The organism is Reyranella humidisoli, assembly GCF_019039055.1.
Classification (GTDB): domain Bacteria; phylum Pseudomonadota; class Alphaproteobacteria; order Reyranellales; family Reyranellaceae; genus Reyranella; species Reyranella humidisoli.
Window position 1 is genome coordinate 445812 of the sequence record NZ_JAHOPB010000001.1, and the last position, 56209, is coordinate 502020.

Below are 56209 nucleotides of genomic sequence, written 5' to 3' on the forward strand. Positions count from 1 at the left end.
TCGACCTCGACCAGCCCGCCCTGGCGCCGGAAGCCGCCGCCCCGCGACATGCCGTAGGCTTTTTCCGGCGCGAAGGCATATTCGAGTCCGATGAACGAAAGACGGCGGATCGTCGGCATGGCAGCTCCTGCAAATCCCGCGCTATGGTGGGGTCCAAAGACAATCGGAGGCAACCGCTCATGACCATCCCCAAAACGCACCGCCGCGTCGTCCTCGTGCGCCGCCCGCCCGGCGAGCCGGCCGAATCCGATTTCCGCGTCGAGGAAGCACCGGTTCCCGAGCCTCGTCACGGCGAGGTGCTGGTCAAGGTCCACTATCTCTCGCTCGATCCTTACCAGCGTGGCCGCATGCGCGACGCCGCTTCCTACGCTGCCGCTGTCGGCCTCGGCGAGGTAATGACCGGCGGCACGGTGGGCGAGGTCGTGGCCTCGCAGCACCCGGACTTCAAGGTCGGCGACATCGTCGAGGACCGGCTCGGCTGGCAGGAGTATGCGATCGGCGGCGGACCGGCGCTGCGCAAGGTCGATCCCTCGCTGGCGCCGATCTCGACCGCCAACGGCGTGCTGGGCATGCCCGGCATGACCGCCTATTTCGGCCTGCTGCATGTCGGCCAGCCCAAGCCCGGCGAGACGGTCGTGGTGTCGGCGGCCTCGGGTGCGGTCGGCCAGGTGGTGGGGCAGATCGCCAAGATCATGGGGTGCCGCACCGTCGGCATCGCCGGCGGCGCGAAGAAGTGCGCCTTCGTGAAGGACGAGCTCGGCTTCGATGCCTGCATCGACTACAAGGCGGAGAAGGACCTCGACGCCGCGCTGCGCGCGGCCTGCCCCAACGGGCCCGACGTCTACTTCGACAATGTCGGCGGCGAGATCACCGACGCCGTGCTGCGCAATATCAACTTCTTCGGCCGCGTGGCGCTGTGCGGCTCGATCTCGCAGTACAACGCGACCGGCGCCTCGATGGGGCCGCGCCTGCTTGGCACCTTTGTCGGCAAGCGCGTGATGGCGCGCGGCTTCATCGTCACCGACTTCGCGCAGCATTACGGTCCTGCGATGCGCCAGATGGGGGAATGGATCCGCAGCGGCCAGCTCAAGTACCGCGAGGACATCGTCGAGGGCATCGACAAGGCGCCGCGCGCCTTCATCGGCCTGCTGCGCGGCGAGAACTTCGGCAAAATGCTGGTCAAGCTCGCATGAGCTACGACGCGCCTTTCGCCGGCCTCAAGGTCGTCGACCTGAGCCAGGGCATTGCCGGCCCCTATTGCGCCATGCTGCTGGCCCAGCACGGCGCAGAGGTGATCAAGGTCGAGGGGATCGGCGAGGGCGACTGGGCGCGCACGCTCGGCGTCCACTATGAGAGCCACAGCGCCTTCTCGATCATCGGCAACATGGGCAAGCGCAGCCTGTCGGTGGACCTGAAGAGCGAGGCCGGCAAGGAGATCGTCTGGCGCCTGCTGAAGGACGCCGACATCTTCCTCGAAGGCTTCCGGCCCGGCGCGATCAAGCGCCTGGGCTTCGACTATGCGTCGGTGTCGGCCCGCGTGCCGCGTCTGCTCTATGTGTCGATCTCGGGCTTCGGCCAGACCGGGCCGCTGGCCGAGCGTCCCGCGATGGATCCAGTGTTGCAGGCCTATACCGGCATGATGGCGGAGAATCGTGGCGAGGACGGGATTCCCCATCGCGTGCCGGTAATCGTCGTCGACATGTCGACGGCGCTCTACGCCTTCCAGGCCGTCAGCGCCGCGCTCTACGCGCGCCGCGACGAGACGAAGGGGCGCTACATCGACGTGAGCCTGATGCAATCGGCGACGGCATTGCAGTCGATCCGGCTGATGGCCTGCCATCTCGAGGGTGGCACGATGAAGCCCGGCGGCGTTCCCGGCGGCGTGTTCAGGACGGCCGACGGCTGGATGTCGATCCTGGCCCTCAAGGACCGCGACTGGCAGAGCCTCTGCGCGCTGATGGAGGTGCCTGCGCTGGCACACGAAGAGCGCTTCGCCACGCCGGCGGCGCGCCTCGCCAACGAGGCGGCGCTCTATGCGATCGTGCGGCCGATGATCGAGTCGAAGCCCTCCGCGCACTGGAGCGAGAAGCTCACGGAGGCGAAGCTGATGCACGAGCGGCTGAACAGCTACGCCGACTTCCTGGAGCAGCCGCATGTGAAGGAGACCGGGCTGATCCACTGGCTCGAGCAGGCCGGCGTACCACAAAAGGTCCCGGTGCCCGCCCTGCCCGGCATGCTGCCGCCGGCGCCCGGAACGGCCCGCGCCGAAGCCCCGGTGACCGGCCAGCACAGCCGCGCGATCCTGGGCGAACACGGCTACTCGGAAAGTGAGATCGAGGCCCTGTTGGCCAGCGGCACCATTGCGACGACGAGGTAGGACATGCAGAAGAAAGCCGTCGTGGTCGGCGCGCTGGGCGTCATCGGCCGCTATATCGTCGAGCGGCTTGTGGCGGAGGGCGACTGGCAGGTGATCGGCCTGTCGCGCCGGCCGGAGAAGAACGGACCGCGCTATCGCCACATCTCCGTCGACCTGCTCGACCTCGACGATGTGGCCGTGAAGCTCGAAGGGCTGCGCGACGTCAGCCACGTCTTCTACGCCGCTTTCCAGGCCGGCACCGGCAACGCGGCGGGCTATGCGTCGGTGATCGCACCCAATCGCGACATGCTGGTGAATTCGGTGACCGCCATCGCCGGGGCGTCCAAAAAACTGCAGCGCGTCGTGCTGGTCACCGGCACCAAGTATTACGGCACGCATCTCGGGCCTCTGAAGACGCCGATGCGAGAGACCGATCCGCGCCACATGCCGCCGGACTTCTACTTCGACCAGATCGACTGGCTGACGGCGTTCCAGCGCGGCAAGGCGTGGAGCTGGACCGAACTCAGGCCCCAGACTCTCTGCGGCTTCGCGCCGGGCACGGCGATGAGCATCATGCCGGCCATCGCCGTCTATGCCACGATCTCGAAAGAACTCGGCCTGCCGCTGCGCTTCCCCGGCAAGCCGGGCGCCTACGGCACCATCTATCAGGTGACGGACTCCTCGCACTTCGCGAGTGCCGCCCTGTGGGCCGCCACCGAGAAGCGCGCCGCCAACCAGGCCTACAACATCACCAACGGCGACTATTTCCGCTGGCGCAACGTCTGGCCCCGCATCGCGCAGGTCTTCGACATGAAGGTGGGCGAGTTGCAGACCATCAGCCTGACCCAGCAGATGGCCGACAAGGCCGAAATGTGGGCGGCGATGACGAAGAAATACCGACTGAAGAAGTTCGATTTCGGCCAGCTCGTCGCCTGGCCCTTCGCCGACTATGTGTTCGGTTCCGACTGGGACGTGATGTCCGACGTCACCAAAAGCCGCCAGCACGGCTTCCACGAGGTGGTCGACAGCGAGGCCATGTTCGAGCGCCTGCTGACCCGCTTCCGCAAGGAGCGGATCGTACCCTAGCGGGCGACCAACCCACGCATTACAAGGTGACATGGCCCGGACATTGCTCGGGTCCTGACGGCTGCGGGGGCGCCGTCCCTGGGGGAGCATTTCGGTCTTATGAGTGAGTCATCGCGTCTCCTGCCACCCGAACCGTGGCCCCAGCGTATCTCGCGCATCCTGTCGTGGATCGGGGGGGCCATCATCCTCGTCGGCTGCAGCGGCCTGATCACCATCGACGTCATCACGCGCTTCCTCTTCAAGCGTGGCATGGTCGAGAGCTTCGAGATGTCGGGCTATGCCCTGGCCGCCTGCATCGGGCTCGGCCTCGGCTTCGCCACCACCTCCAAGACCCATATCCGGGTCGATATCCTGCTCGATGCCTTTCCGCGGCCGGTCAGAGTCGCCTTCGACCTCATCGCGGCCTTTTCGCTGGCGGTGATCGCGGTCGCACTCGCCTGGTTCTGCTGGGGCACGCTCGCCCAGTCGATGGCGATGAACGCCAAGTCCGTGTCCGCCCTCCAGACGCCGATGGCGCTGCCGCAGTCGATCTGGTGGATCGGCATCTTCTGGTTTGCCTGTGTCGCGGTCCTGCTGCCCATCCAGGCCGTGCTGCGCCTAGTGGCCGGCGATCGTCACGGCTTCGATGCCCTGATCGGCAGCCTGCGCGTCAACGAGGAGATTAGCCAGGCGGGCGTCGAACAGACATCGCCCGCCGACGGAGCCGGGCGATGATCGGGACAGCCTTCACGCTGCTCGTCGTCCTGGTCGGCATCAGCCTGCCGGTCGCGGCCGCGCTGGGCCTGATGGCCTATGTCCTCTCGGAGCGCTTCGCCTTCTTCCCCATGACCGGGGCGATCGGCGAACTTGCCTGGAACTCCTCGAACGACTTCATCCTGATCGCCGCGCCCATGTTCATCATGATGGGCGAGCTGATGCACCGGTCGGGCATGAGCGAACGCCTGTTCTCGGCGCTGACGCCGTGGTTCGCGCGCATTCCCGGCAGGCTCATCCACACCAACATCGCCGCAAGCGCGATCTTCGCCGCCACCTCGGGCTCGTCGGTGGCCACGGCCGCCACCATCGGGACCGTCGCCATCCCCAACATGGACAAGGGCGGCTACAACCGGCCGCTCTTCCTGGGCTCGATCGCGGCCGGCGGGACGCTGGGCATCCTGATACCGCCCTCGATCAACATGATCATCTACGCTGTGCTCACGGACACCTCGGTGGCTGATCTCTATGCGGCGGGCTTCATTCCCGGCTTCCTGCTGGCGGGATTGTTCTCGCTGATGGTGCTGGCGCTCTGCCTGTTCCGGCCGCAATGGGCCGGCCCCAAAGCTGAAACGGCGAACCTCTGGCGCGAACGCGTGTCGGGCCTGAAGAACCTGCTGCCGCCGCTCGGCCTTTTCCTCGTCGTCGTGGGGTCGATCTACGCCGGCATCGCCACGCCGACCGAGGCCGCCGCGCTCGGCCTGATGGCAACGCTGGGCCTGGTCGCGGCCAACGGCCAGCTCACCGTGCCGGTCCTGCTGCGCGCCTTCGAGGGCACGGTGCGTACGACCTGCATGGTCATGCTGATCGTGATCGCGGCCTTCTTCCTCAACTTCGTCATGGTGTCGATCGGCCTCGTCAAGGCGATCACCGACACGGTGCTGGCGCTCGGCCTGTCGCCGCTCGGCATGCTGATCGCCATCGTCGTGTTCTACCTGATCCTGGGCTGCTTCATGGAGACGCTGTCCATGATGATCGCCACGACCCCGGTCGTGGTGCCGGTCATCGTTGCCCTCGGCTACAGCCCGGTCTGGTGGGGCATCGTCTTCGTCATCCTGATGGAGGCCGCCCTGATCACCCCGCCGGTCGGCTTGAACCTCTATGTCGTGCAGGCGGTGCGGCGCGGCGGCGCCTTCGCCGACCTCTGCATCGGCGCGCTGCCGTTCGTGGTGATGATGATCGTCATGATCGGCATCCTGATTGCGTTTCCCCAGCTGGCCCTCTGGCTGCCGGCTCTTCTCAAGGCCTGACCTTACAAAGGAGGATTTCATGTCCCTGAAGCATCTCATCGCGGCAGCAGCTCTTGCCGGGTCTTTCATCGCCGGTGGCGCCTCGGCGCAGACGCCTGCGGCACTGCCCTCGACCTCTTTCAACGTCGTGGGCAGCATCGGCGGCCTGTCGATGTACACCAACCGCGAGCTGCCCTTCTGGACGGACACGGTGCCGAAGGCATCGGGCGGCGCCATCAAGGTCCAGGTCAAGCCCTTCACCGAGTTGGGCTTCAAGGGTGCCGAGGTCTTCCGCCTCGTCTCCAGCGGCACGCTTCAGTTCGCGACCACCGTGCTCAACTACAATTCCGGCGAAGTGCCGATGAACGAAGCCGCCGACCTGGTGGGCCTCGTCGGTTCCGTCGAGGAACTCGAGAAGGTCATCGAGGCGATCCGCCCGGCCTACGCCAAGTTCCTCGAAGAGAAGCACGGCATCAAGCTGCTGGGCTTCGGTACCTACCAGGCGCAGGTCCTCTACTGCCGCGACGCCTTCGTCACCATCGCCGACCTGAAGGGCCGCAAGATCCGCGCGTCGGGCGCGTCGCAGCAGGCCTTCGTCACCCATATCGGCGCCTCGCCGCTCAACATCGCCTTCGCCGAGGTCCAGCCGGCGCTCGCCAGCGGCGTGGTCGATTGCGCCATCACCGGTGCGCTGTCGGGCTACAAGTCGAAGTGGCACGAGGCCGCGAAGTTCATTTCGCCCATGCCGGTCAATTTCGGCGTGGCCGCCCAGCTCGCGAACCTGAAGTGGTGGAACTCCCTCGACCCCAAGGTCCAGACCTTCCTGCAGACCGAACTGAACAAGCTCGAGAAGTCGATCTTCGAGCAGGCCCGGACCGAAACGCAGACCGGCATCAACTGCAACACCGGCACCGGCCCGTGCAGCGAGGGCGCGCCCGCCGCCATGAAGCTGGTTCCCGTGACGCCGGCCGACGAGGCCCTGCGCAAGGACGCCCTCACCAAGGCCATCCTGCCGTCCTTCGCCAAGCGCTGCGGTCCGGACTGCGTCAAGACCTGGAACGATACGGTCGGCAAGACGCTGAACGTCACGCTTGCGCCGTAACAGGCGTCCCGTGTTCACCCTGCTCGATCCCAGCAGTTATCTCCGCACGCCGTGGAAGAACGGCGGCGGCACGACCGTCGACATCGCCTTCGAGGACGATGTCTGGCGGTTCGGCCGGACGCCCATCGTGCAGCCCGGGCCCTTTTCCGACTATACGGGCTTCGACCGTGTGCAGGTTCTCGTCTCGGGCAGCGGCCTGGTGCTGGAGACGCCGACCGGGGAAATCGACGTGCGCCAGCCCTTTCGGCCGGTACGCTTCACGGGCGAAACCCCGATCGTGAGCCGGCTGGAAGCCGGCCCGGTCGAGGTGGTCAACCTGATCGGCCGCCGCGCACGGGTGAAGATCGACGTCGTCGTACTCGACGAAGGACGCACGCTTCATATCGAACCGGGCACGCATTTCGCCTACACGCCGCACGGAGAGGCGACGGTCGCGGTCCAGGGCGACGAACGGAATCTGGCGGCCGATTGCGCGCTTCGGCTGGACGTCCCCGTGCCGACGCGGCTCACCGGCGTGAGGTCCTCAACGCTGGTCGCCAGCATTCTCGAGAGGCGGGAGTAAGTCGATGCGGATTGCGGTCGTCGGCGCCGGCGGCGTCGGAGGCGGATACGGCGCTGCGTTGGCCCATGCCGGCGCCGACGTCACCTTCATCGCACGCGGCGCGCATCTGGCGGCGATGAAGAAGGCGGGGTTGCGCGTCGACAGCCCGCGCGGCAACACCCACCTCAACCCGACCCAGGCAACCGACGATCCCGCCACGGTCGGTCCGGTCGACTATGTGCTGTTCTGCGTGAAGCTGTGGGACGTCGAAAGCGCCGGCGCGGCGATCAAACCGATGGTCGGCCCCGACACCGCCGTCATCACGCTGCAGAACGGCGTCGACGCCCACGAGCGGCTGATCCCGATCCTCGGCGCCCGTGCCGTGATGCCGGGCGTCGCCAATATCAGTGCGACCATCGCCGAGCCCGGCCTGATCCGCCAGACCGGCACGGTCATGCGCATGGTGTTCGGCGAGCCCGACGGCCGCCGCAGCCCGCGCGCCGTGGCTTTCGCCGAGATGTGCGGGAAGGCCGGCATCGACGGCGTGCTGAGCGAAGCCATCATGACCGACCTCTGGATCAAGTTCGTGTTGCTCGCGTCCAATGCCGGCGTCATGGCGCTGACCCGTCTGCCGGTCGGCAAGCTGCGCGACGATGCCGACGTCAACGCGATGTTCGGCGCCGCCTACGAGGAGGTGGCCGCGGTCGGCCGTGCTCTGGGCGTCACCCTGCCCGCCGACATCGTCGAGCGGACCTTCAACTTCAACCGCAATGCCCCGCCGCACCTGATGGCTTCCATGGCGGTCGACCTGCTGCGCGGCAACCGGATCGAGCTACCCTGGCTGTCGGGCAAGGTCGTGGAGCTGGGCCGGAAGCACAATGTCCCGACACCGACGCATGCGCTGATGTATGCTGCGCTGAAGCCCTACGTCATGGGCACGCCAGCCTGAGGGAAACCATGCGCGTCCTGCTCGTCCTCCTGTTCGCCCTTGCCGCGGGTGGTGCCTCGGCTGCCGACCTCAAGCTGCTGACCGCCGGCGCCTACAAGTCGGCCGCCATCGAGATCGTCGCCGACTTCGAGAAGAAGACCGGCCACAAGGTCACGATCGAGACCGGCACGGCCGGCGCACTGCAGAAGCGCGTTGCCGACGGCGAGTATTTCGATGTGCTGGTGATCCCACCGATCCCGATGGCCTCCCTGCTGCGCACCCGCGTCGCCGAGAGCAGCGCCAAGGAGCTGGCCCGCGCCGGCGTCGGCATGGCGATCAAGCAGGGCGCGCCGGTGCCCGACATTTCAGAGGTCGACGGTTTCAAGAAGGCGTTGCTGGCCGCGCGCGCCATCGCCTACATCGACCCGGCGGCCGGGGGATCGAGCGGCATCTACCTCGCCCAGCTCTTCCAGCAGATGGGCATCGCCGACCAGCTCAAGCCCAAGAGTGTGCTGGTCCAGGGCGGCCTGGTCGCCGACCGCATCGTCGACGGCAAGGCCGACATCGCGCTCCAGCAGAGCAGCGAGTTGATGGGCGTGCCGGGCGTGCAGTTCGTCGGCCCGATCCCGCTGATGGTGCAGAACTACACGATCTATTCCGGCGGCGTATCCCTCGCCTCGCGTAACCGCGCCGCGGCCGACGCACTGCTGCTGGCGCTGGCTAATCCCGAGAACGGCAAGATCCTGAAGTCGAAGGGGCTCGACAGCCCCTGAGAAAAGAGCAGGGTCCTTCGCTTCACTCCAGGGCGGGGGCTACCCCGCCCGCGATGACAATTTTACTGAAGCGACGCAGTGCGCTGCTTCAGAAAACGGTGTCATCCTGAGCGAAGCGAAGGACCCTTAACTTAGATGACCGACACCGCACGCCCTGTCGCTCCGCCTCTCATCGTCGACCGCTGGTTCAACACCGACCAGCCGATCACGCTGGAAAGCCTGCGCGGCCGCATCGTCGTGCTGCATGCCTTCCAGATGCTGTGTCCCGGCTGCGTCTCGACGGCGATCCCGCAGGCGCGCAAGCTGAACGAGATTGCGAAGTCGATCCAGGGGCTCGTGGTCCTGGGCCTGCACACCGTCTTCGAGCATCACGCGGCGATGACGCCGGTGTCGCTCGAAGCGTTCCTGCACGAATACAAGATCACCTTCCCGGTCGCCGTCGATCGCGCCTCGCCCGACGGGCCGATCCCGCAGACCATGGCGGCCTACGGCTTTCGGGGCACGCCCTCGACGGTGATCGTCGATCGCGAGGGCCGGATCGCGCGCCACAGTTTCGGGGCCGAAGACGATCTCGCGCTCGGCCTGATCCTGGGCAACCTGCTCAGCGCGCCGACTTCAGCTCGCTGAGCGCCTCCTCCCACGCGCCGATCGTGTGATCGATGTCGGCCTGGGTGTGCGCCACGCTGACGTAATACTTGCTGTCGCCCTTCATGATACCGCGGGCGCGGAGCGCCTGGTTGAAGCGCTTCAGGGTCGCGGTGTCGGCCTTCAGCGTGTCGCGATAGTCCTTGATCGGCTGGTCGGTAAAGATGATGTCGAACAGCGGCGGCTCGCCGATCACCTGCGCGTTGATGCCGTGCTTCTTCAGTAGCTCCGAGAGCGTGTCCATCAGCCTGCGGCCGTTGGCGAATACGCCTTCATAGGTGCCCGGCCGCTTCAGCACGTCGAGCGTTGCGAGGCCCGCGACGGCCGCGACCGGATTGCCCGAGAGCGTGCCGACCTGGAAGATGAAATCTTCGTCGGTCATCGCAAGACGATCGAAATGCTTCATGATGTCGGCGCGGCCGGCGATCGCTGCCAGCGCGAAGCCGCCGCCGACGATCTTGCCCAGCGTGCAGAGGTCGGGAACGACGCCGTAGTAATCCTGGGCGCCGCCATAGGCGAAGCGGAAGCCGGTCACGACCTCGTCGAAGATCAGCGGGATGCCGTGCTCGGCCGTCACCTCGCGCAGCGCCTGCAGGAAGCCGGGCTTGGGCGGGATCAGTCGCTGGAACGGCTCGACGATGACGCCGGCCAGCTCGTCCTTCTGCTCCTCGATCAGGCTGCGCACCATGTCGATGTCGTTGAAGGCCGCGACCACCATCTCGTCGGCCACCGACTTCGGAATGCCGGCCGAATCGATCGAACCCCGCGGGAAGTTGCCGGGAGCCTTGGGCGCCAGCGACACCAGCGCATAGTCGCTCATGCCGTGATATCCGCCCTCGAACTTCAGGATCTTGTCGCGCTTGCGGAAGGCCCGCGCGGCACGCATCGCGTAGAGATCGGCTTCGGTGCCGGAGCACACGAAGCGCACCTGCTCCGCGCACGGCACGGCGTCGACGATCGCCTCGGCGAGCGCGATGCCGTGGCGATTGTTGCCGAACAAGGTCGTGCCGAGCGGCACCTGCGACTGCACCGCCGCCGTGACCTCGGGATGGGCGTGGCCGATGAACATCGGGCCGGAGCCCAGCAGGAAGTCGACATACTCCTTGCCCGCCTCGTCGAACACGTGGCCGCCCCTGCCTTCCTTGAGAATGACCTCGGCCGGCATGTTGCCGAAGCTGCCGCCCGGCAGCACGCGCCGGGCCTGCTCGATCAGCTCGTTGGTGGGGTCGACAGGAGTCTGGACGTTCATGGATGCCTCTCTACGCTTGAAGTCCGGTTCGGAGCAGGAAGCGCGCCGCGTCAGGGGGGGGGGGGGGGCGCTCCTGCCAGAACTATTCGATGGGGACGAAGATGGAGTGACGAAGCTTGCCTTCGATCGCCTTGGAGCAGTGGCCCTTGCCGTGCGTGTCCTCGACCAGGATCACCTCGCCGGCGCCGATGATGCGGGTCTCGCCGTCGCTTGCCTGGATGGAGACGCCGGCATCGAGGTTGATGATGTACTGCCGGCGCGGCGCGGGATGCCATTCGTAATCGTAGCTGCCGGGGGTCTCGCGAAAGATGATGCCGGTCGCCGGCAGGGTGGCCGACATCTTGCCGCCGCGGCCCTCGGTCTTCCACTCGACCTCGATGTCGCGGAAATGGGTCTCGCCGTCGGCATCGACATACAGATTATGGATACGCATGAATATTTCTCTCCCTTGCCCTCTCGGCACGACAGCTTAGAACGAAAGCATGCTGAGGAAACCCGTTGAAGCCGTCCTTTTCGACATGGACGGTCTGCTGATCGACACGGAGGCCGTCTACATCGACGCCCTGCAGGATGCCGCCCGCGATCTCCAGATCGAGATGTCGCTCGATTTCTGCCATTCCATGATCGGCATCTCCGGTCGCGAATGCGATGTGATGATCCAGAATTTCTATGGCGCGGAGTTCCGCATCGACCGCTTCCGCGAGCGCTTCTCGGGCCATGCCAGGCGCCGGCTGGACAGCCATCTGCCGGTCAAGCCCGGCGTCGTCGAAATGCTCGACTTCCTCGCGGGCCGCGGCCTGCGCCTCGCCGTCGCCACTGGCTCGGGCCGGCTGACGGCCGAACGTCACCTCGGCAAGGCCGGCCTGATCGAGCGCTTTGCCGCCGTCGCCACGCGCGACGATGTCGAGAACGCCAAGCCGGCGCCCGACGTTTACCTGGAGGCGGCCCGCCGCCTCGGCGTGGCGCCGGAACGCTGCATCGCCTTCGAGGATTCCAATGTCGGCCTCACCGCCGCCCATGCCGCCGGCACGATGGCCTTCATGGTGCCCGACATCCTGCCGCCGCTCCCCGAGGTCCGGGCCAAGTGCCTTCGCGTGTTCGGCGACCTGCACGAGGCACGCCGGCTTCTCGAAGACTCGCTTTAATTTTCATACCGAGTGATCCACAGGCCCGCGGGACGCGTATAGGAGGGTCAACAGCGGAGTTGCCTGTGCGCCTGCATCGTATCCTGATTACCTGTCTTGCATTGCTCTCGGTGCACGCAGGAACGGCTTCCGCCCAACCGACCAGCATCGGCAGCGAACCCGCGGGTCCGCCGCCCAAGGACTGGACGTTCGACATCGGGCCGGGCGTCGTCATTGCCCCATGGTTCGAGGGCAGCGCGAACTATCGTGTCCTGCCGGTACCGAATCTCGATCTGCGCTACCAGCGCGACAAGGTGTTCATCTCCGCCCGCGACGGCGTCGGCGCCACCCTGTTCGACGAGTCCGGCTTCAAGGCCGGCCCGATTTTCCGCTACCGCTTCCCGCGCAACCAGGGCGACGGCGGCTATCTGTTCGGCACCGGCAACGTGCCGTTCACCATCGAGGGCGGCGCCTTCCTGCGCTACGACCAGCGCTATGTCGCGGCCAAGATCGAGCTGCGGCGCGGCATCGGCGGCAGCAACGGCCTGATCTTCGACGCGCTGATCGACGGCAAGATGCGGCTGACCGACAGCCTGTTCCTGTCCGGCGGTCCGCGCCTCTCCGTGACCGACGGCACCTTCAACCAGGCCTATTTCGGCATCAACGCGCTCCAGTCGATCAACTCCGGCTACAGCCAGTATTATCCGGGCGCGGGACTTCGCAGCGTCGGCGTCGGCGCCAGCGCGCTGTGGCGCATCCACGACCGGCTGAGCTTCGTGGCCTTCGGCAGCTACAACTATCTGGCCGACACCGTGGCCTACTCTCCGATCGTGACGGGTCCCGGCGGCTCGCGGAACCAGTTCGTGACGGGTGCCGCGCTGACATGGCGATTCTCCTGGTAGCGCGCCGGCCCGGCTAGAATTTCTCGACCCAGGGGCGCACCTCGACTTCCCAGCTCCAGGCGCTGCGGTGCTGGTTCAGGACGTGCCAGTAGGTCTCGGCGATGGCGTCGGGATCGAGCAGGCTGTCCGGCCTGTCGTCCGGCACCGGGCGCGCGGCGCTTCGGATGCCGCCGTCGATCACGAAATGGGCGACGTGGATACCCTTGGGTGACAGTTCCCGCGCCATCGACTGGGCGAGACCGCGCAACGCGAACTTGCCCATGGCGAAGGTAGCGGAGAGCGCGAAGCCCTTAACGCCAGCGGTCGCGCCCGACAACAGAACCGCGCCCTCGCCCTTGGGCAGCATCCGCTTCACCGCCTGCTGCGAGACCAGGAAGGCGCCGAACGCGCTGATCTCGATGGCCCGCTTCACGTCGTCCGGCGGCAAGTCGACCAGCGCGCCACGCACCCGGTTACTGGCGTTGTAGACCACGACGTCCGGCGTGCGGCCGGCCGCGTCGAGCGCCTGGAACAGCGATGCGACGTCGTCCTGATCGGCGGCGTTGCAGGCATGGACCGACGCGCCGGTCTCCTTCGCAAGCGCAGCAAGCTTGCCCGTCTCGCGGGCGGCCAGCGCGACCGACAGTCCGTTCTTCGCAAACAGGCGGGCCAGCGAGGCGCTGAGACCGGGGCCCGTCCCGACGATCAGGGCGGAGCTATATTTCGGCATGCTTTGGGTCCTCTCGTTGCCGGGGATTCCCGGCAGGTATACGCTTCCCGTCAATAGGGAAGGAAACAAAGCCATGGACCAGGTCCAGCCGACCGGCCGCATCGACGTCATCTCCGACGTGATCTGCCCCTGGTGCTACATCGGCAAGCGCCAGCTTGAACGCGCGCTCGATCTCCTGGCCGCGCACCATTGCAACGTTGCCGTGGCCTGGCACCCCTTCCAGCTCAATCCCGACATGCCCGCCGAAGGCGCCGAGCGCACGAGCTATCGCATCGCCAAGTTCGGCAGCCTCGAACGCTCGCGGCAGATGGATCAGCGCATCACCGAGACCGCCGCGACGGTCGGCCTGGAATTCCATCTCGACCGCATCAAGCGCACGCCCAACACCGTGAACGCCCACCGCCTGATCCGCTACGCCGGTCCGCGCGGGCTCCAGGATGCGGTCGTCGAGGAACTGTTCGAGAGCTATTTCTGCAAGGGCGCCGACATCGGCGACATCACCGTCCTCTCGGGCATCGCCGCCGAAGCAGGCCTCGACCGTGCCGAGGTGCTCGCGATGCTGTCGGGCGACGAGGGCCACCGCGAGGTGCTGGCCGGCGACGAGATGGCGCGCAACGCCGGCATCCAGGGCGTGCCGAGCTTCGCGCTACAGGGCCACGTCCTCTTCTCCGGCGCGGTACCGGCCGAAGAGATGGCCCAGAACTTCCGCCATGCCTGGGAAATCCTGAAGAACCGGGCGGCGTAAGACGGGACGGCGCCCACAGGTCGCCTCGGCGCTGATAGTCAGGGCGGCCGTTCGCGGCGCGAGAGAGCGTGCCCGAACGGGAATGCCATATCGCTAGGATCGCGCCGGAGATTTCATCCTGGCTGGTCGGCCTCGCTATTCGCCCGTGAGGCTATGCTTGGCCATTCTGTAGCGCATGGTATCGCGGCTGATGCCAAGCGCTCGCGCAGCCTTGGAAACATTGCCCTTTGCCTGCTGCAGAGCCACCTCGATGGTCCGCCTTTCGATTTCGGGCAGGCTCGAGACGCCGTCGACAGGCGGTTGGGCCTCTACGCGTTCCAGCGGCTGCGTGAACTGTACAAGCGCAAGGTTCGCCACCGTGACGCGCCCGTCGCTCGCCGAAAGAGCGGCCTGCTCCATCGCATTGCGCAACTCCCGCACATTGCCGGGCCAAGCATGGGCGAGCAGCCGCGCCTCGGCGTCAGGTGCCAGCGTAAATCCCGGCCGGCGATAGCGTCGTGCATGCTGGTCGAGGAAGTGGCGTGCCAGCTGCAGCACGTCGTTTCCGCGCTGGCGCAGCGGCGGCACCGTCACACCGAGCACGGACAAGCGGAAGAAAAGGTCCGAGCGGAACTTCCCCTCGTTGACGAGCTTTTCGAGCGGACGATGTGTTGCCGCGACGAAGCGCAGGTCGACCTGCCGTTCGCGCACGCTGCCGAGCCGCCGGACCGTACGGTCCTCCAGCAGCTTGAGCAACTTGGCCTGCACGGCGGCATCGAGGTCGCCGATCTCGTCAAGGAACAGCGTGCCGCCATGCGCCGCTTCGACCAAACCGATGCGTCGCTCGCGCGCGTCCGTAAAGGCCCCCTTCTCGTGGCCGAACAGCTCCGACTCGAGCAGGTGTGCCGGCAAGGCGGCGCAATTCAGCTCGATGAAGGGCCCCTGCCCTCGCGGCCCTTCGTAGTGCAGGGCCCGAGCCACCAGTTCCTTGCCGGCGCCGGTTTCCCCCAGGATCAGCACCGGCGGCGGCACGCCGTCGCGGAGGCGCAGGTCCGACTCGAGGATCTGACCCAGCCGCTGGTGCAGTTCGCGCATCGCCGGCGACTGCCCCAGCAGGGTGGCCAATCCACCCTGTCGGGCCTCGCGCCCACGGTAATAGGAAAGCGTACCCTCCAGCCGTTCCTGGCCCACCGCCTTCTCGATCGCAAGCTTGAGCTCGGACAGCGCGATCGGCTTGGACAGGTAGTCGAACGCACCCGCCTTCATCGCCTCCACGGCGGTCTGGACCGATCCGTGTCCGGTCAGGACGATCACCTTGGTCGGCTGGCTACGCTCGCAAAGGGACTTCAGCAGTTCGAGCCCGTCTCCGTCGGGCAGCCCGAGGTCGAGCAACACGAGGTCCGGAGCGAATTCGTCGAGAGCTTTGGTGGCTTCGCGTAACGTCGAGGCGTGGCGCGGCTCGAACCCTTCGCGCTGCAGGAACCGGTGGATGTTGCGGGCGAGTGTTTCCTCGTCTTCGACCAGAAGTACGCCGTACGCCATGGTCAGGCCGCCACGGGAAGCGCAATGATGGCGGACGTGCCGCGACCACGCCCCGTGTCGAAGCGCAGGCTGCCGCCGAATCCCTGCACGATGCGCCGGGTCAGTACGAGCCCCAGCCCAGTACCGCGTGCCTTCGTCGAGTAGAACAGCCGTGGAAGCCCCTTATGCAACGCCGGCGGCAGGCCCGTGCCGCTGTCGATCACCCGAATCTCGACCTGCTTTCCACCATCGACCAACATCGTCTCGATCACCAGATCGCCGCCCGAGGGCATGGCCTCGATCGCGTTGAGCACGAGGTTATCGAGCGCGGGCCGCAACGCACCGGGATTGCCACGCACCGGCGGCACAGTCCCTGGACGAACGTCGATCTGGACCCCCTGGCGCCCGGCGGCTGCCGCATAATCATCGGCGCTGGCTTTGACCAAACGGTTGGCATCGGCCTGACCGCCGGCGATTGCTTCCTCGCGGGCTTGCAGCAGCAGATCGCGGACCCAGCCGTCGAGGCGATCCGACTCGCGCATGATGTCGGCAAGACACTGGTCGCGCTCCGGATCGTCCTCCATGCGCGCCAGTTCCGCCGAGGAGCGAATCGAGGCCAGCGGGTTGCGCAGGCCGTGAGCCACCGTCGATGCGATTGCGCCTATTGCAGCCAGCGCCTCCGCCTCTACCAGTTGTTCCTGTTGCTTGGCCATGACCTTGCGGGCGTAGGCGACCACTACGAACAGCGCGCCGTAAAGCAATGCTGCACCACAGCCGATCACCATCCAGACCAACCGGAGGTCGCGGTCGATCGCCTCGAACAGGTTCTCGGGAAGGCGATAGATCTCGACGACACCGATCACCTCCGTCCGAGCGGCGTTGCGAACCGGCAGGTAGGCTTCCATGAAGCGGCGGCCGCCTGCACCCGGGGATAGTTCGATGTGTTCTTCCTTGTGATCACCGACTTCGCCCGACTCGACCACGATGCGCCCCCGAAGCGCCTCCTGCAGTTCGTGGTTTTCCGGGAAACGGCGGCCGATCAATGCGGCGTCGCTCGACCACAGGACCGTGCCGTCCGTCGAATAGACGTTGGCGCGCACGACGCCGGGCATGCCCGAGACATGTCTGAAAAAGGATTCGAGCGGCTCCCTGGCGGCCGCCGACTTCGGGTCGACGAAGTACACCCATGTCTCCTCCGCCCGCATGATGCTTTCGACGAAGGCTGCGCTCACGGCTGCATCACGCTCCAGCGTATTGCGCGTCAGGGCACGGCCCAGCAGCAACGCGCTGCCGCTTCCGAACAGGACGACGCAGATCAGCGAGGTGAGCGCGAACCAGCGCAGCAGGTCGAACTGGCGGGCAGAGTTTCGCGAAATCTTCAAGACGGGAGAGGGTCCGACCATGGGGGCGTTATACCGCATTGGTGCTCGATGGAACGCCCGACGGGCTGCAGCCGCCCGCCGCGAAGGGGACCGGACCCGGCGAAGCCTGGTCCGGTCGGGTTCGCAGCTTACGGACGGCCACGATCGCGACCGCGACGGGAACCGCCTTCGCGTACCAGCACAAGCCCTTCGTCGACATTGCCGGGCGCGTCGATCGCCGGAGCCTTGGCTTCGTCCGCCGCGACCGTGGGGGCGACCGCCGGCTGGAAAGTGGGAGCGGCGAAGGCAACGGCCGGTAGGGTGGCGGCGACGAGCGTGGCAAGCAGGGTGGACTTCATCATTACGTTTCTCTCCGTGTTGGGCGGATGCCTGGGGCATCCGCCCAACCAGATTGCGAGCGGCGTGCCACCCATGCCGTAAGCGCTAACCATCTGAATACAAAGGAAATCCGGGAATACGTGGACTTTCGACGACGGAGGAGTGGGGGATTTGCCCCACCCACTTGGGTCTATTGGCCCATTCTCGCGAAGACGCCTTAGAAATTCTGCGACAGGGTAAGGAAGAATGCGCGTCTCATGCCGTACTGCGGCGCACCGACGCCGACCCCTGCTCCGGTCCGCAACTGGTATTGATTATCGGTAACGTTCAGAAGATCGAACCGCAGCCGCGTCGATCTCTTCTCGAGGATCGGAATCGACTGGGTGATCGACAGGTTGAGGGTGGCATAGCCCGGCAGTGACGTGTCGTTGGGTGTCGTCACGGTGGTCCGAAGGCCACTCCCGAGGATCAGGTCGGCGGCGAGCCGGGTTGCGTGGTCGGTCTTGTAGCCGAAGGCATATGAAATGCCGGCCGAACCGGAAAGGCCCTGGTCATGATCGGCAGGAATCCAGTTGAGGGCGATGTAGTCGAGTTCCGCCGGGCTCGCATTGAACTGGGCCGAGTTGAACCCGATGACGGAAACGCGAGACCAGGCGAGATTGGCATAGAGTGACCACGGCCCCTCGTCATAGCTGGCGAAGACCTCGAAACCTCTCGCTTGCGCGTATGCATAGTTGAAGGCGGTCATCAGCACGGGTGCCCCGAACTGCCCCTCATCCACGTAGTTCTGCGCGAACTTGTAGTAGGCGCTGAACCCGAGTGCGAGATGAGGCAGCGGCTTCGCTGTCAGGCCGAAATCGATATAGTCCGAGCGCTCGGCGCGCACCGGGTCGTTCAGAGTCACCAAAGGCTCCACCGTCGTCCCCGCACGGGATGCGAGCGATCCTGCCGTCACAAAACCAAGCGGCGGCGGAACGAAGTATCTTGCGTATCCTGCGCGCACTGAGACCGAAGGAACCGGTTCCCAAACCACGTTGACGCGAGGACTGAGCTGGTTCTCGCTCGTCATTCCGGACACCGCATCGAAGCGCAGCCCCCAGTTGACGGTCAGCGACGGCAAGGCGCGCCACTCGTGCTGCAGATAGACGCTGTAGGTCCAGGCCGTCAGGTCGGAGTAGTCGAAGATGCCGACTGGTTGTCCACCCGGCACAAGACCGCCGGCGCCGGGGACGAGAGGCAAGACGTTGGCCCAGGTCGTACTGTTCACCTGCTCGCGTTGCACAAGGTAGCCTCCGCGCAGCGTGTGCCCTTCGGCCAGTTTCCAGCTGGCGTCGCCCTGCAGGCCAGCAGCGACTCCCTGTCGGACCGCCCATGGGGCAAAGCCATTGTAGAGGAGGTCGCCGATCGGGTCCGGCTCATAGGCCAGGCTGGAGTAACGAGCGAACGCAGACACTTGGAAATTGACGTCCCGATATGTCTTCTGCAGCGAAGCGATCCCGAAGTAGGTCGATTCAGATTGCTGCTGATCGAGCAGCGTGCTGTCCCAGGACGAAATGCCGTTGACGGTGAAGGCGGGAACCTGAAATGGCAGATTGGGGATCTGGAATCGGGCGGCGGCTCCTCCACCGATGAAGCTAAGGCGCGTCTGCTCGTCGATGATCCCGGTAACCTTCGTCAGCGCGTACCACTGCTTGGTATCGTCGTGGAGCGGCTGGTAGGATGCCGTCGGGTTCTCCATGCCGATGCTGTTGCTGGTGAACTGGCCAACGGCAAAGAAATCGACCGAACCCGAGCGCCCTCCGTACTGCAGGACGGGCTGTATCCAGTTGTATGATCCCGTCATCACCGCCGCTTCGGTACCGGGATCGGTCGTTCCCGACCGAACACCGATGTCGACCACCCCGGCCGTCGTCAGGCCGTACTGGGCCGGCAAGGCGCCGGTGAGCAGAGACAGGGTGTCCGTGAAGCGTGCACTGAACACCTGGGTGAAGGCCGACAATCCCTCCGGCAGTTGAACGCCGTCGAACCGGTATTGGAGGTTGCTGTGGTCGCCGCGGACGTGGATGCGGCCGAAACCGTCCTGAACCACGCCGGGCGCACGGAGCAGCACCTGGCCGAGAGGTGCGTTCTCCCCCTGGGGAATGTTCTCGATGTTCTGGCGTGTGAAGCCGTACCGCGTGGCCCCGAGGTCCGGCATGATCGCGGCGCGATCCTGATCGAGGCGGCTCGCTGTAACCTGGATCTCGGGCATGGTGCCGCGAGGCGATCCACTGGGTATTGCCGTCTGGGCTCCTGCAGGCACCGCACACAGGCAAATACCTGCCCAAGCCGCGAGGCGCGTCGACCGACAGAGCATTCACTTCCCAAATGGCATTTGGCTTGAGCCGCTTTCCGGCCCTTAGGGCGCCGGGCGAGTCGACGCTCGCGTCGCCGTCCCGAGACGCCGGACCCGGATGCACCGGGTCCGGCATTCCGGACTAACTACGGCCGACGGCGGCCGCGGTCGCGATCGCGGCCACGTCCGTTGCGCGACTCGGCCTCGCGAACGGTGACCAGCGGGTTGGTGTCCTGCGACGGCTCGACGGTCGCGGCCTGCTCGGCCGGGGCGAGAGCCTCGACGGAGGGCTGAAACGTCGGCGCAGCGAAAGCCAGAGCGGGCAACGAGACGGCGGCGAGTACGCCGAGAATGGTCGACTTCATCATGAGCTTACCTCCTTGGTTGCGGACGCTTTAAGCGCCCATCCGACACATCGCCAAAGCCGTGCCACTGTGCCAAAGAGGATCAACTCATTGATTCAACGTGATTTTATGAAGCCCCTCGCAGACAGCTCCAACTGGCGATGGGGTATTTGCCCCACCCAACTGGGTGATCTAACCCATCACCTGCCCCGAAACTCCAGCAACTATCGATTGGCCCGAACAAAGCGCTCGTTTCCCTCCGCGTGAACATTCACGTGGAAGAAGACCGAGAGGTTCACTTGCCGCGGATGCTCATGGTCGGGGCCGAGACCGGGCCGCTGACCGTCATCACATAGTCCGTCGCGCCGTTCGAGCCGGCGTCGAGCGCGATGGTCGTCTCCGTCGTCGCAGAAGTCAGGTTGGTGCGGCTGTCGATACGCGCCGTCGCATTCGGGCCCTTCACCGCGTGGTTCTGCAGCTGGATCTCGCCGTTCGAAAGCGTGATGTCGCCTTCGATCGAACTCTGCGCATTGATGAACCCCGAGAGGACCGCCGAGTTGAACCCCATCTCGGTGCTGAAGATGCTGCCGACGCCCGTTGCGAACGAGGCGAGGCCCAGCGATCCCTTGGTGACCGACGGGTAGACGACGCCGGACAGATGGCCCTGGCCCGTCAACGAATCGCGAATCTGCTCGGGTGAATTGCCCTGGCCCTGCAGCGCGATCTTCATGACGTTGATCTTGCCGTCGATCGCCACCGTCAGATTGTCGTTGCCGAAGACGTTCTGGCCCGCCGTGCCGCGCAGCATCTCGCCGACATAGATGCCCTGCAAGGTGCCCGCGACGTCGACCGTCATCGTGTCCTTCGACGCATCGATCGTACCGCCGAAATCGACGGCGCCGCTGTAGAACTGACCGGTGAGCTTCGACACCTTCACGACGCCGTTCTTCAGGGTCGCGTCCATGTCGGCATACGTCACCTTGAGGGACCCGAACTCGATCGCGCTGGTTTCGAGATTCAGGGTCGCATCGAAAGCGCGCAGGGCCGAGAGATCGATCTGCTTGCCGGCGGCTGCGCGGGGCGCGCGGGCCGGCAGCGGCACGGAAGCAGCGTTCGGTCCAGCCGGTGCCGCCGGCAGCGCCGGCGTGGGCACGGCGGTCGCCGGCGCGTCGGTGACTCCCAGCCAATCGTCGAGGTCCAGCGTTCCGGGGATGCGCAGGTTGGCGGTGAAGTTGGGGCGTTGCCCCAGCGCAGCGTCGATGCGGCCCGCCATCTGCGTGCCCATCGCCGTGAGTTTACCGTCGAAGGCGGCGCGCTGCTCGTTGCCCTTGAACGCGCCTTCCGCCGCCAGAGCGCCCAGCCCTTCCTGCGAGCGGCCGGTGGCGACCGAGACGAGCCGGCTCGCATCCTGGGCCTGCACGCTGAAATTCGAGAGGTCGAAGGCGAACTTGTCGCCCAGCACCAGCGAGCCCGTGGCACGCACCGTCGCGCCAGCCGCGGTAACGGAGGCGTTGCGCAGGTTCAACGCTTCCATCGTGCCGGCGACGTTGCCCCCTGCCGTCGACGCGCCCAGCTTGCCGTTCAGGAACTTCGGCAGGCCGGCATAGACCAGCAGCTTGTCGGTGTCGGGCATGGTCGCGTTGAAGGTGACGTCGAAGCGCGGCACCGTGCCGAAGTCGGCGACCTGGCCCTTGAAGTCGAACTTGGCACCCAGCACGTCTGCCAGCTTGAGGCCGTTCACCTTGAGCAGATTGCCCTGGATGGCGAGATCGGCATCGATTCCGCTCAACGTCTCGCCGCGGAACAGGAGCTTGGCCACCTTCGCCTTGAGGCCGAGGACCGGCAGCGTCTTGTCGGGAGGAGCCGCTGCGGCGGGCGCGGTGAGCACCGGCGCGGTCGCCGTCGTCACCGCCGCCGGCAACACGGACGAGAGCGTCGCGGCGTCCTTCGGCTGCGGCAGGTAGGCGTCGAGATCGAAGCGATCGAGTTGCACCGAGGTCGCCAGGGTCAGCGGCACGCCGAACGCGATGCTGCCGCTGCCGGTCGCGCGCTGGCCGTCGAGATCCATGCCGAGATCGGAGATCTGCAGGCTGTTGGCCGTCGAGGCGACCTTGCCCTTGATCGTCAGCGACTGGAGCTTGCCGGCGGGAATGCCCGACGTGTCGATCTCCAGCCAGGCCAGCGTCTCGCGCAGGTGCGTGCCGGTGAGGCTGAATTCGCCGGCCGACTGGATGGGGTTGGCGGCAGGCTTGGCGCCCGCATCGGCCGCCGCCGCCGGGGCGGCACTGGCCTGCAGCACCATCTCGCCGGGCAGGATGGCGCTGAAGCGGGGCACGGCGATCACGCCCTTCCGGATCTCCACCGCCAGCGCCACGTCGCGCATCGTGCCCTTACGATAGGTGACTTCCTTGGCGTCGATCGAGAATACGACGGTGAAGGCCGGCGGGAACGGCGACAGCGAGGCCGGGGCCGCGGGAGTCGCCGCGGGTGCCTTGGCCGGGGCTGCCGGGCCGGTCGCGGGCTTGGCCGCCTGATTGGCAGGCGGTTGCGCCGCAGGATTGGCGGGCGGCGCGGCATTCGGCTTGGCACCGGCCGCCGGCGGCGCGGCGGGCGCCGTCGCGACGGAACCGGCGGCCGGAGGCTTGGGGGGTGCCGCAGCGGTCGGGGCCGCAGGAGGCGCGGGAACCGCCGCCGCGGGCGGCTTGGTCGTGGCGTTTGCGGGAGGTGCCGTGCCCGCCGGGGTGACGGGTGCGGGCTTGGCCCCGGCCGCTGGCGGCGCGGCAGGCTGGGCCGCGGGCTTGGCGGGCGCGGCAGCCCCAGCCGGTGCCGCAGCCCCCGCCAGTGCGGCAGGCGGCTTGGGCGTCGCCTCGGTCGCGCCGGGTTTGGCGGGCGTCGCGGGCGGGGCCGGCGCGACGGGCGCGGCCGTCTTCGGCTTGAAGGCATCGGGATTGGACAGCAGCGCAATCCACTTCCCGGCATCTAGTTTCGCCATCGACAGCCGGCTTTCGAGCGACGGATTGGCGCCGCCCGTCAGCACGACGTTGCCCGATACGGTCTCGTCGGCCATCGACATCTTGAAGTTCGTCAGCGCCACCCTCTCGGCCGACAGGTCGATGTCGCCATCGAACGCGAACTGGCCGATGACCGACGCGTCGAACGCCGGCGGCTCCTGGCCGCCCGCCCGGACCAGTGTGGCGATGAAGTCGGTCAGGCCGGCAGTCGAGAGCGAAACCTTGCCCTTCACGTCGGCGTCGACGGCGATGCGGCTGATATGGCCGTCGAAGTTCAGCGAGCCGCTCTGCACCTTGAGCTTGAAGGACATGTCGTTGCCCTTGTCCGTCGGCGTGCCGACCGACGCCATCAGCGACAGGGGCACGCCGTTGACCGTCGCGGTGCCGTCGAAGCTGAACGGCCCCTGAAACGAACCGACCGAGGCCAGGAGCTCGACGTTCTCGGCCTTCAGGGTCTGGTTGGTCTTGGGATTGGTGTAGCTGAGAGTGCCTTCGCGGATCTTGAGGGTGCCGATCGCCAGGTGCAGGCCGCTGCTGGGTGCGCCGGAGGGCTGGCTGGCGCCGGCACCGGGATTGAATTCCCAGTTGGGCCGGCCGTCGGCATCGCTCTCCAGCACGATGGTGGGCCGGAAGAGCGTGAGCCGGCCGACCTCGATCTTGCCGCGCAGCAGCGCGCCCAGCGACGGCGAGACGCCGATCCAGCGCACATCCACCATCTGTGCGCCCTTGGCGCCGACGGCGTTGGCGAAATGGACCTGGCGGGCGCTGATGCGGGGCCGCGGAAAGAAGGTGAGCTTGAGCGGGCCCTGGATCACCAGTTCCCGGCCCGTCGCCTCCTTCACCGCGGCGATCATGGCCGGTTTGTATTGCTCGACGTTCAGCAGCGTCGGCGCCAGGAAGCCGGCAAGCGTCACCAGGGCGAAAAACGCCGCGATGGCCGCTCCGATCCGGATCCAGGTTCGCTTCCGCATGGCCAAATGGGTTCTCGTCACGCCGGCAAGGGCATATGAACGCCGGAAGCCCCCGCAGGATGCATCCAGTTTAGATGAGGGCCCGCATTGGGGCTATTCCAAGGTGGGCCCCGTCACAGGCTTGCCCCCGCCCGGGTCAGGCCGCCAGCTCGTAGCGGCGGATCAGCCGGTAGAGGAGCGCGATCGGGACCAAAGTCACCACGATCAGTGTCGATGCCGCCGCCGTGGCGATGCCCCCGCCGCCGCCTTCGAGGGCCTGGAACATGACCACCGTGAGCGTGCGCCACTGGCCGCTGTAGAGCACGACGGTGGCGCTGAGTTCAGAAGCGATGGTCACCCAGGTCAGCACGAAGCCGCTCATGATGCCGCCCAGCATAAGCGGCACCAGGATGCGCGCAAAAGTCTGCAGCGGCGAGCGGCCGAGGCTGATCGAGGCTTCCTCCAGCGAGGGATCGATCTGGTGCAGGATGCCGCTCGACGAGCGCACCGCGAACGGGATTTTGCGCACCGTATAGGCCAGCACCATGATGAACGGCCCGCCCGTCAGGATCAGCCAGCCGCTGTTGAACGAGACGACGAAGCCGATCGCCAGCACCGTGCCGGCCACGGCGAACGGCAGCGTGGCGATCACGTCGAGAACCGCCGCCAGACCGGAGCGCAGCCGCGTCACCACATAGGCGATCGGCACACCGATCAGCGTGACGCCGATCGCCGCCAGCGTGGCGAACATCAGCGTGTTCAGCAGCGGCCGCGTCGAGCGCTCGAACAGGGCCGTGAAGTTGGCCGTGCTGAAATTGGGATGGAGGACCGGTCCGCGGAACTCCATGAACGACAACACGACAATGGCGAAGAACGGCACCAGGGCCAGCAGCACGACTGCCCAGCAATAGACGGTTGCGGCGATCCGCAGGCCGGGGCCGACCTTCAGGATCGGCGGCGCGGAGCGTGCGCCGGTGGCGAAGCGGCGGTTGGCGAGGAAGCGCCGCTGGATCAGCAGCACCAGCGAGGTCATCAGGATCAGCAGTACGCCCAGCACGCCGGCCGACGACGGGTTGGGCGCGGTCTCGCCGACGAACAGCTTGAAGGCCTCGACGGCGAAGATCGGCATGTCCTCGGCCAGCACGAAGGGTACGCCGAAATTCTCCAGTGTCTCGATGAAGACCAGCAGGCCGCCCGCCAGGATCGAGGGGACGACGATGGGCAGGGTCACGGTCCACAAGGTGCGGCGCGGCGAGGAGCCGAGGCTCTGCGCGGCCTCCTCGATCGAGACATCGACCGCCTTGAAGCCCGCCATCGTCGGCAGCAGGACGTAGGGATAGAGCGTCAGCGTGTAGACGAGGATGATGCCGCCGGCGCCATAGATCGAGCCGAAGCCGATGCCCCAGGAGTTGAGCCACTGCGTCACCACGCCGGCACGGCCCAGCAGCAGCACAATGGCGTAGGCGCTGACGAAGGACGGCAGGACCAGCGGCATGGCGGCGAGCGCGATGATGGCGGCCTTGCCCGGCACCGGCAGACGTGCCAGCGCGAAGGCGAAGGGCACCGAAATCACGATGGTGGTGATCGTGGCCGCGACGCCGATCATCAGCGTGTTGGCCACGGCGCCGCGATAGAACGGACGGCCCAGGATCTTGACGTAGTTGGCGAAGGTGAACTTCTCGCCATCGCCGTCCAGCACGCTGGCGCCGAAGACGTTGAACAGCGGATAGAGCAGGAAGAGGCCCAGGAACAGGAACCCGAGCGCGGCGATGGCCAGCGGCAGGCGTTGCTGATGCGGAACTGAGAGCGTCACGGCAGCACGGTCACTCGTGCCGGATCGTAAGCGAGCGTCACCTGTGCGCCCGCCGCCAGCGTGCGATGCGGCTCGTCGAGCGACGCGACCCGGATCAAGGCGCCATCGGCCAGCTGCACGTCGAAGCGCGTGATCGGCCCCAGGATTTCGACATGCGTTACGGCGCCCGAAAGTCGCGGCCAGCCGGAAGGCGCCTCCGCATCCAGGCGCAGCGCTTCGGGTCGCAGCGAGATCATGCCTGTGCCGGCAAGGCCCAGCACTTTCGGTTCGAGCAGGTTGGTGGTGCCCATGAACTCCGCCGCGAAGCGCGACGCGGGCTGGCGATAGATCTCGGCCGGCGCGCCGACCTGCTCCAGCCTGCCGCTCTGCATCAGGGCGATGCGGTCGGACACCGACATCGCCTCTTCCTGGTCGTGCGTCACGTAGATCGCGGTAATGCCCAACGACTTCTGCAGCTCGCGGATCTCGGCGCGCATGCTGACCCGCAGCCGCGCATCGAGATTGCTGAGCGGCTCGTCGAACAGCAGGACCTGCGGGCGGATCACCAGCGCGCGGGCGATGGCGACGCGCTGCAACTGGCCGCCCGAGAGCTGGTGCGGCCAGCGCTCGCCGTAACCGCCGAGCTGAACCAGCGACAGCGCTTCCTCGACGCGGCGCGCAACTTCCGCCGCGGGCACCTTCCGCGCCTTCAGGCCGTAGGCCACGTTGCCGGCCACAGTCAGGTTGGGGAACACCGCATAGTTCTGGAACACCATGCCGATATCGCGCGTATGCGCCGGCAGGGTGTCGATGCGCTTCGCCCCGAACCGGATCTGGCCCGCGTCGAGCTCGCAGAAACCCGCGATCATGCGCAGCAGGGTGGTCTTGCCGCAGCCCGACGGCCCCAGGAGGGTAAAGAATTCGCCTTCGCCGACGGTGAGATTCACACCGTCGACCGCGCGCACCGTCCCGAAGGTCCGGGTCGCGCCGTCAATGACGATATCGGTCACGCTCAGCGGGACTCCTGCAGCATGTCCTTGATCTTCTCGAGCGTCTCCTTGCGCTTCTCCGTCCAGGCGTCCTCGTTGTAGGTCAGCATCTTGAGGCTGCCGATCGGCGGCAGGCCGCCCGGCAGGGTCGCGAGGTCGAGGTCGGTGCGCGTCGGCCGGCGATACGTGGCCTTGAGGATCATCTCGCGCACGTCCTTGCGGTTCACGAAATCGACGAAGGCCCTGGCCTCCTGCGGATCGGGGCCGTTCTTGATGATGGCGACGCCTTCCATGGTGGCGAGCGTGCCGTCGGCCGGATAGATCGTCTTCACCGGCGCGCCGCCCGCGGCCCACATCGGGCCGGCATATTCCAGCGAGATGCCCAGCGGGTACTCGCCGTTGCCGACGCCCTGGAAGACCAGCGAGGAGCGGTTCAGTACCTTCAGGTTCCTGAACAGCTGACCGACCTTCTTCCAGCCCGCCTCGCCGCCGCCCCACAGGTCGACCAGCATGGTGACCGTGGTGTAGGCCGAACCCGAGTTGGCGGGATCGGTGAAGGCGATCTTGCCCTTCCACTTCGGGTCGAGCAGGTCGTTCCAGCCCTTCGGCCCCTGGTCGGCCGGCAGGATCTTGGTGTTCTGCAGGATCACCAGCAGGTGGAGGTTGTTGCCGACCCAGAGATCGGTTGGATCGCGATACTCGACCGGGATCGCATCCTTGTTCTTCGAGGCGTAGGGCGCGAACAGCGCCTTGTTGGTCTGCAGCAGCGAGCGGCTGATGCCCCAGACGATGTCGCCGAGCGGACGTTCCTTCTCGGCCTGCAGGCGGCGGATCACCACGCCGGAGCCTGCGACCACCGGCTCGACGGCGATGCCGGTTTCCTTGGTGAAGGCCGCGAACACGAGATCGTTCAGTGTGCTTTCGTTGGACGTATAGATTACGACCTTCTTCTGCTGCGCCTGCGCGGCCATCGGCAGCAGCGCCGCCGCCGCGAAAGCCAATCCCAATGCTGCAACGCAGCGTCTCGTCGGTGCCATCCAGCCCTCCCCAATAACGTCCGGGCTTTATATAGTCAGGGACAGGAAGAGGGAACGAAGACGATGGCTGATATTGCGTTCGGGTTTCAGGCCGCGCCGGCCAGCGACGTCCACAAGTCGGACCAGACGCTCTATCGCGAGGTGATGGACGACTGCGCACTCGGCCAGAAGCTCGGCTTCGACGCAGCCTGGCTGCTTGAACATCATTTCAGCGACTACTATCCGACGCCGAGCCCGCTCCTGTTCATGGCGCACATCGCCGCCGCCTTCCCCGACCTGTCGCTGGGCACCTCGGTTCTGGTGCTGCCCTGGTATCATCCGCTGCGGCTGGCGGAAGAGATTGCCATGCTGAACAGCATGACCAACGGCACGCTCCATCTCGGCATCGGCCGCGGCACGGCGAAGATGGAGTACGACGCCTACAACATCGACATGAACGAAGCGCGTGCCCGTTTCACCGAATGCTACCGCATCGTCGAGAAAGGCCTTACGGGCGAGCCTTTCACGCATGACGGTCCGTTCTGGAAGATCGAGAAGCCGATCAGGCTGCGGCCCGATCCCACCACCAAGAAGGTCCGCTTCTACGGCGCCATCGGCAGCCCGGCGAGCGCCGAGGTGATGGGTGACCTCGGCGTCGCGCCGATCTGCCTGTCGACCTTTCCCGACAAACTGCTGGTGAAGATCCTCGAACGCTGGCGCGCGCGGGCGGGCGCCGCATCGAAGGATGCGATCCTGCCGATCTCGGTCAAGATGTTCATCGCCGACACCGACGAGGAGGCGCGCGATCTCGGCCGCCGGTTCTATCCGCCCTACTTCGACCTGCAGTGCACCCACTACGAGTCCGACGCCAACCCGTGGGCTGACATTCCCGAGTACCAGGACTTCAGCCGCATGTTCGCCAACCTGCGCAAGCTCACCGACCCGGCGGAGCTCGGGCCGTTCATGGACTCCAACCTGGTGGGCAGTCCCGAGACGATCTGCCGGCGCATCGACCAGCTTGCCGCACTCGGCTTCAACTACTTCATGGTGTCCTCGGCGACTCCCGGAACCCCGCTGGAGCTGCGCCAGCGCATGATGACCCGGTTCGCCCGGGAGGTCTGCCCCCGCTACTCGAGCGCCATGCGTTCCGCGCACGCCGCGTGAGCCGACGGGCATTTGTATTGCTTGTATCCTGAGAGGCGCTCTCGCCTTCCCGAGCCACCTGCGCCAGTCCTACTGTGCAGGAATGAATATTTCGCCCGGGCCGCCAGCCTGTCAGCCTAGTGACAATGCTGTGGCCGGCGAGTCCGGCGTCGCGTGAAGGCTTTTGAAGATGCGTACGAGGCTGCTCATCGGGTCCCTGGCCCTGCTGCTGGGTTGGTGCGATGTCGCGCTCGCCCAGCGTACTGGCGGCGTGCTGCGCATCTTCCATCGCGACAATCCCGCGAGCGCATCGATCCTCGAGGAGACCAACGCCTCGACCGTCGTGGCCTTCATGCCGCTCTTCAACAACCTCGTGATGTTCGATCCGGCCGTCGCACAGAACAGCGAAGAGGCAGTCGTTCCCGACCTCGCCGAATCCTGGGCCTGGAACGACGACAGGACTGAGCTGTCGTTCAAGCTGCGGCGTGGCGTGAAGTGGCACGACGGCATGCCGTTCACGTCGAGCGACGTGGAATGCACCTTCAATCTCCTGACCAACAGGGCACGCAACCGGCTGCGCACCAATCCGCGCGGCTCATGGTTCGGCAACGTCAACTTCGTGCGCGCACCGACCGACTTCGACGTCACGATCCATCTCAACCGGCCGCAGCCCTCCCTTCTGGCCATGCTGGCCTCGGGCTTCATCCCTATCTATCCCTGCCACGTGCCTCTGGCGCAGATGCGGGTGAAACCGGTCGGCACCGGCCCCTTCAAGCTGGACTCGTTCAACCAGTTCGACCGTATCCGCCTCACGCGAAATCCGGACTACTGGAAGACCGGCCGTCCCTATCTCGACGGCATCGAATTCTCGGTCGTCGCCAGTCGTTCGACGGCGTTGCTGAGTTTCGTCGCCGGACGGTACGACATGACCTTCCCCAGCGACGTGTCGATGTCGCAGCTGCGCGACGTCCGGCGCCAGTCTCCGCGCGTGATGTGCGAGGCGACGGCGATGAACAACAACACGAATCTGATGCTCAATCGCGAAGTGCCGCCGTTCGACAACCCCGACATCCGCCGGGCGCTGTTGCTTACGCTCGACCGGAAGACCTTCATGGATTCCCTCGCAGACGGCAGCGGCGCCATCGGCGGCCATCTGCAGCCGGCCCCCGAAGGCCGCTGGGGCCTGCCGGCGGAGATGCTGGCAAAATTGCCCGGCTACGGCGCCGATCTCGAGAAAAACCGCGCCGAGGCCCGCGAGTTGATGCGCAAGGCGGGCTACGGGCCGGAAAAGCCGCTGCCGCTCAAGATCTTCACCCGTGCCGTCTCGCTCTATCGCAGCCCGGCGGCAGTACTGGCCACGCAACTGCAGGAAATTTACTTCGATCCCACGCTCGACGTCGTCGAGACCGTGCACTGGTTCACCCGCCTGCAGCGCCGCGACTATGCGCTGGCGATCGAGACGACGGGCAATGCCCTCGACGACCCCGACCAGGTCTTCTACGAGACCTTCGCCTGCCGCTCGGAGCGCAACTACAATCGCTACTGCAATCCCGAGATCGAACGGCTGTTCGAGGCCCAGTCCTCGGAGCTCGATGTCGAGAAGCGCCGCCAGCTCGTCTGGGATCTCGAAGCCAGGCTGCTGGCCGACAGCGCCCGCCCGCCGCTGATGTGGAACCGCGCCGCGACCTGCTGGCAGCCCTACGTCCAGGGCTTCGTGCCGCAGACCAACAGCTCCTATAACGGTTTCCGCTTCGAGGAAGTCTGGATCGACCGGCGCTAGGGCTGGCGGCGCCGGATCTTCTGCACCGCTTCGTCGAGCGCCGAGAGGAAGCGCGAGCGGTCCCGCGCCGCCATCGGCTTCGGCCCACCCGTCACTTCTCCCATCGCCCGCAAGTTCGACATCAGGTCGCGACTCGCCATCGCCATGCCGATCGACGAGGCGGTGAACGGCACGCCGGTCGAGCCGATCACCGAAGCGCCCTTCTTGAGGCTGCGGTCGGCCAACGGAATGTCCGACGTGATGACGATGTCGTCGGGGCCGGCACGCTCGGCGATCCAGTCGTCCGCGGCATCGAAGCCATCACTCACGACAACCCGTTCGATCCGCGGATCGCGCGGCACGCCGATATAGGAATTGGCCACGACGAAGACCTTGAGGCCGTACCGCTCGGCGACGCGGTACACTTCCGCCTTCACCGGACAGGCATCGGCATCGATGTAGATCTGGATCGGCCTCACGTCAGGACGGCTACTTTCTTGCGCTCGATCAGGGCAAAGTCGATGGCGGCCCCGAGACCCGGTTCATTCGGCACGTGCACCATGCCGTCGCGCCCGACGACGATGTCGCGCTCCAACCCGTATTTCTGCGCGCCGTCGGGCAGCAGCACCTCGAAGAACTCGGTGTTGCGGATCGAGGCGATGACATGGAGGTTCGCCATGTTGTTCAGCGAGTTGCCGCCATGGTGGACCTCGTAGTTCATGCGGAAGGCCTCGGCGAGATGCGCGGTCTTCACCAGGGTGGTGATGCCGCCCTTCACCGCCACGTCGCCGCGCAGATAGTCGGTCGCCTTGGCCATGATCCATTGCTGATAGGAATCGAGACCGGTGACCGGATACTCCGTCGCCATGATCGGGATTGAGAGCTGCTGCTTCAGCTTGGTGTAATTGTAGATGTCCTGGTCGGCGAGCGGGTCCTCGTACCAGTAGAAGCCCATCTCCTGCACGGCGCGGCCGACCCGGATGGCGGCCGGATAATCGTAGCTCCAGGTCGAGTCGAGCATGATCGTGTAGTCGCCGACGGCGCGACGCACGGCCTCGCAGACCTTGATATCCTCTTTCCAGCGCGTCGGCGGATGGATCTTGTAGGCGGCCCAGCCGTATTCCTTGAAGCGCATCGCCTCTTCGGCGTACTCGGCCGGCGAGGCCAGCACGGCGGAACTCGCATAGGCTGGCACGGTCTCGCGATAGGTGCCGAGCAGGCGATGGATGGGCTGGCCCATCGCCTTGCCGATCAGGTCCCATAGCGCTACGTCGACGGCACCGATGGCCCGGACGCCCGCCGAGCGCTGGCGCTTCCAGATTTCCTGGTTGATGTGCTCGCGCTGGAACGGGTCCTTGCCGATCAGGACCGGCTTGAGGTGGGTGATCAGCCCCTGCCCGTCGGTCGTCGCAGGGTTCATCGCCGAGCCGAGGAAGGCATGTCCTTCGAGGCCCTCGTCGGTGACGAGCCGCAGCAGGCCAAGCGCGCTCTTGCCCGAGAACCGGCCCGTGTGCGCGCCGTAGGTGGTCGCCGGGATATCGTCCCAGGCGAACAGCGTCAGCGTGACGTCGGTGATCTTCATTCCTTAATCTCCCAGACCCGCCGCTCCGTGCCATACGGGTCGATGTCGAGGTGGCAAACCGTGTCGAAAATCATCGTGGCCCGCATGCCGCCCGAATAGGCGGGCCAGACCGGCAGCCCGGCATGGTTGGGATTGCCGCGCTTCGCAAAGGCAATCCAGGCCCGGCTCATTGCCTCGCCGAGCGGCAGTCGCGCGGGATCGTCGCCGGTCAGTTCCGCCGATTCGAGATTGGAGAAGACGAAGGGGATCTCAAGCGTATGGCAGGATCGCAGCCTGCCGCCCAGCACCGGAGTCTCCCAGGCGAAGAGATAGACGAACACCGGCGCGGTCTCCTGCACCAGTTTGCGCTCCGCGATCAGGAGCGACGGCGCGCGGACGCCCAGGTCCGAAACGATGGCGATGGCGATCTCATCCGGCCGCAGCCGCGGCTGCGCCTTGCGATAGGTGGCGATGACCTCGGCCGCCTTCACGCCGAGATAGGGCGTGAGCGATTCGGGCAGGCTCTCGAACGTGGCATCCGCGACCCAGGGCATGTGACCCAGGAACAGCGTCATCTCGTCCTTGTTGCTGCCGATCATCAACGGCACGTCGAGCGACGTCAGAGGCGCCTTCGGCGCAAACGGACCGCCGGGGAAAAGCGTGCCGTCGATGACCGGGTTGAAGCCCAGCCGTCGCCGGTCGGCGAAGGCGGCGCGGCTGACGCCCGCCAGCACCTTGACCTGCGCCTCGAGGATCTTCGCCGGCGGCATCTCGCGCAGTTTGCCGGCATCGGCGGGATCGAGGCCCAGATGCTCCAGCATCTGCCGCGCCGTCTTCGTGCCGTCCTCCCGGTTGGCCATTTGCACGGCAGGACCACTCTGGATGATGGCCTTGTGGAACAGGCCCCTGGCCGGCGGCATCGCCATCAGCACGCTCACCTTCGCGCCCCCGCCCGATTCGCCGAAGATGGTGACGTTCTGCGGATCGCCACCGAAGCGGGCGATGTTGTCGCGCACCCATTCGAGCGCCGCGATGATGTCCAGCACGCCCGCCAGGCCCGCCTGCTCGAAGCCGTCGGCGATATCCTCGAGGTGCAGGTAGCCCAGCGCACCGAGGCGATGATTGAACGAGACGACCACGACATCGTCGAGCCGGCAGAGATTGGCGCCGTCGGACCAGGGCGAGGAGCCCGAGCCGGTGATGAAGGCGCCGCCATGACACCAGAACAGGACGGGCCTGTCCGCGCCTTCGCGACCCGAGGTCCAGACGTTGAGATAGAGACAGTCCTCGTCGAGCTTCTGTTTGCCCGCAAGCGTGAAGAGGCGCAGCAGGTCGTCGGGCAGAGCAAAGACGTTCTGGCTCTGTACGGCCATGTTGCCGTAGGCCGTCGCATCGCGAACGCCGCTCCAGGGCTTCGGCTTGTCCGGCGGCCGGAACCGCAGGTCACCCAGCGGCGGCTCGGCATACGGAATTCCCTTGAAGATCTCGACGCCGCGGTCGCTCGTGCCGCGAACCTTGCCGGCGGTGGTCTCGACGACGACTTCTGTGCTCATGGCCGCAGTCTAGCGCGAACCGGAAGCTCGGCGCTGCTGCGGGATCGCATCAATTTCGCCAGGCTGCAGAGCGGGATGGCGCTCATCTGCCTACCATCCGGTCACGGTTGCCCATAGACTGGCGGCATGATCGACAAAGCCCGAGCCCAACTTGCCCCCACCGGCGTCCTGCGCGCCGGCATCAACCTGTCCAACTTCCTGCTGGTCACCGGCCGCAGCGAAAAGAACGATCCGGTCGGCGTCGCGCCGGACATGGCGGGCGCGATCGCCGAAGCGCTGGGCGTGCCGGTGAAGTACGTCCCCTTCAAGACGCCAGGAGAACTCGGCGACCAGGTCGGCAAGGACGTGTGGGACATCGGCCTGATCGGCGCCGAGCCGCAGCGCGCCGAGAAGATCCAGTTCACCGCCGCCTATGTCGAGATCGAGGCGACCTACATGGTGCCCGAGGGCTCGTCGATCAAATCGATCGCCGACGTGGACAGAAAAGGCGTGCGCATCGCCGTGTCCGCGCGCTCGGCCTACGATCTGTGGCTGGTCAACAACATCAAGAACGCCACGCTGGTGCAGGTGAGCGGCCTCGACGCGGCCTACGAGAAATTCATGTCGGACAAGCTCGAGGTTCTGGCGGGCCTGCGTCCGGGCCTTCTCAAGGATGTCGAGAAGGCACCCGGCCTCAAGATCCTCGACGGCAAGTTCACCGCGGTCCAGCAGGCCGTCGGCACCGCCAAGGCCAACACCGACGGCGCGGCCTTCCTCGCCGACTTCGTGGAGAAGGCCAAGAAATCCGGCCTCGTCCAAAGCTTCATCGACCGCCACAAGGTCAAGGGCCTGACTGTCGCGCCGCCGGCCTGACGTTCCCGGACCGGCCGAGCCCTTCATGGAACTCAACATCAAGACGCTCTACCTGGTCGGCGCCATCGTCACGGTGTGCGGCGCGGGCGCTGCGCTGCTGACCTGGTACCATCATCGCGACGCGCCGGGCCTGCGTGCCTGGACCGCGGCTTTGCTGCTCACCAGCCTGGGCGCGTTGATCCTGCGCTTTCAGACCTCGCAGGCCGACCTCACTCTGGCGCTCGCCGCCGACATGCTGATCGTCGCGGGTTTCGCCTGCATGTGGCTCAGCCTCAGGTTCGCCAATCACGGGCGCTCCGGCCTGCCGCGGCTGATCCTGCTCTCGATCACCGTCAGCCTGGCGTTTCTCGTCCTGTTCGTCGTGCTGCGCGCGATGGGCGCGGGCCGGCAGGCAGCCGCCATCCCCTTCTCGCTGTTCCTCGGATTGCTGGGCCTCGCCTCCGCCTGGGAAATCTGGCAGGGCCGCCACAAGGACCGGCTGAGCAGCCGCCTGCCGGCCGCTCTGGCGTTCGTGGGCCTCGGCATTGCGCGCGTGATCCGCGCGGGCGTGCTGGGCTTCGAGGTCCTGCATGTGCTGCCGGCCGGCTCCGCAGCGGCGACACACCCCTACACGCTCTACGCCACGATCGTCTTCACGCTGGTGGTCACTTACGGTCTGGTGATGATGGCCAGCGAACAGGCCGGCCGCCAGGAAGCGGCCCAGTTCGCCGAGTCCTGAGGCAGACCGGCTAAAGCTCGCTGCCGACGAACTGCCTGAACTCGGCCGTCTTCGGATCGGCGAACAGTTCGGCCGTCGGGCCGATCTCCCAGACCTTGCCGCGATGCATGAACACGACGAGGTCGGCGACCCTGCGGGCGCGCCGCCCACGAAGGCGATCAGCGACAGCAGGATCGTCCAGCGTGCGCGAAACCGGGCAAAGTCGGGGCGGTTCCCGGCTTTATCCAGCTCTGCGCTTTCAACTTTCATGCGGCCATCACGTTATCAGCTCCAGAACCGGAGGTTGATTCACGTATGCCAAGAGACATTCGAACGATGCCCAAGGGCCTGATCGCCCCGCTGACGCAGGCGACCCTCACGTCGTTACGCGGGCTTGCCGACGGGACCGCGTCGTCGATGGCCGAGGATCATCGCGCGCGTCTGCTTTACCTGGCGCTAATCGAGTCCGGCCCCGAAGGCGATGCCATCACGGCACTGGGCCGCGAGCGGCTGGTGTCGGATCGTTAGTAGTTGCCGGCGCTGGAGGTCACGCAGCCCGGCTCGACAGCCGCTTTCACGATCTTGAGGAAGCTCTCCAGCGGACAGGCATCGTTCACCAGGTCGGCCGCGCAGGCCGGCAGGGCGACCTGTTTCATGCCGGGCGGATCGCGGTAGCTGAGTGGCGCACGACGGCGCATCTCGTCCAGCGTCTGCGCATAATAGGCGAGACGCACATAACGTCTCCCTGTGCTGACATCGAGAAACTGTTCGAAGGCCAGCGCACCGCCGGGCGAGGCTTCCGCCGGCAGATAGCCGGGGATCTGCCAGGTGAGGTCAAGCAGGGCGGCAATGTTGTGGATGTTGCTCTGGTGCCCAACCAATAGGCCCAAGCGGACCGGCTGGCCCGTCGCGGCGTGTCCCGGGAAACTGTGCCCGTTCACGAGGATGGCGCCGACCAGCGACAGCAGGTTCGAGCCGCGCTGCTGGGCGATCGGCTTCGTCTTCTGCGTGAGATCCTGGACGAACTGATGGATGGACAGCAGCTCGTTCAGCGTCGCGTCGTGTGCGATTCGGCCCCAGGCGACCTGATCCTTCGGCATTCCCTCGGCCGACTGCATCAGGAAATTCTCGGCGGCCGTCGATGCATAACCCAGCGGGCCGCGCAGCCTAACCCAGCCGTCGGCATCGGCGACCACGCTCGACGCGACGCCCGCCTCCCCACAACTGCCGCCGCCCACTCCTTTGGTCGCGCCGGCCGGGCAGAGAACCGATTGCATCATCGTGAGCTGCGAGGCGTAGTTCCGCAGCGCCGAGGCGAAGCTGCCGCCCAGCCGCGCCATGACGGCGGCCTGGTTGGCCGCGCCGTTCATCGGACAGGAAGCGGTCGGCTGCGGGTGGAAGATCGGATCGGGCACGGTGAAGTTGGCCTGGTTGCGCAGCGGCAGGTTCGCGCAGCGCGGATACATGCCGGCCAGGATTGCCGCGCCGGTCACGCGGGTGCGCTGGTCGAGATCCGTCCAGGCCGCGACCGTCCCCGCGGTCGGGCAATCGTCCGCCTGGATCAGCCCGCGCCCGCCATAGAGCACACGATAGTAGGTGCCCATCAGACGCATCAGCTCCTCGCCGCGTGGCGACAGGAAGCCCGGTTCAACCGGCCAGGTCGGCCAGGCCGTCGCGCTGTATCGATCGAGCTGTTCGTTGGTCGCGATCGGCGCACGCACGCCATGCCGGTTGAGTACGACGGCCCGCTCGATCTGCCAGCCCGGCGGCGTCGGCAGGATCTGAGCGTGGACGGGCGTCATCATCGCCACGACCGAGGCGACGAGCGAGGCGGCGAAGACGGCGGTGCGGACGCGTAGGCTCATGGTAACTCCCCCGGCGCGCACTATGCCGTCTCTGGGTCCCGCCCGTCATCCGTTCCGTGCTAGAATTTGCCATGCCCGTTCCATGGACGATCTCGCACGCCGACCGGCCGGTCGTGGCCGCCCGCCTGCGGCCAGCGCCCGCCCTGGCGGCCGGATGACGGGACCGGAACCCGCATCCCCTCGCCGGAGTTAGACGGGAATGCCCGCGCCGTCGACGACCAACGCCAGCTCCTTTCGCGAACGCGTCGGCGCGCTCAGGAACCTGTGGCCGTTCCTCGCCATGGTCTGGGCAACCAGCCCGTCGCTCACCTCAGCCACCATCCTCCTGCGCCTGGTACGCGCCCTGCTGCCGGTGGCCACGCTCTATATCGGCAAGCTGATCATCGACGACGTGGTGATGCTGGTGCAGTTGCCCGACAAGCCGGCGACGCTGCAGCAATGGCTCGACAGCGGCCATCTCAACAAGCTGGGCCTGCTGCTGGCCGCCGAGTTCACGGTGGCGGTACTGGCCGACATACTGGGCCGCATCGTCACCTTCCTCGACGGGTTGCTGGCCGAGCGGGTCAGCACGAGTTCGAGCGTGCGACTGATGGAGCATGCCGCAACCCTCGACCTCGAGGATTTCGAGGACGCCGAATTCCAGGACCAGCTCGAACGCGCGCGCCGCCAGACCAGCGGCCGCATGACGCTCATGAGCCAGCTTTTCTCGCAGGCGCAGGACCTCGTCACCGTGGCGAGCCTGGCGGCCGGCCTGATCGTCTTCGCGCCGTGGCTGATCGTGCTGCTGCTGGTGGCGCTGGTGCCGGCTTTCCTCGGCGAGGCGCATTTCAATGCCAAGAGCTATTCGCTCGACTTCGGTCGCACGCCCGAGCGGCGCGAACTCGACTATGTCCGACAGACCGCGGCCAGCGTCGAGACCGCCAAGGAAGTGAAGATCTTCGGCCTCAACGACTTCCTGATCGACCGATACCGCCGCCTCGCCGCATCTTTCTATGACGCGAACCGCCGGCTGGCGCTGCGCCGCGCCGGCTGGGGCGGGCTGTTCACCACCATCGGCACGATCGGCTACTACTTCGCCTACGCCTACATCGCCTGGCGCACGCTGACCGGCGAATTCTCCGTGGGCGACCTCACCTTCCTCGCGGGCTCCTTCCGCCGCCTGCGCACCCTGCTCGAATCGCTGCTGAGCGGCTTTTCATCCGTCGCGGGCCAGGCACTCTATCTCGACGATCTCGTCTCCTTCTTCGCGGTCCGGCCGGAAATCCATTCGCCGGCCGATCCCCTGCCCTTTCCCAGGCCGATTCGCGACGGCTTCGTGTTCGAGGATGTCGGCTTCATCTATCCCGGCGCCGAGCGGTGGGCGGTGCGCCATCTTTCCTTCACCCTGAAGGCCGGCGAGGTGGTGGCGCTGGTCGGCGAGAACGGCGCGGGCAAGACCACGCTGGTGAAGCTGCTGACGCGGCTGTACGACCCCGACGAGGGCCGCATCCTGCTCGACGGCCGCGACCTGCGCGACTACGGGCTCGACGAATTGCGCGGCAGCATGGGCGTCATCTTCCAGGACTTCGTCCGCTACAACCTGCCGGCCGGCGACAATATCGCGGTCGGCCGGATCGCGGCGCGCGCCGACCATGAACGCATCGCGCGGGCCGCCAACCGCAGCCAGGCCGACGAGGTGATCGCGCGCCTGGCCGGCGGCTACGACCAGATGATCGGCAAGCGCTTCAAGAACGGCGTCGAACTGTCCGGCGGCGAATGGCAGAAGATCGCCATCGCCCGCGCCTACATGCGCGAGGCCGAGGTGCTGATCCTCGACGAGCCGACCGCCGCTCTCGACGCCCGCGCCGAATACGAGGTGTTCCGGCGCTTCAAGGAGCTGAGCGCCGGCAAGACGGCGGTGCTGATCTCCCACCGCTTCTCCAGCGTCCGCATGGCCGACCGCATCCTCGTGCTGGCCGACGGCAAGGTCGAGGCGCAGGGCACGCACGAGGAACTGGTGGCACAGCAGGGTCGCTACGCCGAACTCTTCGAGCTGCAGGCGGCGGGATACCGCTAGCGCCATGAAGATCGCCACCTTCAACGTCAACAACGTGAACCGACGGCTGCCCAACCTGCTCGCCTGGCTGAAGCGCGCAAAACCGGACATCGTGTGTCTTCAGGAGTTGAAGGCAGCCGACGAGGCGTTCCCAGAGGCCGCGCTGCGGCGCGCCGGCTATCCGGCGGTCTGGCACGGACAGAAAACGTGGAACGGCGTCGCCATTCTCGGCCGCAAATCGGCGCCCGTCCTCATCCGCAAGAGGCTACCCGGCGACCGCACGGATACGCAGAGTCGCTACATCGAAGCCGCGGTGAAGGGGTTGGTGATCGGCTGCCTCTATGCGCCCAACGGCAACCCGCAGCCGGGCCCGAAACTCACCTACAAGCTCGACTGGATGCGCCGCCTGCAGACCCACGCGAAATCACTGCTGAAGAGCGGCGCGCCGGTCGTGCTGGCAGGCGACTACAATGTCGTGCCGACCGACTTCGACATCTATTCGCTGCGCTCGTGGAAGAACGATGCGCTGGTCCAGCCGGCGCCGCGCGCGGCGTTCAGGAAGCTGCTGGCGCAGGGTTGGACCGACAGCCTGCGCACGCTCCATCCCGACGCGCCGATGTACACTTTCTGGGATTACATGCGGCAGCGCTGGGAGCGCGATGCGGGCCTGCGCCTCGACCATCTGCTGCTGAGCCCCGATCTCGTCCCGCGCCTGAAGCGCGGCGGCGTCGATCGCGAAGAACGCGGGCGCGAAGGCCCGAGCGACCATGCGCCCGCGTGGATCGAACTGAAGAAGTAAGAGCCCCTCTCCATTCAAAATGGGAGGAGCTGCGTTTCACGTGATCGCTCTGCCAACGGCGCTCCCGGACATTGCCAAAGGCAATGTCCTGCCGCTTGGCGGGCTGAGCTTCGCTCAGCCTCACATGGAGGGCGGAAGCTCGTTCAGCGCCTGCTTGGCGATCGGCATCATCGTCTCGCAGAAGTTCTTCTTGTTCTTCTCGGCTTCCTTTTCCATCGTGTCGTAGGTCTTGTCGAGCTTGCGGTCGGCGATGTTGAGCTGCTTCTCCGCCCACTCGATCCAGAATTCGAGACGCTTTTCCTGCTCCTTGGTCATGTCGAGGTCGCACGTGTCGACCGCGACGGAAACCGCATAGAGGCCGATCACCATCTTCTCGGCATCGTCCTTCGTGAGCGTCTGGGCGGAAGCGGCGCCAAGCGGCAGCGCGAGCAGGATGAGCAGACTGGAGAAGAGGCGAAACATGAAAAACTCCCGGGGCTGAGGCCGGGACCCTACTTCAATGTCCCGTCGAGCGTAATCTCCTGATTCAGCATACATGACAGGACTTTGGGTGTTTGCAGTTGAAATGCCAAAGCCTTGCAAACGCACCGCGGATATCGCGGTGCTCGTCGCTGTCTGCCCCGGCTGATAGTCTCTTCCTCGCAATCGGGAGAATTGGATGCGTATCGTTTTCGTGGCGCTGATGTCGGCACTCCTGTGGTTCGGATTTGCCGCGGGTGCCTCGGCACAGACCGGTCTGGAGCGCTTCGAGAAGGAACTGAAGCCCCAGTTCGAGCTGAAGAAGTTCAGCTATGCGAGCGGCCAGCCACTCGGCGCGTCGGGATTCGTCCTGAACGATGTCGTCGCGGTGGTGCCCGCCAACCCCGCCACCGGCGACAAGGAGAGCACGGTCAGGATCGACAAGGTGACGGTCGAAGATCTGGATTTCGAGCGTCTCAGGAAGGATGCCAAGGACGATCTTTCGCCGCGTTTCGCCAAGCTCAGGATGGAAGGCGTCACGGGCGACGACGAGATGTTCACGGCGCTGGAACCCTACGGTGTGCCCAACGTCCCCTTCGACATGGCGCTCGACTACCGGATCGATCCGGCTGCGAAGGTGCTGACGCTCAACATGCTGGAGGTCAGCCTTCGCGGCCAGGCACGCCTGGCCCTGTCGATGATCCTCGACGGGGTGAGCGACAAGACAGACATCGACAGCGCCAAGGACGACGCCCGGCTGCGCAGCGCCTCCCTCACCATCGACGACAAGCAGCTGTTCGCCAAGCTGGTCCCCGCGGCGGCCAAGGAAGAGGGAATCACGGCCGATGAACTCATCACGACCGCGCTCGATGCCCTTGGCGCCTTCGCCCAGGCGCAGAGCGGCGAGACGCTTAAGGCTCTCGACGCGGTCGTCTCGTTCATCGCCGACTGGAAGGCGCCGAAGGGTGCCCTGGTGCTGGGCCTGAAGCCCGCGAAGACCGCGGGTCTCGACGACATCGACAAGATCATGGAGCCCAACGCGCTCTCGACCATCTTCGGCTTCACCGCCACCTATCCCGGAACGAGGGCCGGAGCGGCCCAGGCCGGGTCGAAGAAGTAGAAAGTAAAAAGCAAGAAAGAGGAGGAAGAGATGAAGCGCCGTTCCCTGCTGGCCAGTGCCGCACTTCTGCCGCTCGGCCTTCCCGTCCAGGCCCAGGACGCTTATCCGTCGCGGCCGATCACGATGATCGTGCCCTTCCCGCCCGGTGGCGTTGCCGACATCACCGGCCGGCCGCTGGCCCACGTGATGAGCCGGATCCTGAAGCAGTCGGTGGTCGTGCAGAACAAGGGGGGTGCCGGCGGCTCGGTGGGTACGGCCCAGGCAGCGCGCGCGGCGCCGGACGGATACACGCTGCTGATGGCGCTCTCGTCGATCTCGGTGCTGCCGGTGGCGGATGTCCTCCAGGGGCGAACGCCGGCCTACGAACTGGATCAGTTCGCTCCCATCGCCCTGATCAGCGCCGATCCGACGATCCTCGTGGTGCGCGAGGACGGTCCCTTCAAGTCCCTGAAGGACCTCGTCGAGGCCGCGAAGGCCAAGCCGGGCACGATCAACTACGGTTCATCCGGCGTCTACGGCACGTTGCATGTGGCGATGGAGATCTTCGCCACCGCAGCCGGGATCAAGCTGTTCCATATCCCCTACCAGGGCGGCGGCCCGGCCGTGGCGGCCCTGCTGGGCGGCCAGATCGATGCGCTGGCGTCCGGCCCGTCGGCGGCAATGGCACAGATCAAGGCCGGCAAGATGCGCGCGTTGGCCGTATGGGGGGACAAGCGCCTCGCGTCGTTGCCCAACGTCCCCAGCATGAAGGAGTTGGGCTACGACGCCACCTTCTACATCTGGTCGGGCTTGTTCGCCCCCGTGGCTACGCCGGCCACCATACAGGCCGCGCTGCGCGATGCGGTTCGGCGCACCGTCGAGGATCCGGAGTTCAAGGAGGCGATGGCCAAGGTGGAAACTCCGATCGCCTATCTGGATGCGCCCCAATTCAAGGTGTTCCTCGAAAAGGACGCAGCGCGCCTCAAGATCGCCGTGGAACGGATCGGCAAGGTGCCGGAGAAATAGGCTGCCAGCGGTCATCGGGGTTGCTGCGGAATCCGCTTTCAAATGAGTCCCCGGAAACAGCGCAGCGTGCAACCCCGGTCCCAAGCGGGGCGTTTTCTCCCCAGCGATCGCCAACCCCGGCGGTGGCGGCGAACATGCAGAAGCACCCCTGAAGAGCGACCGACTGAATGCCTGCGCCATAGGGCGGGCCTTGCTCATTGGGTGTTTTGAAAGCGATTGGAAACAGATGATGACCTCACACGCAGCAGACCCGCCCCGTGAAGTGCCTGCGGTCCCGCCCATTCCTGGAAAAGTCGATCCCGTACCGCCGGAAATGCCGGGACGTCCCGGCGTACCGATCCCGGAGGACCACCCGACGCCAGTCCCCCATCCGGCAGGCCCGCCGAGCCCGATCGCCTGAGATCCCTGCTTAGTCACCGCACCGGCGAGGACGCGCTGGGCCTGCGGCCAATTCCTGCTTGTGAAACCGCTGCTTCTCGCGACCGGTTGCAGCGGATCACAGGCGAACCTGTAACGAAGCGCGGGTGCTCACTGACCGTTTGGTAACCCGATCACCGTCCAATCGCTTGTCAGAAGCGAGAGCCGCAATGACGATGGCTTCCGCACGCTTCAACCTTGGGGAATTCTCGTCATGAACTTCGACGCTCTGGCCTCGGCGTGGGCTCCGCGCCTGCTCAGCATCCTGCGAATCATGACAGGACTGCTCTTTCTCCAGCACGGCACGGCAAAGCTGCTGAAAATCCCCGTCATCCCGATGTTCGCCAATCTCAGCCTCACATCGCTGCCGGGTATCGCCGGTATCCTGGAGCTGGTGGGCGGCGTGCTGATCATTCTCGGCCTGTTCACCCGCAGCGTCGCTTTCGTGCTGTCCGGGCTGATGGCGGTGGCCTACTTCATGGCCCACGCGCCGCGGGGCTTCTATCCCATCCTCAATGCCGGCGAACTGGCGATCCTCTTCTGCTTCGTCTTCCTTTACCTTGCCGCCGCGGGTCCAGGTCCCTGGAGCATCGACGCCGCGCGGCGGAAGTAGCGCTTAACGCGCCTTCGCCAAGACGCTATGGAACGACGGACGGCTGCCTTGTGCAGCCGTTTCGCCGTGCGCGAGATCCAAAAGAAATGAGCAGGAGGAGCGTTCATGTCCCGGATGTCGATGAACCGTCGCCGCTTTGCCGTTCTGGCCGGCACGACCGCGCTCGCCGCGCCGATGATCGGCTCGGGGGCCGCGCGCGGCCAGGCCCGCTGGAAGCCCGAGAAACCGATCACGATCTACAATCCCTTCGCCGCAGGCGGCGTCACCGACGTCCACATGCGCCTGCTCGCCGAGGCGGTGGGCAAGATCCTGGGCCAGCAGATCATCATCGACATCAAGCCCGGCGCTGCCGGCACGCTGGCGCCGGCGATGCTGCTCAACGCCAAGCCCGACGGCTACACGCTGGCGGTGATGAGCATCAATACGCTGCGCTATCCTCACTACCAGCAGACCAGCTGGAACCCGCTGACCGACTTCACCTACATCACCGGCCTGTCGGGCTACACGATGGGCATCGTCGTGCGCTCCGATTCTCCCTGGAAGACGTTCCAGGACATGATTGCCGCCGGCAAGAAGGACCCCGACAAGTACAATTACGGCACCTCGGGCGTGGGCGGCACGGGCCAGCTCATGATGATCGAGGTCGAGCAGGCCACCGGCGCGAAGTTCACCCACGTTCCCTATAAGGGCGGCGCGGAGTGGATGCAGGCGCTGATGAGCGGCGAGATCCAGTTTATCGCCGACGCCGCGCAGTGGGCGCCGTTCGTCGACGACGGCAAGTGCCGGATCCTGGCCTTCGCCACCGAGAAGCGCATCCCGCGCTACCCGGACGTACCGACCATGGTGGAACTCGGCGTCAACGTCGTGGGCCAGAGCCCCTATGGCCTGCTCGGTCCCAAGGGCATGCCGCCCGAGATCGTCAACACGCTCCACGAGGCTTTCAAGCAGGCCTCCGCCGAGCCGAAGGTGATCGAGTATCTCGCGAAGTTCATCCAGGTTCCGTGGGACAAGCCCCCCGCGGACTTCCGCGCTTTCGCCGAGAAGTACTATGCCGAGGTGAAGCCGCTGCTCATCAAGGCCGGTCTCGCGAAGCCCTGAACAGGAGACGACCATGGCGCTGAAAAAGGTGGCCCTCGAGATCGGCATGGGCACCGACATCCGGGGCGGCGACTACACCAAGGCCGCCGTCCGGGCCCTGCGCGACGCGCTGTGGCACAACTCACTCACCATCGCCACGGCGCTGGGCAAGTCGAGCGACGACATGGTGGTCGAGGTCCTGATCGGCGTGCCCCAGCCCGACCAGGTCGACACCGCGCAGGTGCTGGCGGTTCTGCCGCACGGTACCGGAACGGTGAAGGTGGTCGAGGGTGGACTCGAAGTCGCCAACGAAGCCGGCACGGACAAGACGGTGATCGCCCAGGCGGCCGCCATCGTTCGTCTGGATCTGTGAGAGGAGCAAGACGATGACCGCCAAGCGCGTGATCCTCGAACTCGGCACCGGCAACGACCTGCACGGCGGCGACTACACCAAGGCCGCGCTGCGCGCGGTGCAGGACGCCCTGCACCATTCGTCGCTCGCGATGATCCGGGCGCTGAAGATCGACACCAAGACCGGCATGTTCGTCGACGTGACGATCGGCGTGCAGCAGCCCGACAAGGTCGACGTGGAAAAGGTGAAGGCTTCCCTGCCGCATGGCATCGTCACCGTGAAGGTGGTGAAGGGCGGCCTCGACATCGCCGATCCGGAGAACAACGATCCGGCGGTGATCGCCAGCGCCGCCATCGCGGTCCGGATGGAGATTCCCTGAGGAATGACTGAAGGGTCCTTCGCTTCGCTCAGGATGACACTTTTGCTGGGATTGGCGCAGTGCGTCGATGCAACAAGGTTGTCATCCTGAGCGAAGCGAAGGACCTTTCTCCGACCTCGAAGCACGCACCGCATGGGCATTCCAGGCGCATGCGATGGCTCTACCCATGGAGTATGCCTGATGCTGCTCTACGAGCATCCGCTCTCGTCCTATGCCCAGAAGGTGAAGATCGCGCTGCGCGAGAAAGGGCTCGACTTCAAGGTCGAGACACCCGCCGCGCTGGGCACCGGCACGGCCGGCGGCGCGTTCGCGGCGGCCAGCCCGCGCAACGAGGTGCCGACGCTGATCGACGGCGACGCCCGCATCTTCGATTCGACGATCATTCTCGAGTATCTCGAGGACAAGTATCCCGCCCCGCACCTGCTGCCGCGCGATCCTGCGGCACGCGCCGAGGCACGGATGATCGAGGACCTCTGCGACACGCTCTACGAGGCGGTGAACTGGGGCCTGAGCGAGATCCGCTGGTTCAGGCGCGCCGAGGGCGAGCAGGCGGAGACGATGAAGGCCACCGCCGCACGACAGACCGCCGAGCTGCAGGCGTGGCTGGCGGACAAGCTCGGCGACCGGCCGTGGTTCAACGGCGAGAACTTCGGCTGGGCCGATCTCAGCGTCGCACCCTATCTCAACCGCTCGTTCTTCTACGGGCTGGGCACGCAAGCCGGCTCATCGCTGGCGCGGTGGCGTGACCGGTTGATCGAGCGCCCGTCCGTCGCCGGGACCTTCCGGGAATTCGAAGCCGCCGCGGCCGGCATGGCGAGTGCTGCCGAGCGTCTCACCTCGGGACAGATTCGCCGCGAATACCGCGACCATCGCCTGGAATGGATGATGAAGTCGGGCGGCCAGCAGATCGTCCTCGACGGGTTGTCGAAGAACAACATCCGCTTCACCTGGCCGTTGGGCTGAGCTTCGCTCAGCCTAGCCCCGTGCCGCGCGGCCCATGAACAGCAGGCCGGCGCCGGCGATCACCGCGACGATGCCGGCAATGGTCGGGATGAGAATCGTGCGCTGCTCGTCAGCCGTGACCTTGATCGGGCCGGCATCGACGATGGTCTTGCGCTCGGTGAAGGAAATATTGTCGATCGCCAAGCCGGCAATGCCGATCGCGATCAGAAGAACGCCCAAAATAGCCATCGGCTTCATAAGCCCGAACTCCCTTGTTCTTGGTTCCCTCCGGCAACGCAAAAAGTCGCCGGAGGTTGCCAGGCAGGGTATTCAGGCCTTGGGCTTCACCAGCATCGCCAGGCCCTGCTCGATGGCCGTGCGGGCCATGGCGCGAAGCTGGTCGTCGGTGGCACTGCTGACCGGATGGCCGATCTGGGCGAAGGCATAGTCCGGCATGCCGAGCACGCGGCTCATCATGTCGGCGGCGCTGGCGAAGCGGGTCGTCATCACGCTGAACGCGGGAACGTCCAGTCTTTCAGCGGTAACCGAGTCGTGCAGACTGCACGATGAGCAGGACCCTCAATCCCCCAGGCCGGAAACGACGGCGTCCCAGCCCTTGATCTCCGCCACGATGTGCGGATCGGCCGGGGCGCTGTAGTTCGACTTGGTGCGGCTCACCACGCTGGCGACGCCATATTCCTCGCGCAGGATCTGGTCGAGGTGCTTGAAGAAGCCCTTGGTGCCTTCCTTGCCGTTGGAGATGAAGCCGATGGTCTTGCCCTCCAGCGTGTCGAGACGCGGGGCGAGCCGGCCGGCCGGCGGCGCGGTGCCGGGCGTGGGATCGAGAACTTCGAACATGAGGGTTCCTCTTACTTCTTGGGAGGTTCGCAATCGACGCAGACGCCGATGGGAAGGGTGACGGCATAGCTCTTGTTGCCGAGCCACGGCGGGATCACGGCACCGAAGCCGCCGGCCGGTCCGCCGGCCGCAACGACCAGCAGCTGGTCGGGCGAGTCCATCGCGGTATAGACGCTGTCGCCGCGGTCGCGCACGACGGCGCCCTTGCCGACCTCGGCCCATTCGCGGCGATGGATGCGCGCGCGCTCGTGGATGAAGGTCGCGATGTCGGCCTTGGTCCAGCCGCCGGCCTGCAGATGCTCGCGCAACTGCTTGGGAATGACGATCGCGTAGTTGCCGGGATGGATCGAATAGTGGCGCATGTTGGCGCGCATCTCGGCCGCGAAGGTTTCCAGGATTTCCTCGGGCTTGGTCGTCCATTCGTTCATCAGCTGGCGCGGCGCGCCCGCGGACATCACCGTGACGGAGGACGCGCCCTTCGGCACGCCGCGATGCTCGGCCAGTGGCAGCCAGGTCATGTCTTCCTCGTCCTCGGCGACGCAGTAGCTGAACTTGCCGGGATGGCCGAGCGTCGAGCGGTCGATCACGCCCGGCCGGTCGTCCAGCAGGTTGATCAGGCAGAGCCGGATGGCGCGCCCGATGACCGCCGTCGCGCGGTCCGAGTTGGCAAGCGCGTTGAACGTGCCGCTGGCGCCGATCTCGAGCCGGATCGGCCCGTTCAGGATGACCAGCACCGCGCAGCCGCCGGTGCTGGCGGTGGCGCCGTGCATCAGGAACTCGTCCTGCATCATGGCGGTCCACGCCGTCACGACGACGGGGAAATGCATGGGCAGGCAACCCGCCATCACGGCATTGATCGCGAGCTTCTCGGCGGTGATGGCGAGACCGCGCACCGGCTCGATGCCGATCAGCTGGTCGGGCGGCATCATCACCCATTCGAGGCATTCCTGAACCGCTTCGCGCGTCGGCGGCACGATCGGCAGGCCGTCGGTCCAGCCGTTGGAATGATAGAGTTCCTGGACGGCCGAAATGCTGTCGGCCGAGTAGGATCGGGATGCAAACTGCACGTCGTTTCCTCCACCGCGCCGCGCACGTGACGCCAGACGGGCTGCCGCCAGAATAGCCTTCCGTGCGCCTATGCCAACCGCAAGCTGATAGCCGCAATTATTCCATTTCGTGCATCAACGCCCGGCGGGCTTCGGCCAGGCCCGGCGTGCAAGTGCGAGAAAGCCGGCCGCAGCCGGTGACGGTTCCCGTTCCCGCAGGAGAACGAGGCCGAGGCGACGCGAGAGCTTCGGCTCGCCGAGCGGAATGGCCCGCAGATCGCGGCCGAGGAACAGGCCCGTCGCGCCGGTCGGCACGATGGCGAGACCGACGCCGGCGCGCACGCAGCCCATGAGCGTCGCGAACTGGTTGACGATGACGATCTGGCGAAGCGTGAGCCCGGCAACCGACGCCGCGGCATCCACCGTCCGCCGGGTACGCGAATCGCTGGGTAGCGCCACCAGCGGCACGTCGCGCAACTCGGCCAGCGCCACGGTCCGGCGCGCGGCCAGCCGGTGGCGGCGCGGCACCACGAGGCAGAAGGTCTCGCGCTGCAACGCCTCACCCGAAATGGCGTCGGGCAGCTCGTCGACATAGGTGAGGCCGAGATCGGCGGCCCCGCTGCGCACCGCCTCGAGCACGCTGCCATGCACACCTTCCTGGACATGGATCTCGATGCCCGGCCGGTCGGCGCGATAGGCCGCGAGCAGCAAGGGCAGCGCACCGCTCGCCACCGACATGATGCTGGCGATGCTGAGCCGGCCGCGTTGCTCCTCCGCAACCTCGCGGATCGATCGCACGGTAATACGCAGATCGTTCAGCATGCGCTCGGCCACGGCCGCGAACTCGCGGCCGGCCGGCGTGATCTGCACATGGCGCGTACTGCGCTCGAACAGGCGTACGCCCAGCGCCGCCTCGACCCGCTTGATGGTGCGCGTCAGCGCCGGCTGCGAGATGCGCAGCCGCGACGCGGCCGCGATGAAGCTGCCGTATTCGCCGACGGCGAGGACCGCTTCGAGCTGGCGGGCGCTGAAATCCGGCAGGGTCGGCTGGGCCATGGCAGCTCACGCTTTGAGGAGCAGCGAAGGATCCCTCACTGCGTTCGGGATGACACCGTTCTCTTCATCGGCGCACGGCGCCTATCCCAACAAGAGTGCCATCCCGAACGCAGTGAGGGATCCTTGCCCATATCCAGCATACGTTACGCCGCCAGCATCCGCCCCGGATTACGCTGGCGCAGGATCGGCATGATCCACTTGCCGAAGCGCTCCGCCTCCTCGTCGTGCAGGTAGCCCGACAGGCAGAAGGAGTGACAGCCGAGATCGATGAACTTCTGCAACGTGTCGGCGCACTGCTCGGGATCGCCGACGATGGCGATGCCGGCGCCGGGGCGGACCTGGGTGATGCCGGTCCACAGATGCGGCTCGATGGTCTCGCCGATCGCCGCCAGCTCGCGCACGCGGCGGTTGGCTTCCGAGGTCGCGAAGCGTTCCTTCACGAAGGCCTTCTGCGCCTCGCTCGCATGTTCGACGAGCCCGTGGGCGAAATCCCAGGCTTCCTTCTCGGTCTCGCGGCAGACGACCTGCAGGCGCATGCCGAAGCCGATCGCGTTCTCGCGCCCGTGGCGCGCCGCCATCGACTTGATCTCTTCCATGTTGGCGCGAATGCGCTCGTAGGTGTCGCCCCAGAAGAGATGCACGTCGGAGTGCTTGGCCGAGATCTCCCAGGCCTGCTTCGAGCCGCCGCCGAGATAGAAGCGCGGATGCGGCTGCTGCAACGGATAGGGCCGGATCTGCGCGCCCTTGAGCTGGTAGAACTTGCCGTCGAAGTTCACCGGTCCGCGCGTCGTCCACAGCGCCTTCAGGATCGAGACTTCCTCGTCCATGATCTCGTAGCGCTCTTCCTTGCCCCACTTGATGCCTTCGGAGGCGCTCTCGGCCTCGCTCTGACCGGCGATCAGGTTGATGCAGATGCGGCCGCCCGAGAGCTGGTCGAAGGCCGTGATCATCTTGGCCAGAAGCACGGGATTGATGTAGCTCGGCCGCGCCGCCACCAGCATGCGCATCGACTTCGAGCGCGCCACCATCATGGCGCTGGAGATCCAGGCTTCCCAGCACGCGGTCTGCACCGGCACCAGCATGTATTCGAAGCCTGCCGCCTCGGCCGCGCCCACGATCTTGTCGAACAGCTCCAGCGACGGCGCCACCTGGGCGCTCGGCAATCCATAGGCGGTGGTGTCGCCCGCGGTGGGCAGGAACCAGCCGAATTCGAGGCGCTTCGGATCAGCCATCGTCATTCCTTTTCGATGCCGGCGGCCTTGGCGAGCCGGCCCCACTTCTCGATCTCCGACTTGATGAACGGCCGGACGTCTTCCGGCGCCTTGCGCTGCGGCTCGAACGAGATGCCGCGCAGGCGCTTGATCACTTCCGGATCGGTCACGACCTCCTGCACCGCCTTGTCGATGCGCGCCACGATCTCGGGCGGCGTCTTCGACGGCGCCATGATCACGAACCAGGCGTCGAGCGCGAACTGGCCGAGCCCGGCCTGCTGGAAGGTGGGCACTTCGGGAAGCAGAGGCGAGCGCGAATCCGAGGCCATCACCAGCGCCTTCAACTTGCCTGCCTTCACCTGCGGCACGGCGATGGCCACGTCGGCGAAGGTCATGTCGATCTGGCCCGACAGGAGATCGGCCAGCGCCTGCGGCGCGGACTTGTAGGGCACGTAGGTGATGTCGGTGCCGATCCGCTCGGCCAGCGTCGCCGTGATCACGCGGGCCGAGGGCGTTCCGGCGCCCGAGGTGAGCGGCGGCTTGGCCTTGGCGCGCTTGATGAAGTCGGCCAGCGTGTCCATGCCGGCATCGGCGCGCACCAGCAGGACGAACTGGATGAATCCGTAGAAGCCGGCCGGCGCGAAATCGACCAGCGAATCGTAGGGCAACGACTTCATCAGGTTGGGATTGCCGGCATGCGTCGCCGCCGTCGCGATCATCAGCGTGTAGCCGTCGGGCGGCGCTTTCGCGACGAAGGTGCCGGCGATCGAACCGTTGCCGCCACCCTTGTTGTCGACGATCACCGGCTGGCCGAGCTTCGGCGCCAGTTGCTCCGCCATCAGGCGCGCCAGCGTGTCGGTCGCGCTGCCGGCGGCATAGGGCACGACGATGGTGAGCGGCTTCGCGGGCCAAGTCGTCTGCGCCCGTGCGGGGGCTGCCACCGCCGAAGCGGCCCCGAGAATCGTCAGTGCCTTGCGTCTGCTAATGCTCATACCGGTCTTTATGCAAGCCGTGGCACCGATGCGCAATTGGCGCTGGTCGAAGCGCGAAAGAGGCGGCACGATCCGGCCGCCTCAAGGGAGAACTCATGCTGCAGCACGGCAAGCGTCCGACAATCGCATCGCGGCACGGCATGGTGGCCGCCGCTCATCCGCTGGCCGCGGCCGCGGGCGCCCGCATCCTGGCCAACGGCGGCAATGCCTTCGACGCGGCGGTCGCGACTGCAGCAGCACTGAACGTCGTCGAACCTTACATGTCGGGCCTCGCCGGCCGCGGTGTCGCGACCTGCTACATCGCCAGCGAGAAGCGCGTCCGCACGCTCGACTTCGTCGGCCCGATCTCGAAGAACTTCCCGGTCGACAAGCTCAGCAACCGTTCGCAATTGCAGCGCGGCGCCCTTGCCGTCGGCGCACCGGGCAATCTCGCCGGCTGGTGCGAGCTGAACAGCGCCCACGGCAAGAAGAAGCTGCCGGAACTCTTCGCGCCCGCGATCGCCATCGCGCGCGACGGCTTCCAGCTCATCGAATTCAACATCGAGGAAATCCAGGGCGTCGCCGGCGAACTGGCCGGACACAAGGCGCTCCATCCCGAATGGTCGCGCGTCTACACGGCCGGCGCGGGCAACGTGAAGCCTGGCTTCGTGCTGAAGCAGCCCGATCTCGCCCGCACGCTCGAGGCGCTGGCGACCGAAGGTCCCGGCCTGCTCTATGGCGGCGCGCTGGGAAAGAAGATCCTCGACCGGCTGACCGAGCTCGGCGGCTGCATGGTCATGGACGACCTGATGGCCGCCAAGGCGACCTGGCGCGATCCGGTCTCCGTCACGTATCGCGGCCGCACCGTCCACGTGCCGCCGCCGCCCTGCGAGGGCTTCCAGTTCCTGCTGACCCTGCGCATCCTCGAAGGCTTCGACCTCGCAAAGATGAAGCGCAACTCGACGGAGCATGTCGACACGGTGCTGCGCGCCGTCCGTCTCGCCGCCGGCGTGCGCATCGCGACGGGCGTGCCGGCGCCGCAGAAGCTGGCCGAAATCCTGTCGGACGCCCATGTCGAGACGCTGCGCGCCCGGGTGCGCGACGGCAAGCCGGTGATCGGCCCGACCGAGCAGTGGACGCCGCCGCAGGAGCCCGTCTCGGCGACCGACGAGAGCCACACGACGTCGTTCTCGATCGCCGACAACGAAGGCAACCTGATCTGCCTGACGCAGAGCCTGGGCAGCGTGTTCGGCTCGGGCATCGTGGTGCCCGGCACGGGCCTCTGCCTCAACAACTTCCTCTACTGGGCCGACGTCAATCCGCAGAGCCCGAACCGCGTGAAGCCGGGCGACCAGTTGCCGATGTGCATGGCGCCCTCGATTTCCACCAAGGATGGCAACCCGATCCTCGCGCTGGGCACGCCGGGCAGCTACGGCATCCTGCAGACCCAGCCGCAGGCGATGGTCCAGCACGTCGATTTCGGCCTGCCGCTGCAGCAGGCGATCGAGGCGCCGCGCGGCCGCCTGACCGACGGTGCCGAGGTGTTCCTGGAATCGCGCCTGCCGCCGGACGTCCACGCCGACCTGCGCAAGCGCGGCCACAACGTCACGACCGGCCCGGAATGGACCATGAAGGTCGGCGGCATGCAGGGCGTCGCGGTCGATCCGGAAACCGGCATCTTCACCGGCGGCTGCGACCCGCGCCGCGACGGCTACTGCGTTCCGGCGTAGGTGATTCGCTCTCCTCCCCATTCAAATGGGAAGGTGTCGCGTCTTACGCGACGGAGGGGTCAAGCGTGATCGCTCGTTCTTCGACGCTCCCGGACATTGCTGCGCAATGTCCTGCCGCTCAAACGGCCGAGCTCTGCTCGGCCGACGACCATTCGGCATTCCTCTTGCACTGGGACACAAGGCAAGATGGAATGCGTTCCAAGCAGAATGTTCAGGAGGGGGATGGTTGATGCGTAAACTGGCATGGCTCGCGGTCGCCGCGATTGCCGTCATCGGCGCCGGGGCGGCGAATGCCCAGCAGACGCCGCGCAAGGGCGGCACGCTGCGCATGACGGCGCCCTACGCCGCGAGCTTCGGCAGCCTCGATCCGCACGTCACGCCGCGCGCCCAGGACGACATCGTTGGCAAGGCGCTGCAGCGCTCGCTCTACAACTGGGACACCGCGGCCAACAAGCTCACGCTCGAACTCGCCAAGTCCGTCACCGCGTCCGCCGACGGCCTCACCTACACCTTCAAGCTGCGCGACGACGCCTTCTTCCATAACGGCCGCAAGATGACGGCCGACGACGTGATCTTCTCGTTCACCCGCATCATGGACGGCAGCAAGGGCTATCCCGGCGCCCGCTACGTTCGTCTGATCAAGGGCGCGGTCGATGTCGAGAAGGGCGCGGCCAAGGAAATTTCCGGCCTGAAGAAGATCGACGACTACACGCTGGAGATGACGATCACCGACCGCGTCGACCCCGGCTACTACTTCTTCGGCGGCTCGACCGCGATCCTGCCCAAGGAGGAAGTCGAGAAGGGCAACTACGCCTCCAATCCGGTCGGCCTGGGCCCGTTCAAGTTCAAGGAACACATTCCGGGCTCGCGCGTCGTGATGGACCGCTTCGACAAATTCTACAAGACGGGTCAGCCCTACCTCGACAAACTCGAAGTGCTGATCATGGCGGAAGCCGCCGCCCGCGACGTCGCCTTCCGCAACAAGGAGATCGACACCTCGATCCTGGGCCCGGCGCAGTACGTCGCCTATCGCGCCGATCCGCAGCTCTCCAAGGGCATCCTGGAAGTGGCCGAGATGTTCACGCGCTCGACGCACATCAACCTGAACTCGATCAAGCCGTTCCAGGACAAGCGGGTGCGCCAGGCGATCAACTATGCGATCGACTCCAACCTGATCATCTCGCGCCTGGTCAAGGACAAGGCCTATCGTGCGACGAGCTGGCTGCCGCCCTCCTCCGCGGCCTTCGACAAGACTATGAAGCCCTACCCGTACGATCCGGAGAAGGCCAAGAAGCTGCTGGCCGAGGCGGGCTATCCCAACGGCTTCGAGTTCGAGTGGACGACCAGCCAGAACGAAAGCTGGGGCCTGCCGATCGTCGAGGCGGTGATCCCGATGCTGGCGAGGGTCGGGATCAAGGCCAAGCCCAAGTTGGTCGAGGTCACGGTGCTGACCGAGATCCTGATGAAGGGCGACCACCAGACGCTCATCGCCTCCAGCCTGACCGGCCCGGACTCGCTCGCCACCCTGCGCTGCTATTATTCCAGGACGCCGCGCACCGCCTGCAACTATACCGGCTTCAACAACGCCGATTTCGACAAGCTGCTCGACGATGCCGCCCAGGAAGGCGACATGGCCAAGCGCGACGAGATCCTGAAGAAGGCCAACAACCTGCTCTACGAAGAAGCGCCGGTCTGGTTCTTCAACTACAACAAGGCGGTTCTGGCGTTCCAGCCGTGGGTCCACGGCCTGCAGCCCAACCCGACCGAGATCACGCACCAGTACCCGGAGAACATCTGGGTCGACGCCAGCTCGCCGGCCAAATAGCGTCGGACAAAGAAAGTTAAGGGTCCCTCGCTGCGCTCGGGATGACAGCACCTTTGTCATCCCGAGCGCCAGCGAGGGACCTTTAGAATCCCAGCAATGCTCATCGTCCTCGGCCGCCGCCTCGCCAACGTCATCCCGACGCTGCTCGCCGTCGTGGCACTCGTGTTCCTGCTGTTCTCCGTCCTGCCGGGCAGCTTCATCTCAGGCATGAACGAGGACGGGCGCTCGACCATCGACCCCGCGGTCATGGAGCGCATGCGCAAGGAGATGGGCCTCGACGATCCGCTGGTCGAGCGATTCGCCAAATACGTCGCGGCCACGGCGACCGGCGATCTCGGCATCTCCTTCCGAACGCGCGAGCCCGTCACCAAGATGCTGGCGGTCCGCATCTGGCCGTCGCTGAAGCTGGTCCTCGCGGCCATGACGTTCGCCATCCTGGTGGGCGTCACGCTGGGTTTCCTCGCCGCGCTGAAGCCCGGCAGCCTGATCGATACCGCCGCCATGGTGGGCGCCATCTCCGGCCTCTCGCTCAGCCAGTTCTGGTTCGGCCTGATGCTGATGTACCTGTTTGCGTTGAAGCTCCAGTGGCTGCCGAGCTTCGGCTACGGCGACGGCGGCCTGCGCAACCTGATTCTGCCGGCGATCGCGCTGGGCGTCGGACCGATGGCCCTGCTCGCCCGCACCACGCGCGCCGCGGTGCTCGACGTGCTCAACGCCGATTTCGTCCGCACCGCGCGCAGCAAGGGCATGAGCGAGCGCCGCGTAGTCGAATGGCACGTGCTGCGCAACGCGCTGGTCCTGGTCATCACCATCGTCGGCCTGCAGTTCGGCTCGCTGATGGGCCAGGCGGTCGTCGTCGAGAAGCTGTTCGCCTGGCCGGGCGTCGGCTCGCTGATGGTCGACTCGGTGTTCCAGCGCGACATGCCGACGGTCCAGGGCTGCATCCTGATGATCGTGCTGTTCTTCCTCGTCATCAACACGCTGGTCGACATCGCCTATGTCGTGATCGACCCCCGGATCCGGTACCGATGAGCCTCGCCCTGAAGATTCCCCGCCTGCGGCTGAAGGGCGGCTCCTCCCTCTGGGTGGGCGGCGGCCTGGTCGC

55 protein-coding genes (2 of these 55 only partly in view) are annotated in these 56209 nt (G+C 66.2%); 31 read left to right on the forward strand and 24 right to left on the reverse strand.

All coding sequences use genetic code 11. The features are described from left to right. Window positions 1-119, reverse strand: partial view of a mandelate racemase/muconate lactonizing enzyme family protein gene (locus KQ910_RS02190; protein ID WP_216956733.1) — the start only. The gene continues 1018 nt to the left of window position 1, outside the view; the window shows 119 of its 1137 coding nt (coding positions 1-119); the start codon lies at window positions 117-119; its stop codon lies beyond the left edge, outside the window. A 60-nt stretch (window positions 120-179) separates the two neighbouring features. On the opposite strand from KQ910_RS02190, the gene curA reads away from it, so the two are divergent. From curA to KQ910_RS02240, 10 genes are all read left to right on the forward strand, one after another. After that, window positions 180-1193, forward strand: coding sequence for an NADPH-dependent curcumin/dihydrocurcumin reductase (curA, locus tag KQ910_RS02195; RefSeq protein ID WP_216956735.1), 1014 nt, complete (start codon window positions 180-182; stop codon window positions 1191-1193). Next, entirely contained in the window at window positions 1190-2377 is a 1188-nt protein-coding gene (locus KQ910_RS02200; protein WP_216956736.1) for a CaiB/BaiF CoA transferase family protein, read from the forward strand. The genes curA and KQ910_RS02200 overlap by 4 nt, the downstream gene beginning before the upstream one ends. A gap of 3 nt (window positions 2378-2380) precedes the next feature. Continuing rightward, entirely contained in the window at window positions 2381-3442 is a 1062-nt protein-coding gene (locus tag KQ910_RS02205) for an SDR family oxidoreductase (RefSeq protein WP_216956739.1), read from the forward strand. 99 nt (window positions 3443-3541) lie between these two features. Further along, window positions 3542-4156 carry a TRAP transporter small permease subunit gene (locus KQ910_RS02210; RefSeq protein ID WP_216956740.1) on the forward strand — a complete coding sequence of 205 codons (615 nt, stop codon included), beginning with the start codon at window positions 3542-3544 and terminating at the stop codon, window positions 4154-4156. After that, the gene (locus tag KQ910_RS02215; RefSeq protein ID WP_216956742.1) at window positions 4153-5445 is read left to right on the forward strand and encodes a TRAP transporter large permease; all 1293 of its coding nucleotides are present in this window, start codon (window positions 4153-4155) and stop codon (window positions 5443-5445) included. Before KQ910_RS02210 ends, KQ910_RS02215 begins: the two co-directional genes overlap by 4 nt. Before the next feature lie 19 nt (window positions 5446-5464). Then, window positions 5465-6526 (forward strand): TRAP transporter substrate-binding protein, encoded by a 1062-nt coding sequence (locus KQ910_RS02220; RefSeq protein WP_216956745.1) that lies wholly within the window; start codon window positions 5465-5467, stop codon window positions 6524-6526. A gap of 10 nt (window positions 6527-6536) precedes the next feature. Then, complete coding sequence (locus KQ910_RS02225; RefSeq protein WP_216956747.1) at window positions 6537-7088, forward strand: HutD/Ves family protein; 552 nt, start codon at window positions 6537-6539, stop codon at window positions 7086-7088. A 4-nt stretch (window positions 7089-7092) separates the two neighbouring features. Continuing rightward, entirely contained in the window at window positions 7093-8016 is a 924-nt protein-coding gene (locus KQ910_RS02230; protein WP_216956749.1) for a 2-dehydropantoate 2-reductase, read from the forward strand. 8 nt (window positions 8017-8024) lie between these two features. After that, complete coding sequence (locus KQ910_RS02235; RefSeq protein WP_216956751.1) at window positions 8025-8768, forward strand: substrate-binding domain-containing protein; 744 nt, start codon at window positions 8025-8027, stop codon at window positions 8766-8768. A gap of 135 nt (window positions 8769-8903) precedes the next feature. Further along, the gene (locus KQ910_RS02240) at window positions 8904-9395 is read left to right on the forward strand and encodes a redoxin domain-containing protein (RefSeq protein WP_216956752.1); all 492 of its coding nucleotides are present in this window, start codon (window positions 8904-8906) and stop codon (window positions 9393-9395) included. Here KQ910_RS02240 and KQ910_RS02245 read toward each other — a convergent pair. Together KQ910_RS02245 and KQ910_RS02250 are read right to left on the reverse strand one after the other, a co-directional pair. Beyond that, window positions 9370-10662, reverse strand: a complete 1293-nt coding sequence (locus tag KQ910_RS02245; RefSeq protein ID WP_216956754.1) for an aspartate aminotransferase family protein — start codon at window positions 10660-10662, stop codon at window positions 9370-9372. The genes KQ910_RS02240 and KQ910_RS02245 overlap by 26 nt on opposite strands. 82 nt (window positions 10663-10744) lie before the next feature. Beyond that, window positions 10745-11095, reverse strand: a complete 351-nt coding sequence (locus KQ910_RS02250) for a cupin domain-containing protein (protein WP_216956756.1) — start codon at window positions 11093-11095, stop codon at window positions 10745-10747. 49 nt (window positions 11096-11144) lie between these two features. Here KQ910_RS02250 and KQ910_RS02255 point away from each other — a divergent pair, with 49 nt between their 5' ends. Both KQ910_RS02255 and KQ910_RS02260 read left to right on the forward strand, forming a co-directional pair. Next, on the forward strand, window positions 11145-11807 hold the full coding sequence (locus KQ910_RS02255; protein ID WP_216956758.1) for an HAD family hydrolase: 663 nt from the start codon (window positions 11145-11147) through the stop codon (window positions 11805-11807). Between the two features lie 65 nt (window positions 11808-11872). Then, window positions 11873-12688 carry a MipA/OmpV family protein gene (locus tag KQ910_RS02260; protein WP_216956760.1) on the forward strand — a complete coding sequence of 272 codons (816 nt, stop codon included), beginning with the start codon at window positions 11873-11875 and terminating at the stop codon, window positions 12686-12688. A 13-nt stretch (window positions 12689-12701) separates the two neighbouring features. Here KQ910_RS02260 and KQ910_RS02265 read toward each other — a convergent pair whose 3' ends face one another. Then, a complete protein-coding gene (locus KQ910_RS02265) occupies window positions 12702-13397 on the reverse strand; it encodes an SDR family NAD(P)-dependent oxidoreductase (RefSeq protein WP_216956762.1) in 696 nt (231 codons plus the stop codon). A 73-nt stretch (window positions 13398-13470) separates the two neighbouring features. On the opposite strand from KQ910_RS02265, the gene KQ910_RS02270 reads away from it, so the two are divergent. Further along, window positions 13471-14142, forward strand: a complete 672-nt coding sequence (locus KQ910_RS02270; protein WP_216956764.1) for a DsbA family oxidoreductase — start codon at window positions 13471-13473, stop codon at window positions 14140-14142. 135 nt (window positions 14143-14277) lie between these two features. Here the strand turns inward: KQ910_RS02270 and KQ910_RS02275 are convergent, their stop codons facing one another. The 9 genes from KQ910_RS02275 to KQ910_RS02315 form a co-directional block, all read right to left on the reverse strand. Then, complete coding sequence (locus tag KQ910_RS02275; protein WP_216956765.1) at window positions 14278-15663, reverse strand: sigma-54-dependent transcriptional regulator; 1386 nt, start codon at window positions 15661-15663, stop codon at window positions 14278-14280. 2 nt (window positions 15664-15665) lie between these two features. After that, window positions 15666-17024: a two-component system sensor histidine kinase NtrB gene (locus KQ910_RS02280; protein ID WP_216956767.1), complete on the reverse strand. Its 1359-nt coding sequence runs from the start codon at window positions 17022-17024 to the stop codon at window positions 15666-15668. A 128-nt stretch (window positions 17025-17152) separates the two neighbouring features. Then, window positions 17153-17365 carry a hypothetical protein gene (locus KQ910_RS02285; RefSeq protein WP_216956769.1) on the reverse strand — a complete coding sequence of 71 codons (213 nt, stop codon included), beginning with the start codon at window positions 17363-17365 and terminating at the stop codon, window positions 17153-17155. 194 nt (window positions 17366-17559) lie between these two features. Further along, the gene (locus KQ910_RS02290; protein ID WP_216956771.1) at window positions 17560-19593 is read right to left on the reverse strand and encodes a TonB-dependent receptor; all 2034 of its coding nucleotides are present in this window, start codon (window positions 19591-19593) and stop codon (window positions 17560-17562) included. Window positions 19594-19823: 230 nt separating this feature from the next. Further along, window positions 19824-20045: a hypothetical protein gene (locus KQ910_RS02295; protein WP_216956773.1), complete on the reverse strand. Its 222-nt coding sequence runs from the start codon at window positions 20043-20045 to the stop codon at window positions 19824-19826. A 271-nt stretch (window positions 20046-20316) separates the two neighbouring features. Further along, window positions 20317-24003: an AsmA family protein gene (locus tag KQ910_RS02300; RefSeq protein ID WP_216956775.1), complete on the reverse strand. Its 3687-nt coding sequence runs from the start codon at window positions 24001-24003 to the stop codon at window positions 20317-20319. A 136-nt stretch (window positions 24004-24139) separates the two neighbouring features. Then, window positions 24140-25795 (reverse strand): ABC transporter permease, encoded by a 1656-nt coding sequence (locus KQ910_RS02305; RefSeq protein ID WP_216956777.1) that lies wholly within the window; start codon window positions 25793-25795, stop codon window positions 24140-24142. Next, window positions 25792-26784 (reverse strand): ABC transporter ATP-binding protein, encoded by a 993-nt coding sequence (locus KQ910_RS02310; RefSeq protein WP_216956779.1) that lies wholly within the window; start codon window positions 26782-26784, stop codon window positions 25792-25794. Before KQ910_RS02310 ends, KQ910_RS02305 begins: the two co-directional genes overlap by 4 nt. A 2-nt stretch (window positions 26785-26786) precedes the next feature. Continuing rightward, entirely contained in the window at window positions 26787-27800 is a 1014-nt protein-coding gene (locus tag KQ910_RS02315) for an extracellular solute-binding protein (RefSeq protein WP_216956781.1), read from the reverse strand. 63 nt (window positions 27801-27863) lie between these two features. Between KQ910_RS02315 and KQ910_RS02320 the strand changes: the two genes are divergently transcribed. Beyond that, a complete protein-coding gene (locus KQ910_RS02320) occupies window positions 27864-28943 on the forward strand; it encodes an LLM class flavin-dependent oxidoreductase (RefSeq protein ID WP_216956782.1) in 1080 nt (359 codons plus the stop codon). Between the two features lie 169 nt (window positions 28944-29112). Further along, window positions 29113-30702 (forward strand): ABC transporter substrate-binding protein, encoded by a 1590-nt coding sequence (locus tag KQ910_RS02325; protein WP_216956784.1) that lies wholly within the window; start codon window positions 29113-29115, stop codon window positions 30700-30702. Here the strand turns inward: KQ910_RS02325 and KQ910_RS02330 are convergent. The 3 genes from KQ910_RS02330 to KQ910_RS02340 are packed head-to-tail and all read right to left on the reverse strand — an operon-like array spanning window position 30699 to window position 33795. Continuing rightward, on the reverse strand, window positions 30699-31160 hold the full coding sequence (locus tag KQ910_RS02330; RefSeq protein ID WP_216956786.1) for a YaiI/YqxD family protein: 462 nt from the start codon (window positions 31158-31160) through the stop codon (window positions 30699-30701). The genes KQ910_RS02325 and KQ910_RS02330 overlap by 4 nt on opposite strands. Next, window positions 31157-32263, reverse strand: a complete 1107-nt coding sequence (locus KQ910_RS02335; protein WP_216956788.1) for an enolase C-terminal domain-like protein — start codon at window positions 32261-32263, stop codon at window positions 31157-31159. The genes KQ910_RS02330 and KQ910_RS02335 overlap by 4 nt, the downstream gene beginning before the upstream one ends. After that, complete coding sequence (locus KQ910_RS02340) at window positions 32260-33795, reverse strand: carboxylesterase/lipase family protein (protein ID WP_216956790.1); 1536 nt, start codon at window positions 33793-33795, stop codon at window positions 32260-32262. Before KQ910_RS02340 ends, KQ910_RS02335 begins: the two co-directional genes overlap by 4 nt. 126 nt (window positions 33796-33921) lie before the next feature. Between KQ910_RS02340 and KQ910_RS02345 the strand changes: the two genes are divergently transcribed. From KQ910_RS02345 to KQ910_RS02355, 3 genes are all read left to right on the forward strand, one after another. Next, window positions 33922-34647, forward strand: a complete 726-nt coding sequence (locus KQ910_RS02345; protein ID WP_216956792.1) for an ABC transporter substrate-binding protein — start codon at window positions 33922-33924, stop codon at window positions 34645-34647. Between the two features lie 25 nt (window positions 34648-34672). After that, complete coding sequence (locus tag KQ910_RS02350) at window positions 34673-35365, forward strand: hypothetical protein (protein ID WP_216956795.1); 693 nt, start codon at window positions 34673-34675, stop codon at window positions 35363-35365. A gap of 315 nt (window positions 35366-35680) precedes the next feature. Beyond that, on the forward strand, window positions 35681-35872 hold the full coding sequence (locus tag KQ910_RS02355; protein WP_216956797.1) for a hypothetical protein: 192 nt from the start codon (window positions 35681-35683) through the stop codon (window positions 35870-35872). Here KQ910_RS02355 and KQ910_RS02360 read toward each other — a convergent pair. Then, window positions 35869-37209, reverse strand: a complete 1341-nt coding sequence (locus KQ910_RS02360) for a histidine-type phosphatase (protein WP_216956800.1) — start codon at window positions 37207-37209, stop codon at window positions 35869-35871. The genes KQ910_RS02355 and KQ910_RS02360 overlap by 4 nt on opposite strands. Before the next feature lie 199 nt (window positions 37210-37408). On the opposite strand from KQ910_RS02360, the gene KQ910_RS02365 reads away from it, so the two are divergent. After that, complete coding sequence (locus tag KQ910_RS02365) at window positions 37409-39265, forward strand: ABC transporter ATP-binding protein (protein WP_216956802.1); 1857 nt, start codon at window positions 37409-37411, stop codon at window positions 39263-39265. A gap of 4 nt (window positions 39266-39269) precedes the next feature. Further along, window positions 39270-40043 (forward strand): exodeoxyribonuclease III, encoded by a 774-nt coding sequence (gene xth, locus KQ910_RS02370; RefSeq protein WP_216956804.1) that lies wholly within the window; start codon window positions 39270-39272, stop codon window positions 40041-40043. Window positions 40044-40163: 120 nt separating this feature from the next. Here the strand turns inward: xth and KQ910_RS02375 are convergent, their stop codons facing one another. Continuing rightward, window positions 40164-40505, reverse strand: coding sequence for a hypothetical protein (locus KQ910_RS02375; protein ID WP_216956806.1), 342 nt, complete (start codon window positions 40503-40505; stop codon window positions 40164-40166). 196 nt (window positions 40506-40701) lie between these two features. Between KQ910_RS02375 and KQ910_RS02380 the strand changes: the two genes are divergently transcribed. From KQ910_RS02380 to KQ910_RS02410, 7 genes are all read left to right on the forward strand, one after another. Next, window positions 40702-41622, forward strand: a complete 921-nt coding sequence (locus KQ910_RS02380) for an aq_1923 C-terminal domain (RefSeq protein WP_216956808.1) — start codon at window positions 40702-40704, stop codon at window positions 41620-41622. Between the two features lie 30 nt (window positions 41623-41652). After that, a complete protein-coding gene (locus tag KQ910_RS02385; RefSeq protein ID WP_216956810.1) occupies window positions 41653-42627 on the forward strand; it encodes a Bug family tripartite tricarboxylate transporter substrate binding protein in 975 nt (324 codons plus the stop codon). A 631-nt stretch (window positions 42628-43258) separates the two neighbouring features. After that, window positions 43259-43657 carry a DoxX family protein gene (locus tag KQ910_RS02390; RefSeq protein ID WP_216956812.1) on the forward strand — a complete coding sequence of 133 codons (399 nt, stop codon included), beginning with the start codon at window positions 43259-43261 and terminating at the stop codon, window positions 43655-43657. Between the two features lie 105 nt (window positions 43658-43762). Continuing rightward, window positions 43763-44755: a Bug family tripartite tricarboxylate transporter substrate binding protein gene (locus tag KQ910_RS02395; RefSeq protein ID WP_216956814.1), complete on the forward strand. Its 993-nt coding sequence runs from the start codon at window positions 43763-43765 to the stop codon at window positions 44753-44755. Window positions 44756-44768: 13 nt separating this feature from the next. Beyond that, window positions 44769-45107 (forward strand): Lin0512 family protein, encoded by a 339-nt coding sequence (locus tag KQ910_RS02400; RefSeq protein WP_216956816.1) that lies wholly within the window; start codon window positions 44769-44771, stop codon window positions 45105-45107. A gap of 13 nt (window positions 45108-45120) precedes the next feature. Beyond that, the gene (locus tag KQ910_RS02405; RefSeq protein ID WP_216956817.1) at window positions 45121-45465 is read left to right on the forward strand and encodes a Lin0512 family protein; all 345 of its coding nucleotides are present in this window, start codon (window positions 45121-45123) and stop codon (window positions 45463-45465) included. A 180-nt stretch (window positions 45466-45645) separates the two neighbouring features. Next, window positions 45646-46428, forward strand: coding sequence for a glutathione S-transferase family protein (locus KQ910_RS02410; protein WP_216956819.1), 783 nt, complete (start codon window positions 45646-45648; stop codon window positions 46426-46428). A 12-nt stretch (window positions 46429-46440) separates the two neighbouring features. On the opposite strand, the gene KQ910_RS02415 is transcribed toward KQ910_RS02410, so the two are convergent. The 6 genes from KQ910_RS02415 to KQ910_RS02445 form a co-directional block, all read right to left on the reverse strand. Then, the gene (locus KQ910_RS02415; RefSeq protein ID WP_216956821.1) at window positions 46441-46656 is read right to left on the reverse strand and encodes a hypothetical protein; all 216 of its coding nucleotides are present in this window, start codon (window positions 46654-46656) and stop codon (window positions 46441-46443) included. 81 nt (window positions 46657-46737) lie between these two features. Then, window positions 46738-47265, reverse strand: coding sequence for a UGSC family (seleno)protein (locus KQ910_RS27085; protein WP_304627642.1), 528 nt, complete (start codon window positions 47263-47265; stop codon window positions 46738-46740). A gap of 11 nt (window positions 47266-47276) precedes the next feature. Then, a complete protein-coding gene (locus KQ910_RS02430; protein ID WP_216956827.1) occupies window positions 47277-48332 on the reverse strand; it encodes a hypothetical protein in 1056 nt (351 codons plus the stop codon). A 114-nt stretch (window positions 48333-48446) separates the two neighbouring features. Beyond that, the gene (locus tag KQ910_RS02435) at window positions 48447-49367 is read right to left on the reverse strand and encodes a LysR family transcriptional regulator (RefSeq protein ID WP_216956829.1); all 921 of its coding nucleotides are present in this window, start codon (window positions 49365-49367) and stop codon (window positions 48447-48449) included. A 143-nt stretch (window positions 49368-49510) separates the two neighbouring features. Beyond that, window positions 49511-50599: an LLM class flavin-dependent oxidoreductase gene (locus KQ910_RS02440; protein WP_216956831.1), complete on the reverse strand. Its 1089-nt coding sequence runs from the start codon at window positions 50597-50599 to the stop codon at window positions 49511-49513. 2 nt (window positions 50600-50601) lie between these two features. Next, complete coding sequence (locus KQ910_RS02445; protein WP_216956833.1) at window positions 50602-51570, reverse strand: Bug family tripartite tricarboxylate transporter substrate binding protein; 969 nt, start codon at window positions 51568-51570, stop codon at window positions 50602-50604. Window positions 51571-51665: 95 nt separating this feature from the next. Between KQ910_RS02445 and KQ910_RS02450 the strand changes: the two genes are divergently transcribed. From KQ910_RS02450 to KQ910_RS02465, 4 genes are all read left to right on the forward strand, one after another. After that, window positions 51666-53279: a gamma-glutamyltransferase family protein gene (locus KQ910_RS02450; RefSeq protein ID WP_216956835.1), complete on the forward strand. Its 1614-nt coding sequence runs from the start codon at window positions 51666-51668 to the stop codon at window positions 53277-53279. A 229-nt stretch (window positions 53280-53508) separates the two neighbouring features. Next, the gene (locus tag KQ910_RS02455; RefSeq protein ID WP_216956837.1) at window positions 53509-55104 is read left to right on the forward strand and encodes an ABC transporter substrate-binding protein; all 1596 of its coding nucleotides are present in this window, start codon (window positions 53509-53511) and stop codon (window positions 55102-55104) included. Window positions 55105-55200: 96 nt separating this feature from the next. Beyond that, the gene (locus tag KQ910_RS02460; RefSeq protein ID WP_216956839.1) at window positions 55201-56136 is read left to right on the forward strand and encodes an ABC transporter permease; all 936 of its coding nucleotides are present in this window, start codon (window positions 55201-55203) and stop codon (window positions 56134-56136) included. After that, a protein-coding gene (locus tag KQ910_RS02465) for an ABC transporter permease (protein WP_439653312.1) crosses the window boundary here: on the forward strand, window positions 56133-56209 show its 5' end (the start). Its footprint extends 778 nt past the window's final position; 77 of the gene's 855 nt are visible here — the first part of the coding sequence; its start codon is at window positions 56133-56135; its stop codon lies off the right edge, out of view. Before KQ910_RS02460 ends, KQ910_RS02465 begins: the two co-directional genes overlap by 4 nt.

Excerpts from the sequence above, each read along its gene's own strand:
- curA (WP_216956735.1), top strand. The coding sequence starts at position 180 with ATGACCATCCCCAAAACGCACCGCCGCGTCGTCCTCGTGCGCCGCCCG.
- KQ910_RS02200 (WP_216956736.1), top strand. The coding sequence starts at position 1,190 with ATGAGCTACGACGCGCCTTTCGCCGGCCTCAAGGTCGTCGACCTGAGC.
- KQ910_RS02205 (WP_216956739.1), top strand. The coding sequence starts at position 2,381 with ATGCAGAAGAAAGCCGTCGTGGTCGGCGCGCTGGGCGTCATCGGCCGC.
- KQ910_RS02210 (WP_216956740.1), top strand. The coding sequence starts at position 3,542 with ATGAGTGAGTCATCGCGTCTCCTGCCACCCGAACCGTGGCCCCAGCGT.
- KQ910_RS02215 (WP_216956742.1), top strand. The coding sequence starts at position 4,153 with ATGATCGGGACAGCCTTCACGCTGCTCGTCGTCCTGGTCGGCATCAGC.
- KQ910_RS02220 (WP_216956745.1), top strand. The coding sequence starts at position 5,465 with ATGTCCCTGAAGCATCTCATCGCGGCAGCAGCTCTTGCCGGGTCTTTC.
- KQ910_RS02230 (WP_216956749.1), top strand. The coding sequence starts at position 7,093 with ATGCGGATTGCGGTCGTCGGCGCCGGCGGCGTCGGAGGCGGATACGGC.
- KQ910_RS02235 (WP_216956751.1), top strand. The coding sequence starts at position 8,025 with ATGCGCGTCCTGCTCGTCCTCCTGTTCGCCCTTGCCGCGGGTGGTGCC.
- KQ910_RS02240 (WP_216956752.1), top strand. The coding sequence starts at position 8,904 with ATGACCGACACCGCACGCCCTGTCGCTCCGCCTCTCATCGTCGACCGC.
- KQ910_RS02245 (WP_216956754.1), bottom strand. The coding sequence starts at position 10,662 with ATGAACGTCCAGACTCCTGTCGACCCCACCAACGAGCTGATCGAGCAG.
- KQ910_RS02250 (WP_216956756.1), bottom strand. The coding sequence starts at position 11,095 with ATGCGTATCCATAATCTGTATGTCGATGCCGACGGCGAGACCCATTTC.
- KQ910_RS02255 (WP_216956758.1), top strand. The coding sequence starts at position 11,145 with ATGCTGAGGAAACCCGTTGAAGCCGTCCTTTTCGACATGGACGGTCTG.
- KQ910_RS02265 (WP_216956762.1), bottom strand. The coding sequence starts at position 13,397 with ATGCCGAAATATAGCTCCGCCCTGATCGTCGGGACGGGCCCCGGTCTC.
- KQ910_RS02270 (WP_216956764.1), top strand. The coding sequence starts at position 13,471 with ATGGACCAGGTCCAGCCGACCGGCCGCATCGACGTCATCTCCGACGTG.
- KQ910_RS02275 (WP_216956765.1), bottom strand. The coding sequence starts at position 15,663 with ATGGCGTACGGCGTACTTCTGGTCGAAGACGAGGAAACACTCGCCCGC.
- KQ910_RS02285 (WP_216956769.1), bottom strand. The coding sequence starts at position 17,365 with ATGATGAAGTCCACCCTGCTTGCCACGCTCGTCGCCGCCACCCTACCG.
- KQ910_RS02290 (WP_216956771.1), bottom strand. The coding sequence starts at position 19,593 with ATGCCCGAGATCCAGGTTACAGCGAGCCGCCTCGATCAGGATCGCGCC.
- KQ910_RS02295 (WP_216956773.1), bottom strand. The coding sequence starts at position 20,045 with ATGATGAAGTCGACCATTCTCGGCGTACTCGCCGCCGTCTCGTTGCCC.
- KQ910_RS02300 (WP_216956775.1), bottom strand. The coding sequence starts at position 24,003 with ATGCGGAAGCGAACCTGGATCCGGATCGGAGCGGCCATCGCGGCGTTT.
- KQ910_RS02315 (WP_216956781.1), bottom strand. The coding sequence starts at position 27,800 with ATGGCACCGACGAGACGCTGCGTTGCAGCATTGGGATTGGCTTTCGCG.
- KQ910_RS02320 (WP_216956782.1), top strand. The coding sequence starts at position 27,864 with ATGGCTGATATTGCGTTCGGGTTTCAGGCCGCGCCGGCCAGCGACGTC.
- KQ910_RS02325 (WP_216956784.1), top strand. The coding sequence starts at position 29,113 with ATGCGTACGAGGCTGCTCATCGGGTCCCTGGCCCTGCTGCTGGGTTGG.
- KQ910_RS02335 (WP_216956788.1), bottom strand. The coding sequence starts at position 32,263 with ATGAAGATCACCGACGTCACGCTGACGCTGTTCGCCTGGGACGATATC.
- KQ910_RS02340 (WP_216956790.1), bottom strand. The coding sequence starts at position 33,795 with ATGAGCACAGAAGTCGTCGTCGAGACCACCGCCGGCAAGGTTCGCGGC.
- KQ910_RS02345 (WP_216956792.1), top strand. The coding sequence starts at position 33,922 with ATGATCGACAAAGCCCGAGCCCAACTTGCCCCCACCGGCGTCCTGCGC.
- KQ910_RS02350 (WP_216956795.1), top strand. The coding sequence starts at position 34,673 with ATGGAACTCAACATCAAGACGCTCTACCTGGTCGGCGCCATCGTCACG.
- KQ910_RS02355 (WP_216956797.1), top strand. The coding sequence starts at position 35,681 with ATGCCCAAGGGCCTGATCGCCCCGCTGACGCAGGCGACCCTCACGTCG.
- KQ910_RS02360 (WP_216956800.1), bottom strand. The coding sequence starts at position 37,209 with ATGAGCCTACGCGTCCGCACCGCCGTCTTCGCCGCCTCGCTCGTCGCC.
- KQ910_RS02365 (WP_216956802.1), top strand. The coding sequence starts at position 37,409 with ATGCCCGCGCCGTCGACGACCAACGCCAGCTCCTTTCGCGAACGCGTC.
- xth (WP_216956804.1), top strand. The coding sequence starts at position 39,270 with ATGAAGATCGCCACCTTCAACGTCAACAACGTGAACCGACGGCTGCCC.
- KQ910_RS02375 (WP_216956806.1), bottom strand. The coding sequence starts at position 40,505 with ATGTTTCGCCTCTTCTCCAGTCTGCTCATCCTGCTCGCGCTGCCGCTT.
- KQ910_RS02380 (WP_216956808.1), top strand. The coding sequence starts at position 40,702 with ATGCGTATCGTTTTCGTGGCGCTGATGTCGGCACTCCTGTGGTTCGGA.
- KQ910_RS02385 (WP_216956810.1), top strand. The coding sequence starts at position 41,653 with ATGAAGCGCCGTTCCCTGCTGGCCAGTGCCGCACTTCTGCCGCTCGGC.
- KQ910_RS02390 (WP_216956812.1), top strand. The coding sequence starts at position 43,259 with ATGAACTTCGACGCTCTGGCCTCGGCGTGGGCTCCGCGCCTGCTCAGC.
- KQ910_RS02395 (WP_216956814.1), top strand. The coding sequence starts at position 43,763 with ATGTCCCGGATGTCGATGAACCGTCGCCGCTTTGCCGTTCTGGCCGGC.
- KQ910_RS02400 (WP_216956816.1), top strand. The coding sequence starts at position 44,769 with ATGGCGCTGAAAAAGGTGGCCCTCGAGATCGGCATGGGCACCGACATC.
- KQ910_RS02405 (WP_216956817.1), top strand. The coding sequence starts at position 45,121 with ATGACCGCCAAGCGCGTGATCCTCGAACTCGGCACCGGCAACGACCTG.
- KQ910_RS02410 (WP_216956819.1), top strand. The coding sequence starts at position 45,646 with ATGCTGCTCTACGAGCATCCGCTCTCGTCCTATGCCCAGAAGGTGAAG.
- KQ910_RS02415 (WP_216956821.1), bottom strand. The coding sequence starts at position 46,656 with ATGGCTATTTTGGGCGTTCTTCTGATCGCGATCGGCATTGCCGGCTTG.
- KQ910_RS02435 (WP_216956829.1), bottom strand. The coding sequence starts at position 49,367 with ATGGCCCAGCCGACCCTGCCGGATTTCAGCGCCCGCCAGCTCGAAGCG.
- KQ910_RS02440 (WP_216956831.1), bottom strand. The coding sequence starts at position 50,599 with ATGGCTGATCCGAAGCGCCTCGAATTCGGCTGGTTCCTGCCCACCGCG.
- KQ910_RS02445 (WP_216956833.1), bottom strand. The coding sequence starts at position 51,570 with ATGAGCATTAGCAGACGCAAGGCACTGACGATTCTCGGGGCCGCTTCG.
- KQ910_RS02450 (WP_216956835.1), top strand. The coding sequence starts at position 51,666 with ATGCTGCAGCACGGCAAGCGTCCGACAATCGCATCGCGGCACGGCATG.
- KQ910_RS02455 (WP_216956837.1), top strand. The coding sequence starts at position 53,509 with ATGCGTAAACTGGCATGGCTCGCGGTCGCCGCGATTGCCGTCATCGGC.
- KQ910_RS02460 (WP_216956839.1), top strand. The coding sequence starts at position 55,201 with ATGCTCATCGTCCTCGGCCGCCGCCTCGCCAACGTCATCCCGACGCTG.